The following is a 55,974-nucleotide window of genomic DNA, read 5'->3' as shown; positions in this document are numbered from 1 at the left end:
TTCGAAAGCGGAATGGTCGTCAATCCGGTGACGATCGGCCCCGATGCGACGCTCGCCGAGGCCCTGTCGCTGATGAAGTCGCACGGCATTTCCGGCATCCCGGTCGTCGAGAACGGCGGCGGTCATGTCCCGGGCCGTCTCGTCGGTATCCTCACCAACCGCGACGTCCGTTTCGCGTCGGATCCGACCCAGCGGATCTACGAGCTGATGACCCGCGAAAACCTCATCACCGTCAAGGAAAGCAGCGTCGATCAGACCGAAGCCAAGCGGCTCCTGCACAAGCACCGGATCGAAAAACTGCTGGTCGTGGACGGCGAAGGCCGCTGCGTCGGCCTGATCACCGTCAAGGATATCGAGAAATCGCAGCTCAACCCGAACGCATCCAAGGATGCGCAGGGACGCCTGCGCGCCGCTGCCGCGATCAGCGTCGGTGACGACGGTTACGAGCGCGCCGAGCGGCTGATCGATGCCGGCGTCGATCTCCTGGTCGTCGATACGGCGCATGGCCATTCGCAACGCGTTCTCGATGCCGTCACGCGGGTCAAGAAGCTGTCCAACCACGTGCGCATCATGGCCGGCAATGTCGCGACTTCCGACGGCACCAGGGCACTGATCGATGCCGGCGCGGATGCGGTGAAGGTCGGTATCGGCCCGGGATCGATCTGCACCACCCGCATCGTCGCAGGCGTGGGCGTGCCGCAGCTCGCCGCCATCATGTCGGCCGTCGAGGCCGCCCGTGCGCAAAATATCCCGGTCATCGCCGACGGCGGCATCAAGTTCTCGGGCGACCTTGCCAAGGCGATCGCCGCCGGTGCATCGGCGGTGATGATCGGGTCGCTGCTGGCCGGCACCGACGAAAGCCCCGGCGAGGTTTATCTCTACCAGGGCCGCTCGTTCAAAGCCTATCGCGGCATGGGTTCGGTGGGTGCCATGGCGCGGGGCTCCGCCGACCGTTATTTCCAGGCGGAAGTGCGCGACACGCTGAAGCTGGTTCCGGAAGGTATCGAAGGCCAGGTGCCCTACAAGGGTCCGGTCTCCGGCGTGCTGCATCAGCTGGGGGGCGGCCTGAAGGCCGCTATGGGTTATGTCGGCGGCGCCAATCTGAAGGAATTCCAGGAGCGCGCCACCTTCGTGCGCATTTCCGGCGCCGGCCTGCGCGAAAGCCATGCCCACGATGTGACGATCACCCGCGAGAGCCCGAACTATCCAGGCGCAAGCCTCTGATCTTCCGCAGGGATGGCGCCATCTTGCATCCCTGCGCTTTGGCCCGGGCGAGTTTCGTGCCGGGCTTTCGGCTGCGTGCGACTACGTATTTCTACTGATAAAATTCCGAGCCGATTCTCGGATATGATTTCCCCGCGCCGGCAATTTCGCCGGCGCTTTTCCGGGGGTAATCATGAAGAAGTTTCTGGCTTGCGCTCTCCTGGGCGCCGCTCTGGTCTCGCCGGCGCAGGCGCAGACGGTTCGCGCCGGCACTTACACCGTCGAGGGCACGAATTTTGACGGCTCGCCCTACAAGGGCACTGCCAAGATCACGCTGACGAGCGAGACCACCTGCGCGATCGAATGGACCACCGGTACCGCCAAGAAACCCACGTCTACCGGCATCTGCATGTTGTACGGCAATTCCTTCGCGGCCGGATATGTCATGGGCAAGGACGCATTCGGCCTGATCGTCTATACGGTCAACGATGATGGCACGCTGGAGGGCGCCTGGACGATCAGCGGCCAGAACGGCTCCGGCACCGAGACCCTGACGCCGCGATAACGTCCTGACGGCAGTCTCCGAAACGACGACATGGCGTCGGCTGCCGGCGCCATGTCGCTTCCTGCCACGCCTGTTTCTATGTGCATCTGAAGCAACGGCTGTGCCACCGCCGCCCGATCTGGATGCTCGGGTTCTTTTTCGGTCGTGGCAATGTGGATATTGCCTGCCGTCAATTGGCCTTGAACTGAAAACGCCGATCACCCCACCTTCACAAACAAGTGTAACGCAGGATGCGCTGATCACTCACTGTTTCATCTTCAAGCGGCGGTGCATCGATATAGGTTTCTTCGCCGGATCAATTCGCTAAAGGAGGAGAACAGGTCATGGACAACGAAACCCCGAAGATCACCCAGGCGATGATCAACGCCTATGACGAATATACGCATCTGACGCTGGACCGCCGCCGCTTCATGGAAAAGCTGACCCACCTCGCAGGGTCCGGCGCCGCTGCTGCTGCGATCGCCCCCATGCTCGCCGCCAACGGCGCCAAGGCGGATATCATTGCCCCTGCCGACGATCGGCTGACGGCGCAGGACGTCACCTATCCGGGCGCCGGCGGCGTCACTATGAAAGGTTATCTCGTCAAGCCGAAGAACGCGTCCGGGGCGATTGGCGGCGTCATCGTCGTTCACGAGAACCGCGGCCTCAACAACCATATCAAGGACGTCGCCCGCCGCATGGCGCTGGAGGGCTTCAATGCGCTGGCCGTCGATTTCCTGTCTCCGAACGGCGGCACGCCGGCCGACGAGGAGCAGGCCCGGCAGATGTTCACCAACCTCGATGCGGGTGGCGTCGCCGCCAACGGCGAAGCAAGCCGGGCCTATCTTGCCGGCATCAGCGGCGCCAACGGCAAGGTCGGCGCGATCGGCTTCTGCTGGGGCGGTGGTACGGTCAACAATCTCGCCGTGAAGTCGCCGAACCTCAATGCCGGCGTCGCCTATTACGGCGCCCAACCGAAGGCCGAGGACGTGCCGGCCATCAAGGCGCCGCTCATGCTGCATTACGGTGGCCTCGACGAGCGCATCAATGCCGGCATCCCGGCCTTCAAGGCGGCGCTGGAAAAGAACGGCAAGACCTTCGAGATCTTCGTTTATGAGGGCGCCAACCACGCCTTCAATAACGATACCTCATCGGCCCGCTACGACAAGGCGGCCGCCGACCTCGCCTGGAGCCGTACGGTCGCCTTCTTCAAGAAGAACCTGGCCTAGCCGAAGTTCGGAATGATGACGAAAGCCGGGATCCCGCCCCGGCTTTTGCCGCGCCGATCAAGCCGCCTTGGCGATCTGCCGGCGCGTGCCGACGATCATCTGCGCCGCGCGGGCGGCTTCGCGCCCCTTCTCGACGAAATGGGCGCTGAAGACCGCCTTGTGATGCGCAGTCTCCTGGAAATGGTGGGGCGTCAGCGAAACCGACAGGACGGGCACGCCGGTATCCAACCCGGCGCGCATCAAACCGTCGACGACGGCCGAGGCGACGAATTCGTGCCGGTATATGCCGCCGTCGGCGACAAGGGCTGCGGCGACCACCGCCGCATAGCGGCCGGTCGCGGCAAGGTCGCGCGAGGCAAGCGGCAGTTCGAACGCGCCGGGCACGTCGAAAATGTCGACATCTGCGCGCGGCACGAGTTCGAGGAAGCCTTCGAGAGCTTTGTCGACGATCTCGGAATGCCAATTTGCTTTGACGAAGGCGAAGCGGGTGTGTGTCATGGGATCTCCTTCAGGTTACGACACCGCACCCAAGGCGATCACGCACGTCCACAGCGCCCGCGGATTGCGGGTGCTGCACGTCCGTTCTCTTTCATCCGGACTATGACCGTCGGCCCAGGCATCGCACCTGGTCTGCTGACCCTTCGGCTGGAAGGCGCTCGCGGGCTCGCGGTTTTTAACCGCATACCGCCGGTGGGGAGTTTCACCCCGCCCTGAGAACAGCAGCGATGTAACGTAACCTTCACGAAGAAGGCAAGAGTGGAGTCGGCCCTACCAGCCGGGCATGACAGAACCCGCGGCCCGGGCCCGCGGCATCCGCTGGAAAGCCTTCACCTCGCCGCCTTCGAGATCGTCGGGGATGACGGCCGGCGAGATGTTGTCGAGACAGGCGGTGATATGGTCGGTGATGGCGTTCATCAGCGACGGCGAAAGGCCGGGCCGCTTCATGATGCCGATCTGCACCGGCGGCAGAGGCGGGAAACCATCGGCGGCCGTCAGCACCTTCATGCCGGTCCGAAGCGCCGATTCGGGAAGCACCGAGACGGCCATGCCAGCCAACACGGCGGCCGCAACCACGGTCGACGACCAGCTAGTGAACAGCACTTGGTATTCGCGCCCATCGGCATCCAGCGCCGAGCAGGCAAGCTGCCGCCACAGGCAGTCACGACGGCCGACCGCCAGCGGCACCGGCGCATCCTCCTTCAGCGGATGGTTGGCGGAGCCGACCCAGCAGAGCGGTTCGGTGCGCACCACGTCGGATATGCGCTGCCGCGGGTTGTGCGTCACCAGCGCGATATCCAGTTCCCCCCGGGCCATCTTTTCCGCAAGGCTGACCGAAGGCTCGCAGACGATATAGAGTTCGACGTTCGGATGCGTCTTGGCGAAACGGCCGATGATCTCCGGCATGTAGCGGTCGGCATAATCGTCCGGCGTGCCGATGCGGATCGTCCCTTCCAGACGGTTGTCGTCGAAAGCGGCGATCGCTTCGTTGTTCAGCCGGATGATGCGCCGCGCATAGTTCAGAAGCTTCTCGCCCTCTGCAGTCAGCCGGTTGCCGCGGCCGTCCTTGGCGAAGAGCTGCTTGCCGATCCGTTCCTCCAGACGACGCATCTGCATCGAGACGGCGGATTGAGTCTTGAATACCCGGTCGGCCGCTTTGGTGAAGCTGCCGGTATCCACGATGGCGATGAATGTATGCAACTGGTCGATATCGAGCGGAGCGGACATGAAGGATCATCCATCAGAGGGTTTGATGCTAACCATTAGAAACATTCGTTGGACTGATCAATAGGTTTTCCGCGATAAGGGTATGCGTAAATCAAGATCAACGGACGCTTCCTCCCTGAGCGTCTCTTCAGGCAGCTCTTCCGCAAGACCTCTGCGGAAGGGATGGCCTTTCTCGTGCCTGCGAAAGGATAGACCAATGAGCACGACCGACTGCGGAACTGAACTCGACCTCGTCCACGAACGGCGCGGCCCGGAAGGCCGCCTGGCCATCGTGATGCTGCGAACGAAATCCGTATGGCGTGCCTTTCGCAACCGTATGGCGGCCAATAGCCTCTATGATCTCAACGACAGCCAGCTCAACGATATCGGCATCACACGGCATGATGTGGTGATGGCGCTTGATAGATCCGGCGTGCTGGACGATCCGACCCGGCTTCTCGCCGGTGTTGCCCGCCAACGATCGCATGCGCGTTTCAGGCAGCTGGCCAATCGCTAGGCTGTATACAGTTTCCCCGCAGGGTGATAGCCAATAGCCCTGCTGCTTGCCCGGCCGGTCGATCCGCGCCGGGCTTTTTTATTTGGCGGGCTTCGGATCGGCGGGTGTGGGTTCGAGGTCTGTCCCGCTGCCCGCGCCGTTGCGCAGATAGGTGTCGAAGATCGCTTCCATATTTCTCTGGTAGTTCTTCTGCACTTCGAGCCCGCTGTCGAACATGCTGTTCAGCACGTCGCGATAAGGATTGGGCTCGGCAGCCGGCGCCGGTTTCTCCTTGGGCTTTTCGGGCTCGATGGGCTTGCCGGCGAAGGCGCCGCTCATCATGTCCTGGAAGGCCTTGGCGAAAGGATTGTCGGCGAACAGGTTGCCGGCTTGCGGCTGCGGCTGTTCCGGCTTGTCCAATCCCCACATGGAACGCATTGCCTGCGTGAATGGATTGTCGAACGGGTTGCCGAGGGGGGTGGAGGGCGCCTGCGGCCTGGCCTTCGGCTGCAGGCCCATGCTTTCCAGCCACTGCTGTGTCATCTGACCCACCGGGGAGGCGGAGAAGGCCTCGTTGGCGGAAGACATCTGCCCGGTCATCTGTTTGAAGAGCCCGCCCATCAGCGTATCCGCCATGACCGGCATCATCTTCTTGAAAACTTCCTGTCCGATGCCGGTAAACTGTTCGGCCTGCGCGGCGATGGCGCGGGAGACTTCCTTGGAGCCGAACAGTTTTTCCAGCACTGCGTTGCCGTCCGCCATGCCCTGCGGGGTAAAGGCCTTGGTCATATCCTCGAAATATTTGGCATAGGAGCCGGAGAACATGCTGCCCATCAGCTGGGTGAGGTCATAAGGGTTGGCGCTGGTGCGCTTGAGGCCGGAGGAGAAGGCCGGCATCAGCGCGGCCATCGCCTGGGTTGCCTGCTCCTGGGCCAGGTTGAATTGCTTGGCGATCGCCTCCATGCCTGCGCCGTTCTGAGCTCTGAGCATCATGTCGAACAGTGGCAGCATGGAGAATCCTTTCCGGCCGGGTTGATGCACCACTATAACCGGAAAGTGCTGGACGAAAACCGGTTTTTGGAACCGGTCTCAACTGTTCAGTACTGATATTCCTCGAAGACCGGCTCGACCGAGCCGTTCCAACGGCCGTTGAAGAGCGCCAGCATGTCCTCCGCCATGGTTGTCTTCTTGGCAAGCACCTCTTCGAGCGGGGCAAGGAAGATGCTCTCGTCCTGGCCCTCGCCGTTCAGGCGGTTGCGCGCCTTGAGACCGGCCTTGGAAATCGCCAGAACCTCGCGGGAGACTTCCAGCACGGACCGGTCCTTGATCGAAGCCTGGAGACCCTTCGCCGGTACCGCGTCGCGCATCGCGGTCACGTCTTCAAAGGTCCAGTCGGCGGTCAGCGCCTCGGCATCGGCAAGCGCGCCGTCGTCGTAAAGCAGGCCGACCCAGAAGGCCGGCAGCGCACAGATGCGCCGCCACGGACCGCCGTCGGCGCCGCGCATTTCCAGGAACCGCTTGAGGCGGACATCCGGGAAGAGGGTGGAGAGATGGTTGATCCAGTCGCCCATCGTCGGCTCCCAGTCCCTGATCTCGCCCTTGAGCGCGCCGTTCATGAACTGCCGGAAGGTGATGTTCGTACAGTCGCGATACCTGCCGTCGCGCACGATGAAATACATCGGCACGTCGAGCGCCCATTCGACATAGTCCTTGAAACCGAAATCTTTGCTGAAGACGAAGGGCAGCACGCCGGCGCGCCGGTTGTCCGTATCGCGCCAGATGTCGCCGCGCCAGGAGAGGAGGCCGTTCGGTTTGCCTTCGGTAAACGGCGAGGAGGCGAAGAGGGCGGTTGCCAGATATTGCAGCTTCATGGAAACGCGCATCTTGCGCGCCATGTCCTCCTCCGAGGAGAAATCGAGGTTCACCTGGATCGTGCAGGTGCGGTACATCATGTCGAGGCCCTGGCGCCCGACCTTCGGCATGTAATTTGTCATGATCCCGTAGCGGGATTTCGGCATGCGCGGTGTCTCGGCGAAGCTCCACTTCGGGCTGCCGCCCATGCCGAGGAAACGAATGCCCATCGGCTCGGCGATTTCCTTCAGTACGGCGAGATGATGGTTGGATTCCTTACAGGTCTCGTGGATCGTTTCGAGCGGCGCGCCGGAAAGCTCGAACTGGCCGCCAGGCTCGATGGAGATCGCGCCCATGCCGGACTGCTCGCCGAGCCCGATGATGTTTTCGCCGTCCATGATCGGCTCCCAGCCGAGCTTGGCCTGCATGCCTTTGAGCAGCGCGGAAATGCTCGCATCACCGAAATAGGGAACGGGACTGTTGTCTGCCCGGAAAAAGGCGAATTTCTCGTGCTCTGTGCCGATGCGGAACTTTTCGGGTGGCCGCGGCCCCTTTTCCAGGTAGGCTGAAAGCTCGGACACCGAGGAGAGCGGTGTCTGGTCGGTGGTGTCGCGCGCCATGTAAAATACCTTGTTCGGAATGCCGGATCTGGACGCCAAATCCGCACGCTGAAGGCGCGCGGATGGCCGGCTGCTTGGACCGATTTCATGTGCGGTGCAAGTGAATTTCTTTCAACGCATTGTCAGAAAATCGCAGGGGGTGTGTCAATTCTGCCGCGCCGTCTTCAGCGCCAGTCGCCGATCGTCGCCTGGATGACGGCGAGCGCCGCCACCGCCGCCGTGTCCGCCCGCAGGATGCGGGGTCCGAGCGGGATGGCGGTGACGAAGGGCAGCGACCGCAACCGCTCCCTTTCCTCCTCGGAAAACCCGCCCTCGGGGCCGACCAGCAGCGCCAGTCTCGTCTCTTTAATGCCCGAAAGAACGGGAAGCGGGTTTTGTCCTTCATCGCCTTCGTCGCAGAAGATGATGCGCCGGTCCGCCGGCCAGGTATCGAGCAGGTCGCCGAGCTTTTTCGGCGTCGCGACACCGGGGACCGACAATATGCCGCACTGTTCGGCCGCCTCGATCACATTCGCCTGAAGCCGCTCCATGCTGGTGATCTTGCCCTGCACGTGCTGGGTCATCACGGGCTGCAGAAAGCCGGCTCCCATCTCGACGGCCTTTTGGACGAGATAGTCGAGCCGTCCGACCTTCAGCGGGGCGAAAAGATAATGGAGGTCAGAGGCTGGCGGCTGCGGTCGGGTCTCCTCGACGAATTCGAGCGCGATCTTCTTGCGGGTCGGGAAGGTGAGTTTCCCCTTCCATTCGCCGTCGCGGCCATTGAAGACGAGCACTTCCGCGCCGTCTTCCATTCGCAGCACGTTGGCGAGGTAGTTGAACTGTTCGGACGTCACCTCGTGCCGGCGAGCCGGCCCGATCGGCGCATCGATGAACAGTCTCTGCATTCGGAAATTGGCGCGCATGAAACCCTGCTCAATGCAATTCCGGATAGGTGAAAATGTTTTTTGTCCGGAGCTGCGTAAATAAAGAACTGGATCGCTCTGGCGGAGCGCTGGAGCGATCTAGACGAACAGGGCGAACATAGCCGTGGCGATGAGCGCCGCAAGGGCCGCGGCCGCCGGAAGCGTGATCATCCAGGCGGCGATGATGCTGAGGAGGTGCGAACGCCGCACCAGATAGCGCCGCTTCAACTCCTCGTCATTACGCTCGAACGGCTCCGTCGTGTCTGGTTCCTTGCCGGCCCGCACTCGCATGTATTCGAAGCGACGCTTCGAATGGCGGGTGTACCACTCGCGGAAAAAGCCGACGCCGAAGACCGCTCCGACGGCAACATGGGTGGACGAGACCGGCAAGCCGATCCAGGATGCGACGATGACGGTGAGTGCCGTCGAGAGCGACACGCAATAGGCCCGCATCGGATTGAGCTTGGTGATCTCCGCCCCGACCAGCTTGACCAGCTTCGGCCCGTAGAGAAGCAGGCCGAGCGAGATGCCGAGACCGCCGATCACCAGTTCCCAGAGCGGAACGTGGATATTGCCAGCGACGCCGCTCTGGGCTGCCGAGACGATGGCGGCAAGCGGCCCGATCGCATTGGAAACGTCGTTGGCTCCATGTGCGAACGACATCAGCGCGGCGGAAAAGACCAGTGGAACACGGAAGAGTTTTCGAAGCGACTGGTTGCGGTTCTCCAATCCTTCGGCCTGCCGGGCGATGACTGGGATCAGCAGCTGCCAGGCGGCAAGACCCGTCACGAGAGTGATCAGCGTTGCGATCGGCACCGGGACATGCACGAGTTGGCCGAGCCCGATCAGCGACAGAAAACCGGCAAAGGCGCCGCTCATGACGCCGATCAGCACCGGAACCCACGTCTTCGCCGAGGCGATCTTGTCCTCGCGGTAGATGATGGTTTCCTTGATGAAGAACAGGAAGCCGGCGGCGATGACGGCCCCCAGGATCGGGGAGAAGACCCAGCTTGCCGTGATGCCGGCGACCATGCCCCAGTTTACGGCGGAAAGGCCGGCTGCCGCGATGCCGGCGCCCATGACGCCGCCGACGATCGAATGGGTGGTGGAAATCGGCGCGCCGAGCCAGGTCGCCACGTTGATCAGCACGGCGGCAGAAAGCAGCGCCGCCATCATCGCCCAAATCAGGACATCCGGACTGGCGATCATGCCGCTCTGCATGATGCCGTTGGCAATTGTGTTGGCGACACCTCGCCCGGCGATGACCGCGCCCGCGACCTCGAAGACGGCGGCAAGGCCAAGCCCGAAGGCCATGGTCATGGCGCGCGCGCCGACCGCCGCGCCAATATTGTTGGTCACGTCGTTGGCGCCGATGTTCATCGCCATATAGGCCGCAAGACCGGAAGCCGCGATCACTACCACCGCGCCTGGCCTGCCGGTCACGTAGGACGCCGCGAAAATCGCCGCGAGAATGATGAAGAGCAGGGCCGTGCCGGGGGCGGCGAGCCCGCGCGACATCTGCCGGCCGGCCTCCTCCACCGAAGAAAACTTCTCAAGATCCTTGTCGAGCGTCGGCTTCGCCAGGCGCGGCCGTCTTTGGCCCATGTCTCCGTCCTTGATGAGGGGGTGGCGTAGAGCCGCCGACAGGCCGCTTCCGCCTCGGTGAGGAATTCACGGCCCATCGCCTAATAGCAATGAACCACGAATGCAATATTGCGGTTCCGTGACAATGTCAGCCAGCGGCCTTGGTCGGCTGCCGGGCCATGCGCGACTGCATTCTTTCGGCGAACTGAAGCAGCAGGATTTTCAGTTCCGGTTCGTTGACCCGCAGGGCGGCCTCCTCGCAGGAGACCCATTCCAGCGTGCGCGAGCCTTTTTCGGGAAAGCTCTTCAGGCATTCGTCCACTTCCAGCGCATGCACCTGCACCAGGACAGGGATCTTCAGGCCGTTGTCGAGCGTCTTTCGGTAATTGTAATAGCCGAGAGCTTCCTTCTCGACCTTGCCTTTGACACCGACTTCTTCAAAAGCTTCGCGCTCCGCGACCTGGTGGGCTTTCTTGTCGGCCATCGGCCAGCCTTTCGGGATGACCCAGCGGCCGGTATCGCGGCTGGTGGCAACCAGAACTTCGAGCTGCCCCTGCCTTTTTTTCATGCGGTAGCACAACGCGGCATATTGCTGCCGCGGCGGCCGCTGCAGCATCAGCCGAAGATTGTCGGTTACCTTGGTCATGAAGCCCAATTTTCCTGCGATGCCTCCAAGTGAGTGTTATATTACTAATATAATAATTGCCCGAAGCTTAACGAGCTTAGCACAGCCGTTTTGAACAAGAATCATCGCGGAGGGTTCGCTGGAGCCGATCACATTTTCGAGCCCGTGCTTTCTAAGGTCAACTGGTAAATTGCACACCTGTTCATTTTATGGCGACATCGTGAATTTCCATGGTCTGATTGCGACAAGCCGACAAGAAAGTTGATGCGGTCGCGGGATCGTGGAATAGGATGATCGCGAGGATACCAGGAGGCCCCGTTGTCCGAAGCCATAGAGTTCCTGCCGCCGCGTCCGGCGGTATTGTCGCGGCGTGCGGCGATCATTGCCGATCTTGCCGATCTCCTGCCGCCCGAATGTCTGGTGCACGAGGCGCGCGAGCTCGTTCCGTTCGAGACCGATGCTTTCGTCTCCTATCGCCGCCTGCCGCTGGCCGTTGCGCTTCCCAAGACGACGGCGCAGGTGGCGGCCGTGATGAAATACTGCCATCGTTACGGCGTGCCGGTGGTACCGCGCGGAGCGGGAACCTCGCTGTCGGGCGGCGCCATCCCGCAGGAGGATGCGGTTGTCCTTGGCCTCTCCAAGATGTCGCGCATTCTCGAAGTGGATTACGCCAACCGTACCGCGACCGTGCAGGCGGGTGTCACCAACCTCAGCATTTCCGAGGCGGTCGGCATCGACGGATTTTTCTATGCCCCCGATCCGAGCTCGCAGCTCGCCTGCACGATCGGCGGCAATATCGGCATGAATTCCGGCGGCGCCCACTGTCTGAAATACGGCGTCACCACCAACAACCTGCTCGGCGTCAAGATGGTGCTGGTCGATGGTTCCGTGATCGAACTCGGCGGCAAGCATCTGGATGCGGCGGGTTACGACCTGCTCGGCCTCGTTTGCGGATCGGAAGGCCAGCTCGGCATTGTCACCGAGGCGGTGGTGCGGCTGATCGCCAAGCCGGAAGGCGCCCGCCCGGTGCTCTTCGGTTTCGAGACATCGGAGGAAGCGGGCGCCTGCGTTGCCGATATCATCGGCTCGGGCATCATTCCGGTTGCCATCGAATTCATGGACAAGCCGGCGATCGAGATCTGCGAAGCCTTCGCCCAGGCTGGCTATCCGCTCGATGTCGGCGCGCTTCTGATCGTCGAAGTCGAAGGTTCCGATGCCGAAATGGATGCGATGCTCAAAAACATCGTCGAGATCGCCGGCCGGCACGGGGTGAAGACCGTGCGCGAAAGCCAGTCGGCGACGGAGGCGGCGCTCATCTGGAAGGGCCGCAAGTCGGCGTTCGGAGCGACCGGCCGCATCGCCGATTATATCTGCATGGACGGCACCGTGCCGCTCGGCAAGCTCTCCTATGTGCTCAACAGGACATCCGAGATCATCGATCGTTTCGGTCTGCGCGTCGCCAACGTCTTCCATGCGGGCGACGGCAACATGCATCCGCTGATCCTTTTCAACGCCAACGACCCGGAAGATGCCGCGAAAGCCGAAGAGGCGGGCAACGAGATCTTGAAACTTTGCGTCGATGCCGGCGGCTGTCTCACCGGCGAACACGGCGTCGGCATCGAAAAGCGCGACCTGATGCGCCACCAGTATTCGGATGCCGATCTCAGGCAGCAGATGGCGGTGCGTTCCGCCTTCGACGAAGGCTGGATCCTCAATCCGTCGAAAGTCTTCCCGCTGGATGGAAGAACGTGAGTTTCATGAGTTTTGCTGGCCAATGCTGACACCCCATTCCGAATCCGACGCCGCTTACGTCATCCGCACCGCGGCTGCGGAGGGCAAGACGCTTGCGCTCCGTGGCGGCGGCACCCGAGCCGGCTTCGGCAACGCCGTGGAGCCGGCCCAGTCCGTGAGTTCCCGCGGCCTTTCCGGCATCGTCGATTATGAACCGGCCGAAATGGTGATGACCGTCAAGGCCGGGACGCCGGTGGCCGAGATCGAGGCCGCCCTTACCGCCAACCGGCAGATGATGGCGTTCGAGCCGATGGATCATCGCGGCATCATGGGTACTTCGGGTGAACCGACGATCGGCGGCGTCTTTGCCGCCAACGTTTCCGGCCCCCGCCGTTTCGTGGCGGGCGCGGCGCGCGACAGCCTTCTCGGCATCTGCTTCATCAATGGCCAGGGGGAGGCGATCCGCGCCGGCGGCCGGGTGATGAAGAACGTCACCGGCCTCGATCTCGTGAAGCTGCTTGCCGGTTCGCAGGGCACGCTGGGTTTCCTGACGGAAGTGACCTTCCGGGTCCTGCCGGTGCCGCAGACGGTGGAGACGATCGCAATTTCCGGCCTCGACGACGCGGCGGCGGCCAAGGCGATGGCGGCGGCGATGGCGCTGCCGGTCGAGGTTTCGGGCGCGGCGCATCTGCCTCAGACGGTGAAATCCCGGTTCATCGGCGGCGCCCTGCCGGAGGGCGAAGCGACCGTGTTGCGCCTCGAGGGGCTCGCGGCGTCCGTTTCCGTGCGTGCCGGAAAGCTGGCGGCGGTGATGGAAGCCTTCGGCCCGATCACCCGGCTCGGGCCGGAAGAGAGCCTGATGCTCTGGCGCGAAATCCGCGACGTGCACCCCTATGCCGACGGCACCCTGAAGCCGCTCTGGCGGGTTTCGGTCGGACCGTCCGTCGGACATCAGCTTGTGGCCGCGCTCCGGCTCGAAGCCGGCGTCGATGCCTTCTATGACTGGCAGGGCGGGCTGATCTGGATGCGCATGGAAGCCGATCCGGAAGCCGAACTGCTGCGCCGCTATATCCGCGCGCTGGGCGGCGGCCACGCAACCCTGCTTCGCGCATCGGACGCGATGCGGGCTCACGCGCCGGCTTTTGAACCGCTGCCGGACGCCGTGGCCGCGCTCTCCGCCCGCGTGAAGCAGAAACTCGACCCGGCCGGGATTTTCAACCCGGGCAAGATGGGGTGACAGACAATGCAAACCTCCTTCACCCCTGCACAGCTTGCCGATCCGCACGTGGCCGAATCGGAAAAGATCCTGCGCCGCTGCGTGCATTGCGGCTTCTGCACCGCGACCTGTCCCACTTATGTCACGCTCGGCAACGAGCTCGACAGCCCGCGCGGGCGCATCTATCTCATCAAGGACATGCTGGAAAACGGCCGGCCGGCGGATGAGGAAGTGGTCACCCATGTCGACCGCTGCCTTTCCTGTCTTTCCTGCGTCACCACCTGTCCTTCGGGTGTCGACTACATGCATCTGGTCGACCATGCCCGCATCCATATCGAGAATACCTACCGGCGCCCGCTGATGGATCGCCTGATCCGCGGCACGCTCGCGGCGGTGCTGCCTTATCCCCGCCGGTTCCGGGCGGCGCTCATGCTTGCGAAGCTCGGTCGCCCCTTCGCGCCGCTGATGAAGCGCGTTTCGGCATTGAAGCCGTTCGGCGCCATGCTGGAGCTTGCGCCATCCTCTATATCGGGAGCGTCCGACGCGGCGATCCCCGGCACCCGCCCGCCTGAAACCAAAAGGCGCGGCCGTGTCGCGATCCTTTCGGGCTGCGCCCAGCCGGTGCTTGATCCCGGCATCAACGAGGCGACGCTGCGGCTGCTCGCGCGGCTCGGCATCGAGGTCGTGGTGCCGGAAGGGGAGGGCTGCTGTGGCGCGCTGGTGCATCATATGGGCCGTGAGGAACAGGCGCTCGATTTCGCCCGCCGCAACGTCGACGTCTGGATCCGGGAGATCGCCAAGGGGGGAAAGGACAGCGGATTCGACGCGATCATCATCACCGCCTCCGGCTGCGGCACGACGATCAAGGATTACGGCCACATGCTGCGGCTCGATCCGGAATATGCGGATAAGGCGAAGAAGGTTTCGAGCCTCGCGAAAGATATCACAGAGTACCTTTCCACCCTCGACCTTCCGAAGCAGGAGCCCAAGAAGCTGAACGTCGCCTATCACTCGGCCTGCTCAATGCAGCATGGCCAGAAGATCACAATGGCGCCGAAGAACTTGCTGAAGGCGGCCGGTTTTACTGTTCGTGATCCGGCCGAGGGGCATCTCTGTTGCGGGTCCGCCGGTACCTACAACATCCTGCAGCCGGAGATCTCGGCACAGCTCAAGGCCCGCAAGGTGCGGAATATCGAGGCCACCAAGGCGGATGTCATCGCCACCGGCAATATCGGCTGCATCACCCAGATCGCCTCCGGCACCGCAATCCCCATCCTGCACACGGTCGAGCTCCTCGACTGGGCCTATGGCGGGCCGAAGCCGGCGAAACTGGCGGCGAAATAGACCCGACAGCGAAGTTCGGATCATCAATGTGCAACAAAAAAGCCGACGATCTCGCCGGCTTTTTCATTTCTTCGAGGCGCCCGGGCCTTAGAACTTGTAGTTCACGCCGAGGTTGATGGCGTTGGTCAGAATGTTGGTCTTCAGCGAAGCGCCGCTGTCGATATCGACGTCCACCCAGGAATAGTTACCCTTGTATTCAGCGAAGGCGGACCAGTTTTCGGTGAACTGGTAGCGGATGCCGACTTGAGCCTGGACCGTCGCGCCACCGAACTGGTAATCGAAGGTGCGGCCGGAAGGACGGGTCACTTCCACATGCGGGATATTGATACCAATACCGGCGCCGACATAAGGCGTCCACTTCGTGCCTTCGATCGGGAACTTGTAGAGGGCGTTGACGGTCAGGAGGTTCAGACCGTCGGTGAATTCGAAGACGGACCAGCCGCCGGACTTGGCGAAGGTTTCGTTGTCTGCATAGACCTTGGCATGGGTATAGTCGAGCGAGATACCCCAGTTGGACAGCGCGCCGCCGTCGAACCAATAGGTGCCGCGCACGCCCCAATAGGGCGGCATGGCGAAAGGCTTGGTTTCCCAGCCGGCCGTGAAATCGGCCTGGTCGGAGATGGTCACCTTGGAATGGGGCGAGAACTGATAACCGCCATAAGCGGAGATTTCCCAGCCGCCGCCGCTCGTCTCGACCGGAGCAACATAAGGTGCCTCTGCCGCGGTGGGGTCGGCGGCCTGGGCGGTACCTGCGGCGAACGCGATGGAAATCAGGGAAAGCGAAAGAAGTTTGCGCATGAATCAGCCTGCTGAAAATGAGAATGGCTTCGTCGCCGCACTCTAGCGGCGGACGTTCCGCCGGTCTGTGCTTTTTTTGCACCAGTTGCCGACGAAGCTAGGCCCTTTATGGTTAACGAAATCCAAACATGCGGAAAAGGCGGCGTTTTACCGCCTTTTCCTCGCTTTCGCTGCGGCAATCAGCCGCCGAAAATCGTGCGGAAGATATCGATGCCGCGATCTTCATAATCCACCTTGCCCTGGCGGTTGCCCGGCCCGATGACGATGACCTTGGTGCCGATGTCGGCGCGCGAATAAAGATGCTCGACATCCTTGTTCATCATGCGAATGCAGCCGGAAGACATGTTGAGGCCGATCGTCCAAGGCTGATTGGTGCCGTGGATGCGGAAGATCGTGTCGCGGCCGCCCTTGTAGAGATACATGGCGCGGGCGCCGAGGGGATTGTCGATACCGCCCTCCTGCACCTCCGGCAGGATGCGGCCGGCGCGGCGCTCGCGGGCGCGCATCTCGGCCGGCGGACGCCATTCCGGCCACTCCGCCTTGCGGCCGACATTCACCACGCCGGACCAGCCGAAGCCCTCGCGGCCGACGCCGATGCCGTAACGCGTCGCGCTGTTCGGACCTTCGATGTAATAGAGATACTTGTTGTTGGTATCGACGATGATCGTGCCGGGCTTTTCGGTCGTGGTGAAACGCACCACGCGGCGCTTGTACTGTTCCGGCACTTCCCGCGGCACTGCGACCATCGTCACGTTGCTTTCCGGGTTTGCCACATGCGGTGCTGCCGGGCCGATGGCGCTGGCATTGCCGGCGGTAAGAAAGATCGCGCCGGCCATGCCTGCGGCGGCTGCGAAGATCCTGCTGCTCCTCATTCCCACAAATCCTCTCCTCAATTTTCAGGATTGCGGGAGGCTACCCGGTTCAACCGCCAAAGCAAGCCGAGAGCCGGCGAATAAAGAAGATGTGATGGCAAAAAGGCGGCGGGACTGTGTCCCCGCTGCCTCACTTTCCAGAGGTTTTCCGGACGGCCGGTCACATCGCGATGTCACATCACGATGACGCGGGTGCCGATATTGACGCGCTCGTAGAGGTCGGTGACGTCCTCGTTGCGCATGCGGATGCAGCCGGAGGAGACGGCGCTGCCGATCGTCCAGGGCGCGTTGGTGCCGTGGATGCGGTAGAGCGTCGAGCCGAGATACATGGCGCGTGCCCCGAGCGGGTTTTCCGGGCCGCCGTCCATGCGGGCCGGCAGGTAGTGGCCTTTGGCCGCCTCGCGCTGGATCATTTCGGCGGGCGGCGTCCAGTCAGGCCATTCCGCCTTGCGGGTGATTTTGTGGGCGCCCGCCCATTCGAAGCCCGGCTTGCCGACGCCGACGCCATAACGGCGGGCCTGACCATTGCCGGTCACGAGGTAGAGAAAGCGGTTGTTCGTGTCGATGACGATCGTGCCGGGAGCTTCCTTGGTTTCATAGGCGACCATCTGCGGTAGGAATTGCGGTTCGATCTGGCTGCGCACCGGACGGTCCGGGCGGACTGCCGCCGGCTGGACGCGGCTTTCGCCGAAAATGCCGCGGCGTACCGGCTGCGGCTCGCGCTGCTGGTAGGCCGCGCGTGGCTGGTACACGGCGCGCGGCTGGGCGGCCTGGCGCGGATAGACGACCGGGCGCGCATTCGGGCCGGCAAGCTGCATCACCCATGGGGCGGCGAGATCGGGGCTGACGATAACCGGCGGACGTTCGCGATGGCGCTCCTGCGCCAGCGCGGAGCCGGAAAGGATGGCGGCAAGGCCGAAAGCCAGTGACAGGGTCTTCTTCATGATCGGATCCACTCGTTACAAACCACCGACTGGGCGCGGCCGATATGGCGGGCCCGTGTTGACGAACATGGTGAGCGTGAGGTGAAAGCGAATGGTAAACGGGTGGCGCAAGCCCTATCGCAAATGCCATAAACCTTTTGGCAGGGTTACCGCCCGGTTTTGAAACATGGTTGACCGGTGTTAAAGCAGGCGAAAAAGGTCGTTAACGAACAGGAATTGAGGTTTTTCGGGAATGGAGAAGGCGGGAATCATTATCGGCGAGGACGGCAGGGGACGTTGTGCCTGGCATGGCGGCCTGGAGGATTACCGCCGCTATCACGACGAGGAATGGGGGAGGCCGGTCACCGACGATTTCCGACTGTTCGAGAAGATCTGCCTCGAAGGTTTCCAGTCCGGCCTCTCCTGGCTGACGATCCTCAGGAAACGCGAGAACTTCCGCGCCGCCTTCGCTGGCTTCGATTTCGAAAAGGTCGCGACGTTCGGTGAGGACGATATCGCCCGGTTGCTCGCCGATACCGGTATCATCCGCCATCGCGGCAAGGTCGTCTCGACCATCAACAATGCCGCCCGCGCCATCGAACTGCGTGACGAGTTCGGGTCGCTGGCGAAATTCTTCTGGGGGTTCGAGCCCGGCGCCCATGAGAGGCCGGAGATCATGGATCTCGCGACGCTGAGGGCCAATCCCACCACCCCGGTTTCGGTCACTTTGTCCAAGGCATTGAAGAAACGCGGCTGGACCTTCGTCGGCCCAACCACCGTTTATGCCTTCATGCAGGCCATGGGGCTCGTCAACGATCATCTCGACGGCTGCTTTTGCCAGCGTGAAGTCGATGAACTGAGGCTGAAGTTCAGGCGCCCGTGATGTTCTGGATGACCGCCGAAAGCTCGCCCAGATGCTCGATCTGGCGGAAGCGCGGCGCGTGCGTCGGCGCGTCCACATGTTCCAGCACCCAGGTCAGCGTATGCGGCACGAAGACGCCGTAACTGCCGGCGGCAATCGCCGGCACAATGTCCGATTTCAGCGAATTGCCGACCATCATCGCCCGTTCCGGTCCGTCCGCGACTTTGGAAAAGATGCGGCGATAGGTGGTGGCGTTCTTGTCGCTGACGATCTCGACGGCATCGAAGAAATCGCCCAGGCCCGATTGGGCGAGCTTGCGTTCCTGGTCGAAGAGGTCGCCCTTGGTGATCAGCACCAGCAGGTATTCGCCGTTCAGCGCGCGAAGCGTCTCTTCCACATGCGGCAAGGTTTCCACCGGATGGCGCAACAATTCGCGGCCGATATCGAGGATTGCGCCGATCGTTTTGGTCGGCACTCTGCCGCCGGTGACCTCGATCGCCGTCTCGATCATCGACAGCGTGAAACCCTTGATGCCGAAGCCGTAATGGGAAAGGTTGCGCCTTTCCGCCTCCAGCAGGCGTTCGGAAATGTGGGCACCCTCGGCGAAATCGCCGAGAAGATGCTGAAAATGTTCCTCGGTCAGCCGGTAATATTGCTCGTTCTGCCAGAGCGTGTCGTCGGCGTCGAAGCCGATGGCGGTAATCGGGCGCATGGAATCTGCCTCCACCGGCTGATATGGCGAAAAAGCAGGCGCCGGGCAAGACGAAAGCTGACCCGGCGCCTGTGTGATCCTTGACTTGTGCCTGATCGCCTACTTGCCGCGTGCCTTCAGCCAGGCCTGCATTTCGGCGATTTCCGCCTCCTGCGCCTTGATGACGGCTTCGGCGAGCTTGCGGATTTCCGGGTCCTTACCGTGTTCGAGTTCGACCTTCGCCATGTCGATCGCGCCCTGGTGGTGCGGGATCATGCTGCGCACGAAATCGACGTCGGCGTCTCCGGAATAGGAGATCGCCATGTCCTTGTGCATCTTTTCGTTGGCGGCAATGTAGCCGCTCGCTGCGGGTGTGCCGGCAGAGGATGTCCCGGCAGCGTCGGCCTTCGGCATGTTGGAGTGGTCGTGTCCCTTCATCTGCTGCGCGGCCAACGGCGTTGCAGCCGGGCCGGCAATGGCGAGCGAAAGGGCGGAGGCGATCAGGATGGCAGCAGGATGCAACATGATCATGAATCTACGGTCGCCACGCTGGAAATCAACCCGCCAAAGCGTCACAAGTCATCACATGGCAATGACGTCGTGGATAGCCTGAACGTCCTTGCCGAGTTCGCCATAGGGCGCCACGGGCCATTTCCAGCACCGTTTCGCTTGGGGAGCCGGCACGCCGCGGAGAAGATCGGCCTCTTCGGTCACATTTCCGTGCCGATCCGCGACCTTGTAGGCGGTATCCGTCAATAGCGCGACCTTGCAGGGCAGAGCGGCAAGGCCATCCAGATGGGCGCGGATCAGCCTTTGCAGTATTTCATCGCTTTTCGGATTTTTCTCCTGTTCCAGGCGGCGCTTCGCGCCGACGCCGATCTGGGACAGGATGTTGGCCGAGACGACGAGGTCGAGATACGGGACCTGCCGCAGGAAGGCGAGCGGCTCCGGGGCCTTGCCGCTCAGAGCCTCGTCGAAACCCGACAGGTCACGGGAAATCAGCCTGATATTCCTGAACCGCTTCGCCTTCAGCCATGCCCGGATGCTGGCGAGATGCACGACATCGACCAGCACGACGGTGTCGAATGCTCCCGCAAGCGCGCCGATCGGCACGTCGCGCAACAGGCCCGAGCCGAGAACGACGGCGGTGCGCCGTTCGCGTATCCCGGCGATTGCCTCGCGAATGAAGGACTTGCAGTTCTCCTCATGCGGCGCCCATTCCTTCGCGCATCGCCCCGCCCGCGACCACAGGCTGACAGATGAACGGACGAAGGGCCGGAATTCCTTCGGCGTAATCACTGAAGTCGCGGCATGCTGGATGGCTTCGGCGAGCATGGGATCATTCGATATCAGCCGGAATGATTCTTCACCAGCCGCCGCCCTTGCCGCTTGAACCTGCATCCTCTAAGAAACCGCACACAAAACCGGCCTGTTCCGGCCGTTGGCAATGGAAATTCGATCATGAACGACAAGAGCAAGAAGCCCCAGAAACTCAAAGCCCGCCTGCCGCGCGGCTTTGCCGATCGTTCGGCTGCCGATATCCATGCCACCAACGAGATGATCGAAAATATCCGCGAGGTCTATGAGCGCTACGGTTTCGATCCAGTCGAGACGCCGATGTTCGAATATACCGACGCCCTCGGCAAGTTTCTGCCGGATAGCGACCGCCCCAATGAGGGCGTGTTCTCGCTCACGGATGACGACGACCAGTGGATGAGCCTGCGTTATGACCTGACCGCGCCGCTCGCCCGTCATGTCGCGGAGAATTTCAACGAGATCCAGCTTCCCTACCGCACCTATCGCGCCGGCTACGTCTTCCGCAACGAGAAGCCGGGTCCCGGCCGCTTCCGCCAGTTCATGCAGTTCGACGCCGACACCGTCGGCGCGGCGGGCGTGCAGGCGGATGCCGAAATGTGCATGATGATGGCCGACGCGATGGAGGCCCTCGGCATCGATCGCAAGGACTATGTGATCCGTGTCAACAATCGCAAGGTTCTGGACGGCGTCCTGGAAGCGATCGGGCTCGGCGGTGAGGATAACGCCGGTCGTCGGCTGACCGTGCTGCGCGCGATGGACAAGCTAGACAAGTTCGGCCCGGAAGGCGTGAAGCTCCTGCTTGGCGAAGGCCGCAAGGATGAATCAGGCGACTTTACCAAAGGGGCCGGTTTGGGACCGTTGGAAATCGAGGAAATCCTCAAGCTTCTGGCCGGTTTTGATTTCGACAGCGAGCTTTTCGATATTCTGGGTGATATGCAGAATATTCAGATCCAGGATGCCCTTAACCTGAAATTCGCGATCAATTCGACATTTCGCCAGGGTTTGGAAGAATTGTCGACCATCCGTAAGCTTGCCGTGGCCGCAGGATATGAAAGTGATCGCATACGCATCGACCCTTCCGTTGTCCGAGGCCTCGAATATTACACCGGCCCGGTCTTCGAAGCCGAACTCACTTTCGACGTCACCAACGAAAAAGGCGAAAAGGTCGTTTTCGGCTCGGTCGGCGGCGGCGGGCGTTATGATGGCCTCGTGTCGCGCTTCATGGGCCAGCCGGTTCCGGCGACAGGTTTTTCGATCGGCGTCTCGCGCCTGATGACGGCGCTGAAGAACCTCGGCAAGCTTGGCCAGGACGAGGTGATCGGCCCGGTTCTCGTCACCGTCATGGACGGCGATGTGGAAAGCATGGGCCGCTACCAGCGTTTCACCCAGGACCTGCGCAATGCGGGCATCCGGGCCGAGATGTATCAGGGCAACTGGAAGAAATTCGGCAACCAGCTGAAATATGCCGACCGCCGCGGCTCACCCGTCGCCATCATCCAGGGCGGAGACGAGCGCGCCCAAGGGGCCGTGCAGATCAAGGACCTGATCGAGGGCAAGCGGCTTTCCGGCGAGATCACCGACAATGCCGAGTGGCGCGAGGCGCGTGTCGCACAGGAGACCGTCGCCGAGGCCGACCTTGTCGCTAAGGTGAAGGAGATCCTTGCCGCCCAGGCGGAGGATCGCAGAAGGGCGACGGATGCGTAAGCTCTACCCCCCTCTGTCCTGCCGGACATCTCCCCCACAAGGGGGGAGATCGGTCGGGCGAAAGTTCGTTATCCTCTATCTAGCGTCTCAATCTCCGCAACTGCTCGTGAGAGGCGGCGGTCGTGCGGCTTGTGATCTCCTCCCTTGTGGGGGAGATGTCCGACAGGACAGAGGGGGGTATTGGGGCAGATCGGGAGGAGAAATTCCATGCCCCTGATCGACATGCCCGACTTCTCCGCCGACCTTCTCAACGAATTCGCCTCCCGCCGCACGGAGCGGGTCAATACCCCCGTCATCCAGCCGGCCGAACCTTTTCTCGACATGGCAGGCGAAGACCTCCGCCGCCGGATTTTCCTCACCGAAAACGAGACCGGCGCCAGCCTCTGCCTGCGCCCCGAATTCACCATTCCCGTCTGTCTTCGCCATATCGAAACGGCGACCGGCACGCCGAAGCGTTATTCTTATCTCGGAGAAGTCTTCCGCCAGCGCCGCGAGGGCGCGCATGAATTCTATCAGGCCGGCATCGAGGATCTCGGCGACAAGGACATCGCAAGCGCCGACGCCCGCGCCATCGGCGATGCCACCGGCATCCTGAAGGCCCTGCTGCCCGGCCGCCGGCTTGTGCTGACGCTCGGCGACCAGGCCGTGTTCGAAGCGGTGGTCAAGGCGCTCGGCCTGCCCTTCGGCTGGCAGCGTCGGCTGATCCATGCCTTCGGCGACATGGCGCATCTCGAAGCGCTTCTCGACCGCCTTGCCCGGCCGCAGCCGGTCGCGGGCCTCGATCCGCAGATCACCGGAATGATCGCTTCGGGTCAGGAGGCCGAACTGGCGGCGCGTATCGACCGCACCATGCAGGAAACCGGATATTCCACCAACGCCAGCCGCTCGCCGGCCGAGATCGCAAGGCGGCTCAAGGAAAAACTGGAGCTCGCTGAAACCCGTCTCGACGGGACGGCTCTGCTGCTGCTGCGCGAATTCCTGACGCTGCAGCTGCCGCTCGCCGACGCGCCGGCGGCGCTTGCCGGTTTTGCCGATGCCGCCGAACTGAAGCTCGGCCCGGCGATCGCACTCTTTGATGCTCGGCTCGCGGCACTCGCCAATGCCGGCGCCGATCTGTCCGCGATGACCTATCGCGCCGCCTTCGGCCGTCCGCTCGATTATTACACCGGCTTGGTTTTCGAAGTGACCGAGGCGGGCTCGGCCGCGGTACTGGCCGGCGGCGGCCGTTTCGACCGGCTGTTGACCTTGCTCGGCGCGAAGGAACATATCCCTGCGGTCGGCTTCTCCCTCTGGCTCGACAGGATTGAAGCCGCGAGGGCGAAACAATGAGTGCCGTCACCATCGCTCTCCCTTCGAAGGGCCGTATCAAGGAAGAGACCGCCGAGATATTCGAGCGTGCCGGGCTTGCCATTTCCGCCGTCGGCAACGACCGGTCCTATCGCGGCCGCATTGCCGGCATCGAAGGCGTCGAGATCGCCTATCTCTCGGCCTCCGAGATCGCCCGCGAACTTGCGAACGGCACCGTCGACTTCGGCGTCACCGGCGAGGATCTGGTGCGCGAAGGCATGGCCGGCGTCGACCGGAGGGTCGAATTCTGCGCCCGCCTCGGCTTCGGTCATGCGGATGTGGTCGTCGCGGTGCCGGAAATCTGGCTGGATGTGGACACCATGGCCGATCTCGGCGACGTGGCGGCGGATTTCCGCGCCCGTCATGGGCGCCGTCTGGCGATCGCCACCAAATACTGGCGGCTGACCCAGCAGTTCTTTTCGAGCCTCCACGGCATCCAGCTCTACCGCATCGTCGAAAGCCTCGGCGCTACGGAAGGCGCACCCGCCGCCGGCCAGGCGGATATCATCGTCGACATCACCTCCACGGGGTCCACGCTGCGTGCCAACCACCTGAAGGTCCTGTCGGACGGCGTGATCCTGAAATCCGAGGCCTGCCTGGTCAGGGCCCGCAAACCCGGTCACGATCAGGACCAGCGGATTGCCCGGATCGTGGAGGCTGTCCGCGCCGCGTTGTAAGTTCATTCGAGGAGGAGATGACCTATGCATATTACCGGCGGATGCCATTGCGGCCAGATTACCTATCAGGCCGAGCTTGATCCGCAGCGTGTCGCTATCTGTCATTGCACCGATTGCCAGAAGCTGACCGGATCGCCGTTCCGTGTCACCGCCGTCGTTTCCGACGATGATCTGAAGATCATCGGCGAGCCGAGGATATACAAGCGCGTGGCCGAGAGCGGCCGTGTCCGTCAGCAGTATTTCTGCCCGAATTGCGGCTCGCAGCTCTTCGTAAATGGCGAAAGCGGCGAAGCATCGAAAATCTGGGGCATCCGCTGGGGCAGCATCGATCAGCGGCTGGATATAAGGCCGCAGCGCCAGGTCTGGTGCCGCTCGTCGCCCGCCTGGCTTTCCGAGATCGGCGAACTGCCGGCGAAGGACAGGGATTAAGAAAAAAAAGAACCCGCCGGATCTGGTCCGGCGGGTAGTCTTGGGCAGGGAATTTTGAAAGCTTAGGCAGCGATTGCGACAGAACCGCGGCGGGCGTCGATGGAATATGCGCCGGCGCCTGCGGCGGCAAGAGCCAGGAAACCGCCGGCAATCGTCAGGTTCTTCATCATGTTGAGCTGATTGAAGACTGTCAGCAGGCCGTTTGCGGCATCCGGGAAGCCCGGGATAACGATCGCGCCGGAGTGGAAAACGAGCGCGGTGAAGACCGAGAAGGCAGCGAGCAGAAGTGCGGCGATGCGGGTCTGGAAACCGATAAGGACGGCGAGGCCAGCAACGACTTCGAAGAGGCCGGCGAGATAGGTGAGGAGGGTCGCGGCCGGAATGCCGGCGCCAGTGATCATACCGGCGGTGGAGGCCGGATCGCCGAACTTCTGGAAGCCGGCCAGGATGAACATGCCGGACAGCAGGATGCGGCCGACGAGAAGAAGCGAATTGGTAGCGGTGGTGGACATTTCAGGTCTCCGGATCGGTGTCTTTGGGTACGACACGCGGTGAATTCTCTGGAACCTTATGTGCCTCGTTTTTCTCGTGTTCGGAAGATGAACGATGATTGACGCTTTGTTCGAGAAAAGAGAACGATCCTGTCGTGCCGTCTTTTCTGAACGCCGCCTTCAGCCGCAGTTCATCACCGCCCTTCAATATTGGGCCGTTCTCGAAGCAAATCGCCTCGAAAGGAGATGGCATCTCATGAAGAAGATCATCATCACCGCGCTCGCCCTTGTCGTAGCCTCCGCAGTTCCGAGCTTCGCACAAACCTATCGCAGCGAGGCGCGGGAAAACCGGCAGGAATACCGCATCTACCGCGGTATGGTTCGTGGCGAGCTGACGCCGCGCGAATTGCGCAATCTGGCCCGCCAGCAGCATCGTATCGACCGGGCGCAATCGCGCGCCGCCCGCGATGGCTATGTGTCCTACCGCGAGCGGCAGAGGATCGAGCGCATGCAGGACCGTGCATCGCGCAACATCTACCGCAAGAGCAACAATCACCGCGATTTTTATTGAGGGTGCGCCATCGGCCATCCGCCCGCAGCGCGCCGGGCGGATGGCGTTTCCGTCAGCCTTTGGCCCTAAGCGGAAAGAGCGCCCTGAGGCGCACATCCCGCAGCCATAACCCGCCCCACATGAAGAGGCCAAGATAGATGCCGAAGAGGACGTGGCTGAAGAGCGGGCTGCCGGCTCGGATCTGCGTCGCCATCGCGCCGCCAAGCAGGCCGGTGAAGAGAATGGCGCCGAGCACGCTGGTGCGATTGTAGAGGTAGAGGACGAGGAAGGTCAGTTCGATGATGCCGATCATCAGCACGTAGCCGGGTGGCCAGCCGAGCGCCTGCATCGTCTCTTCCGCAATGGGCATGCCGAGCAGCTTGGGGGTCACCGACGCCCCCAGTATAAAGAGCGCAAAAAGCCCGGTGAGCACATAACCTGCCCATTTCATCTTCTTTTCCATATCGATCCCCTTCTTTGAACCGTCGGTTTGGCCTGATTGCGAACCTCAGGACAAGATCCGTTCCCTTCCGTCCGCGTGCCTCAAGGACGGAGCAGGAGACGCAGCTCCGACATCGGGCGCGAAAAATCTCCGGGAGAGGGCAGCCTCAGATCTCTTCGATCCGGCGTGCGTCCTCGGGCAGGACAGAAAGCTCGCGCCAGTCGATTTCCTCGAGCAGCAGATTGTATTCGTCCACGTTGACCCGATGCGTGGCGCGCAGTTCTTCCAGTTCCTGCCTTTGCGCGGCGATCGCCGAAAGCGCCAGTCGCCGGTAGGTGTCGAGCGAACCGGCGCTCTCGACATGCAGCAAAGCCTCCTGCTCGATACGGAATTTGGAGCGCAGGAGCTCGGCTTCCGTTTCCTTCGCATCTTCGAGCCGCGCAAGTCCGGCGGCTGCGATCCGGCCGCGGACCTCCGCAAGTTCGCGCGGGCCGTCGGCCCGGCGGTCGAGACCGAGCCAGCGGATGACCGAGCCGAGGGTAAGGCCCTGCAGGACGAGCGTGGCGAGCACGACCGCAAATGCTGTCAGAACCACGACGTCCCGCTGGGGGAAGTCGGCTGGCAGGGCAAAGGCAGTCGCGAGGGTCACGAGCCCGCGCATCCCGCACCAGCCGGCCAGCAATGCCTGTGTCATGCTGGCGGGTTCCGGGCGGCCGTGGCTGACCGCATACCAGGCATGGATGCGGTTGTATCCGACGCAGACCACGAAGCGGACGGCGATGCAGATCGCTACGACGACGAGCGCGAAGGCCGCAGCGTCTCCGAGACGTTCGGCATTCATGTTGCCGACGATGTCGCGTGCCTGCATCCCCATCAGCAGGAACGCCATGACGTTCAGCACGAAGACGACGGCAGTCCAGACCGCATAGGACTGTACCCGCATGCGTGCCGACGAGAAGGAATTGTTGCTTCTCGCGAGCGTCATGGCGAAGGCGACGATGGTCAGCACGGCCGAGAGGCCGAGCCGCACGGCAACGATCCAGAGCAGGAAGGTCTGGACGAATTGCAGGAGATTGCCGCCGAGCGTGCCGCTGACGAAGCGGGTGAAATAGCGCATCGCCTGGGCGGCGAGGACGCCGAGCAGGATGCCGCCCGGAACCGCCAGCGCCACATGCAGCGCCACCTCATGGTCCATGTGTCCGGCGGACTCGACCGCGAGCGCGGCATCGAAGATCAGGAGCGCTGCCGCGTCGTTGAACAGGCTTTCGCCGCGCAGCACGGTGTCGGTCGTGCGCGGGATTGCCATGGAGGAAAGCACGGCGGTTGCGGCGGCGGCATCCGGTGGAGCGACGATCGCACCGAGCACGAGGGCGGCGGCAATCGGCAGGCCGGCGAAGGCCCAGCCGATCCAAGCAACCGCCGCGGCCGTGACGATCACCCCGCCGATGGCGAAGACGAGAAGCGGCAGCCAGAACCGCCGCGCGATCCCGACCGGAAAATCGAAGGCGGCGTCGAGCAGGGCAGGGGCAATGAACAGGGCCAGCGCCGTTTGCGGCTCCAGCGAGATGTAGGGCATGCCGGGCACCAGCGCCGCCGCCGCGCCGGCCATGGCCAGCATGGAGGGATAGGGCAGGGAAAGGCGGCGCGAGATCTGCAGCAGCACGACCGCGACAAGCAAAAGGAGAAGCAGGCTCTCGAAGAAACTCATGGGAGGGGACTGTAGTTGCCGAACATGCCGTTGTCAGCCGCGGGTTTGCACATTTCGCTTCCGGGCTCTGCGCGCCTTTCGCCTCGCGTTCGGCTCGGGCTGACCGTGTGTCCGCTTGACATCTGCTCGGATGTTTCCGTACAGCTCGACATACGCCTCCCTGGGAAGTGGGAGGTTTGGCACCAGCCATGGTCATCATCTCATAGAGGTCCCAATGCGCCGAGTCCCTTCTCACGAAAATCACGTTCGAAATTCTGAGAAGTTGAGGGTTCATGCGCACTTTGAATCTGGGCATCCTCGCCCATGTGGATGCGGGCAAGACTAGCCTTACGGAAAGGCTCCTTTTTAACGCCGGTGTGATCGACAGGCTGGGCAGCGTCGATACCGGCGATACGCAGACGGACAGCCTCGAGATCGAGCGCCAGCGCGGAATCACCGTCCGGGCGGCTGTCGTGTCCTTCACGATCGGCGACACGGCCGTCAACCTCGTCGATACGCCGGGCCATCCCGATTTCATCGCTGAGGTGGAGCGGGTGCTGGGGTTGCTGGATGCAGCGGTCGTCGTCGTTTCCGCGGTCGAGGGCGTACAGGCGCAGACACGCATATTGGTGCGGGCGCTGCAGCGCCTCGCGGTGCCTTTCGTGTTCTTCATCAACAAGGTCGATCGCCTGGGCGCGCAATATCATCTTGTGCTGGAGGACATTGCCCGCCAGCTGCCGGTCCGGCCGATCGCCATGTCAGCCGTCATCGGCCCCGGCAGCAAGCATGTCGGGGTGGAGGCGCTCGACCCTCTCGCCGAACCGTCCTTCACGGCGCTGTGCGAACTGCTGGCGGAAAACGACGACGCGCTGCTCGGTGACTATCTCACGGCCCCGGACCGTCTGACCGCCGAAAGGCTCGGACGCTCATTGGCCGATCAAGTTTCCAAGGGCCTGGCGCATCCCGCATTCGCGGGAGCCGCGATGACCGGAGTGGGCCTGCCGCCGCTGACCTCGGCCATAGCGACGCTGCTGCCCGGCCGGCATCTCGACCCGGACGGCCCGATCGCCGGTCGGATATTCAAGATCGAGCGCGGGTGGGGCGGCGAAAAGCTGTCATACATGTATCTGGCATCCGGCACGATCCGGCTCCGGCAGTACCTGGATCTGCCGAACGGGCCGGCAAGGGTAACTGGCATCCAGGTCTTCGAGGCCGGCGGGGTTCATCCCGTCACCAGCTTCCGCGCCGGACAGATTGCGCGGGTAGGCGGGCTTGCGGGCGCCCGGATCGGGGATGTCGTGGGGGACGACCTGCCGTCGGGCGGCCGGTCCCATTTTGCGCCGCCCACCCTTGAGACACGTGTTGTGGCGAGGCGCCCTTCCGACAATGCAGCACTCTGGCTGGCGCTCAACCAGCTGGCCGAACAGGATCCGCTGATCAACCTTCGTCGCAACGATGACGCTGACGAAGTTTTCGTATCGCTCTATGGCGAGGTGCAGAAGGAGGTGATCCAGTCCACCCTGCTGACGGATTTCGGCATCGAAGCGGTGTTCGAGGAGAGCACGGTCATCTGCGTGGAAAGGCTCGTCGGAATTGGCGTCGGCCTTGAGATCATCTTCAAGGAGCCTAATCCCTTCCTTGCGACGGTCGGGCTGCGCGTCGAGCCGCGGCCGGAAGGCGCCGGCAACAGTTTTGCCCTGGAAGTGGATGTCGGCCAGATGCCCGCGAGTTTTTACCGGGCAGTCGAGGACACCGTCTCCGAAACGCTGAAACAGGGCATCTTCGGCTGGCAGGTCATCGATTGCCACGTGGCGATGACCGCGGCCCGGCACAGTTCCCCGGCGAGCACAGCCGCCGATTTCCGGCAGCTGACGCCGCTGGTGCTGGCAGCCGCTTTGTCGGCGGCGCAAACCGTCGTCTGCGAGCCGATTGACCGCTTTCACATCGAAGCGCCAGCCGCCGCCTTGAGCGGTCTGCATGCCCTGCTTGCGAAATCCGGAGCGATGACCAGGGATTCGGTGATCATCGATGGCGCGGCCCGGCTGGAAGGCACGATAGCGTCCGCAATGACCCAGGCCATCCTGCAGCAATTGCCGGGACTGACAAGCGGCATGGGGACGATGGAATATTCCTTCGATCACTATGCCCGGATGGCCGATCCGCCGCGTTCGCGCCGACGTTCCGGCGTCGATCCGTTCAATGCCGGCGACTATCTGCTCCGCAGGCGCTGAAACTCGCTACCAGGATCCGCAAATCGAAGACAAACAAAAAAAGGGCGATCCGAGGATCGCCCTTTCCCAAATGAACCGGTTGGCTCAGAGTCGGACCCGAAGGTCTTACATCATGTCCATGCCGCCCATTCCGCCCATGCCGCCCGGCATGCCGCCGGCTGCAGCTTCCTTCTTCGGAAGCTCGGCGATCATGGCCTCGGTGGTGATCAGCAGCGAAGCAACCGAAGCTGCGTTCTGCAGGGCCGTACGGACAACCTTGACCGGGTCGACGATGCCCATGGCGATCATGTCGCCATACTCGGACGTCTGGGCATTGTAGCCGTAGTTGTCTTCGTTCTTGTCGAGGATCTTGCCGACCACGATCGAAGCTTCGTCGCCTGCGTTTTCAGCGATCTGGCGAACCAGCGACTGAAGCGCCTTGCGGACGATGTTGATGCCGGCTTCCTGGTCGTCGTTGGCACCCTTTGCGGTGATCTTGACGGAGGAACGGAGCAGTGCAACGCCGCCGCCCGGTACGATGCCTTCCTGAACGGCCGCGCGGGTCGCGTTCAGGGCGTCGTCGATGCGGTCCTTCTTTTCCTTGACTTCGACTTCCGTCGAGCCGCCGACGCGGATCACGGCAACGCCGCCAGCGAGCTTGGCAAGACGTTCCTGCAGCTTCTCGCGGTCGTAGTCGGAGGTGGTTTCCTCGATCTGGGCCTTGATCTGATTGACGCGGCCTTCGATGTCAGACTTGGCGCCGGCACCATCGACGATCGTGGTGTTTTCCTTGGAGATCGAAACCTTCTTGGAGCGGCCGAGCATGTCGAGGGTGACATTTTCGAGCTTGATGCCGAGGTCTTCGGAGATGACAGTGCCGCCCGTCAGGATGGCGATGTCTTCGAGCATGGCCTTGCGGCGGTCACCGAAGCCCGGAGCCTTGACGGCAGCGATCTTGAGGCCGCCGCGCAGCTTGTTGACGACGAGGGTCGCAAGCGCTTCGCCTTCGACGTCTTCAGCGATGATCAGGAGCGGCTTGCCGGTCTGAACGACGGCTTCGAGAACCGGGAGCATCGCCTGCAGGTTCGAGAGCTTCTTCTCGTGGAGGAGAATGAAAGCGTCGTCGAGGTCGGCGACCATCTTTTCCGGGTTGGTGACGAAGTAGGGCGAGAGATAGCCGCGGTCGAACTGCATGCCTTCGACGACTTCGAGTTCGGTTTCGGCGGTCTTGGCTTCTTCAACCGTGATGACGCCTTCGTTGCCGACCTTCTGCATGGCTTCGGCAATATCGAGACCGATCTGCTTTTCGCCGTTTGCCGAGATCGTGCCGACCTGGGCGACTTCTTCCGAGGTGTTGATCTTCTTGGCCTTGGCCTGGAGATCCTTGACGACGTCTGCGACGGCGAGGTCGATGCCGCGCTTCAGGTCCATCGGGTTCATGCCGGCTGCAACGGCCTTGCCGCCTTCGCGAACGATGGCCTGGGCGAGAACGGTCGCGGTCGTGGTGCCGTCGCCGGCGATGTCGTTGGTCTTCGAAGCGACTTCGCGGACCATCTGGGCGCCCATGTTTTCGAACTTGTCGTCCAGTTCGATTTCCTTGGCGACCGATACGCCGTCCTTGGTGATGCGCGGAGCGCCGAAGGACTTGTCGATGATGACGTTACGACCCTTCGGGCCGAGCGTGACCTTGACTGCGTCAGCGAGAATGTCGACGCCGCGCAGCATCTTTTCGCGCGCGGTGCGGCCGAACTTGATTTCCTTAGCTGCCATTTTGAGAACTCCTGAAAAGGGGTGTCAGCGATGTTTCAGTGAAAGCAACCGGCCGAGGATCAGCCGATGATGCCCATGATGTCGGATTCCTTCATGATCAGAAGGTCTTCGCCGTTGAGCTTGACTTCAGTGCCGGACCACTTGCCGAACAGAACGCGGTCGCCGGCCTTGACGTCGAGAGCGGTGATGTTGCCCTTGTCGTCACGAGCGCCGGAGCCGACGGCGACGACTTCGCCTTCTTGCGGCTTTTCCTTGGCGGTGTCCGGAATGATGATACCGCCCTTGGTCTTTTCTTCAGACTCGACGCGGCGAACAACGACGCGATCGTGCAGGGGGCGGAAATTGGTGCTTGCCATTGTCTTATCCCTCGATCAAATGACATTGACGGATCTGCGGACCCGTATCGGGTGTGTTAGCACTCATCTCCCGAGAGTGCTAACGAGCGTCGAAATAAGGGTGGCCAGCGGTGGAGTCAAGAACGACCGCAAAATTTTAAAGGACCGCCCGTCGAACCCTGTACAATATGCTTAACGACACACGGATGACCGGACGACGCCCGGCATAACGAATTGGCACGATGGTCGGGCGGATCGGGGCCGCGAGCTTTGAAGGCCTGACGACTGACCGGCATGATGCACCGAAGTTTGATGGAAGAAAGGCGCGGCTCTCGGGAAGCCTCTTTTCCGCATATGCGTTTCCCGTGATCACAAATCCCGCTAGCCGCGGCCATTGGTCGTCCCGCCGCCTGTGACGGGACTGTGAAATCTCCCTGCGGTCCCCGCAAATCTCCTTGCCATAACGTGCAGGCTTTGCGACATCAGCGCCAGTTTGAAATCAGGCGGACAGGCATGGCGAAGCGTATCCAGAACTTGAGCGAAGTGATCGGCAATTACGACGTTGTCCTGTCGGATGTCTGGGGCGTTGTGCACAATGGCGTCGAGGCCTTTCAGCGCTCGTGCATGGCGCTTGCGGCCGCCCGGGAAGCCGGCGCGACGGTCGTGCTGATTACCAATTCGCCGCGTCCGGCCCCCGGCGTCATCCAGCAGATGCGTGCGCTCGGCGTTGCAGACGCAACCTATGACCGGATCGTCACATCCGGTGATGTGACCCGGCATCTGATCGTCGATGGTCCGAAGAACGTCTTCTTGATCGGCCCCGAGCGCGATCTCAACCTGTTCGACGGTCTCGGCGTCAACGTGGTTTCCGCCGATGCCGCGGATTGCATTGTCTGCACCGGTTTCTTCGACGACGAGAAAGAGGTGCCGGAAGATTATACCGACATGCTGACCGCATTCGCCGGGCGCGGCGTGCCGCTGATCTGCGCCAACCCCGACCTCGTGGTCGAACGCGGCCACAAGATCATCCCCTGCGCCGGCGCGGTCGCCGCCTATTACGAGGAGCTCGGCGGCAAGACCCGTGTCGCCGGCAAGCCGCACCGGCCGATCTATGAGGCGACGCTGGAAGCGGCCCGCGAAGTGCGCGGCGATTTTCCGATGAGCCGGGTTCTTGCGGTCGGCGACGGCATGCCGACCGACGTGCGCGGCGCACTCGCATACGGGCTCGACCTGCTCTATATCAGCGGGGGCATCCATGTGGCGGAATATACCGTCAACGGCCAGACCGACGAGGCGATCCTCAACGCCTGGCTGAAGCGGGAAAATGCTGCGCCGAAATACTGGATGCCGCGCCTCGCCTGAATTTCGGGCCTAGTTGGAATTGGACGGAATGACGGTTTTTCACCGGAACGAAAAGAAGGAGCCGCTGCCCGAGGCGCTGAAGGGCGGCGTGATCGCCATCGGTAATTTCGACGGCGTGCATCGCGGCCACCGCAGCGTGCTGGAGCGGGCGCTGATGCTCGCCGAAGAGCGTGGCGTGCCGGCCCTGGTGCTGACCTTCGAACCGCATCCGCGCACCGTCTTCAAGCCGGATGCACCGGTCTTCCGTCTGACGCCGGCACCCCTGAAGGCCCGGCTTCTGGAGGCGATGGGCTTCCGTTCGGTGATCGAATACCCGTTCACGCGGGAATTCGCGACACGTTCGGCGGAAGAGTTCATCCAGACGATCCTGGTCGACTGGCTCGGCGCCAGCGCTGTCGTCACCGGTTTCGATTTCCATTTCGGCAAGGGCAGGGAAGGCGGGCCGGCCTTCCTCATGGCGTCCGGCGCAAGGCACGGTTTCGACGTCTCGTTGATGGACGCCTTCCGTGACGAGAATGCCGAGGTGATCTCATCGAGCCGCATTCGAGACCTGTTGGCAGAAGGCGACGTTGCGGGCGCCGCCGGCCTGCTCGGTTATCGTTACACGGTCGAGGCGGAGGTGATCGGCGGCGAAAAGCTCGGCCGTCAGCTCGGCTTCCCGACCGCCAACATGCAGCTGCCCCCCGAAGCCGAACTGAAGGCGGGCATCTACGCCGTCCGCTTCCGCCGCCCCGACGGCACACTTTTTGATGGGGTAGCGAGCTACGGCCGCCGCCCGACGGTGACGGAAAATGGCGCTCCGCTGCTCGAAACCTACGTCTTCGATTTTTCCGGCAACCTTTATGGCGAAACCTCCTCGGTCTCCTTTTTCGGCCACCTGCGTGACGAGCTGAAGTTCGACGGGTTGGACGCACTGGTAGCGCAGATTAGGCGCGACGAGGAAGAGGCGAGGGGGCTGCTTTCGGGCGTGCGGCCGCTTGGAGAACTGGACGCGAAGATCGCGTTTTGACGTTAGCGGCGGCTGAGAGGAAACCGCTCCGGGTCGTCATTCCATGGATCGAAGACCGCTGCGCCGAATGCGCGAGTATCTTTGATGTTGCGCGTAACCAGATAAAGATCATGCTCGACGGCCGTTGCCGCCAGGAGCGTATCGATGACCGGTGGCGCATGGCCTGTTGATAGCTTCATCCTCCCCGACATTGCGCCCCATCCGCGAACGATCGGATTACTGACGGACAGGATACGGCCCGAAAACCGGTCTTCCAGCGCATCGCGGGCTGCTGCATAACGATAGCGGTTTTTGTCGTCCGGCGGCAGATTCTCGATCCCTTTGTCATACTCCGCCAGCGTGAGAATGCTGATGTAAAAGCGCCCCTCATCTTGCTCAGCGACCCATCGTTTGACGGACGGCGCGCCCTTAGGATTGATCAGTGCGGAAATGACGTTGGTATCGAGCAGCCAGCCGATCACAGCTCGATATCCCGGCCCCGGTCCTGTTCCCTTTCAAGCTCCAATGCATCGAGCCCGAGGCCTTCCATGAATTCGACGAAGGTTTTTTTTGGAATGGGTTTCGTCAGCTTTTCAAGCTCTTCCGTGCTGATGACCACCACGCTGTCACGGCCGCGAACCGTCACCCGCTGTGGGCCTTCGCTGCGGGCGCGGCGCACCACTTCGCTGAAGCGCGCCTTGGCATCCTCCAGTTTCCAACTATTGTGCCGAGATGTTGGCTTGCCGAGCATGAAAAATCTCCGACTGGTCAGATAGTCAGATATACTTTCAATCAGACTGAAAGTCGAGATGCATCATCTTGGTTTTGCCCCTTCCTTTCCTCCTCAAAAAACCGTAATAACCGCCACCATGAAAAAATTCCGGCTGGTCCAGATCATTCGAATTATCGGCCCGGCCTTCCGCGCGCTGTAAGAGCGGCCGGAGGGTCCGGGTTTTTGGCGCTTGTTGAAGCGTCTCCGCCACCGAATTTTCATCGACACGCGCCTGATTTCCACGGCGCCAGAAACGATTGCTCTATCCATGACCGACACAGTGACTGAAATGGGCGAAAAGCTCGACTATTCGAAGACCCTCTATCTGCCCGAAACCGATTTCCCGATGCGCGCCGGCCTGCCGCAGAAGGAGCCGGAACTGGTTGCGCGCTGGCAGCAGATGGACCTTTACAGACAACTGCGTGCCTCCGCCGCCGGCCGCGAAAAATTCGTCCTGCACGACGGCCCTCCCTATGCCAACGGCAACATCCATATCGGCCACGCGCTGAACAAGATCCTGAAGGACGTCATCACCCGCTCGTTCCAGATGCGCGGTTACGACTCGAACTACGTTCCGGGCTGGGACTGCCACGGTCTGCCGATCGAGTGGAAGATCGAAGAGGAGAACTACCGCTCCAAGGGCAAGCAGAAGCCCGACCTGAAACAGCCTGCGGCAATGATCGAGTTCCGCAAGGAATGCCGCGCCTATGCGGAAAAGTGGATCAAGATCCAGGCCGAAGAATTCAAGCGCCTCGGCATCGTCGGCGATTTCGACAATCCGTATCTGACGATGAATTTCCATGCGGAAAGCCGTATTGCCGGAGAGCTCCTGAAGATCGCCATGAGCGGCCAACTCTACCGCGGCTCCAAGCCGATCATGTGGTCAGTCGTCGAGCGGACTGCGCTGGCGGAAGCGGAGGTCGAGTATCATGATTATGAGAGCGACACGATCTGGGTGAAGTTTCCGATCCAGCCTCATGACCCAACGAAGATGTGGCATGACAAGGAGAAAAATCAGCCGGTAGCAGTTCCGACGTCGTTCGCAGAGCTGGCCGGCGCCTATGTTGTGATCTGGACGACTACCCCTTGGACTATTCCCGGAAACCGTGCGATCGCGTTCTCCCCAAAGGTCGCCTATGGTCTTTATGCTGTCACAGCCGCTGAAAACGATTTTGGCCCGCGTCCAGGCGAGAGGTTGATTTTTGCCGACGCGTTAGCAGAAGAGTCGGCTACCAAGGCAAAGCTTACCTTCAATCGCTTACGAGACGTCTCGGCTGAAGAACTTGGCGCTATCATCGCCGCTCATCCCCTCAGGGGCTTCGGCGGCGGCTACGACTTTCCCGTCCCGCTCCTCGCCGGCGACCATGTCACCGACGACGCCGGCACCGGCTTCGTCCACACCGCTCCCTCCCACGGCCGCGAAGACTTCGAGGCCTGGATGTCCAGCGTCAAGGAACTCGAAGCCCGCGGCATCGACACAAAAATCCCGTTCCCGGTCGATGACAGTGGCACCTACACTGCCGATGCCCCCGGTTTCGAGGGTGCCCGCGTCATGGACGACTCGGGCAAGAAGGGCGATGCCAACGATCGCGTCATCAAGGCGCTGATCGAGCGCAACATGCTCTTCGCCCGCGGACGCCTGAAGCACCAGTATCCGCATAGCTGGCGGTCGAAGAAGCCGATCATCTTCCGCAATACGCCGCAATGGTTCGTCTACATGGACAAGGACCTTGCGGACGGTACGACGCTGCGCACCCGCGCCCTGAAGGCGATCGACGACACCCGTTTCGTGCCCGCAGCCGGCCAGAACCGCCTGCGCGCCATGATCGAGCAGCGCCCGGATTGGGTCCTGTCCCGCCAGCGCGCCTGGGGCGTGCCGATCTGCGTCTTCGTCGATGAAGAAGGTGACGTCCTGAAGGATCCGGCCGTCAACCAGCGCATCCTTGATGCCTTCGATGCCGAAGGCGCCGACGCCTGGTTCGCCGAAGGCGCCAAGGAGCGGTTCCTCGGCAACGAGCATGACGGCTCCAGGTGGACGCAGGTCATGGACATCCTCGACGTCTGGTTCGATTCGGGGAGCACCCACACCTTCACGCTGGAGGATCGCCCGGACCTGAAATGGCCGGCCGATGTCTATCTGGAAGGCTCCGACCAGCATCGCGGCTGGTTCCATTCCTCGCTGCTCGAATCCGCCGCCACCCGCGGCCGCGCGCCTTATGACACGGTCGTCACCCATGGCTTCACCATGGACGAGAAGGGCCAGAAGATGTCGAAGTCGCTCGGCAATGTCGTGGCGCCGCAGGACGTCATGAAGGATGCCGGCGCCGATATCCTCCGTCTCTGGGTCATGACGACGGACTATTGGGAGGACCAGCGCCTCGGCAAGACGATCATCCAGACCAACGTCGATGCGTATCGCAAGCTCAGGAACACGATCCGCTGGATGCTCGGCACGCTCGCCCATGACGACGGCGAGGAGATCGTTTATGCCGAGCTTCCGGAACTCGAAAAGCTGATGCTGCATCGCTTGGCCGAGCTCGACAAGCTCGTCCGCGAGAGCTACGACGCGTTCGAATTCAAGAAGATCGCCCGCGCACTGATCGATTTCTGCAATATCGAACTGTCGGCCTTCTATTTCGATATCCGCAAGGATGCGCTTTATTGCGATGCGCCGTCGTCGCTGCGCCGCCGCGCGGCTCTCGCCGTCATCCGCAGGATCTTCGATTGCACGGTCACCTGGCTTGCGCCGATGCTGCCGTTCACCACCGAAGAGGCCTGGCTGTCGCGCAATCCGGCGGCTGTTTCGGTGCATCTCGAACAGTTCCCGGCGGTTCCGGCCGAATGGAAGAACGAGGCGCTTGCCGAAAAATGGGTGAAGATCCGCAAGGTCCGGTCGGTGGTTACCGGCGCGCTCGAAATCGAGCGCAAGGACAAGCGTATCGGTTCATCGCTGGAGGCGGCGCCTGTCGTGTATGTAGCGGATGCCGAACTGCTGAAAGCTCTGGAAGGCCAGGACTTCGAAGAGACCTGCATCACCTCGGGTATCGCCATCGTCAGTAGCGAAGGGCCGGATGGCGCCTTCCGCCTGGCGGACGTGCCGGGCGTCGCGGTGGATCCGAAGCTTGCCGAAGGCACGAAGTGCGCCCGGTCGTGGCGGGTGACGAGCGATGTGGGCTCCGATCCGGCCTATCCGGACGTCTCGGCCCGTGATGCGGCAGCGCTTCGCGAGCTCGCCGCTCTCGGCCGGCTTGGCTGATCCGAAAATTGTCGGATGATTGCGCTTTGGCCGATCATCCGGTAAAACTGCCTGAAATTGGCCGGATTTTTCCGCCAGCAGGGGTGTGATTGTGTCTGAGGCGTCGGGACGGCGCCGCTGGAAGGGTTTTGATGAAAGCGACATCTGCGTTTCGTGTCGGCATGGGCCTGGCCGGTATCCTTGTCTCGACAGCGACCCTTTCGGGCTGCATCGGCGGGCCTACCTACGGAACCGACAAGACGGCGATGGAGCAGCTGACCGACGATCTGGGGGCTGCCGTGACGCTCGGTTCGGCGCGGGATGAAGCCAACAGAAGCGTGAAATATAATCCGCGGCCCTCGCTGGTCGTCGCAAAGAACCAGGCTGCTTCCCTGCCGGAACCGCAGCAGTCGCTGGCAAACCGCGAGAGCAACCCGAACTGGGTCGAATCTCCGGAAGAAACCCGCAAGCGTCTGCGCGAAGAGGCGACAGCCCGCGAAAAGGATCCGACCTACCGTTCGCCGCTGCTCGCCGGCAACGGCCAGGCCGGCCAGATGACGGAAACGGAAAGATGGGAAGCCTTCCGCAAGGCCAAGCAGGATGCCGAAACCGTCGATGTCAGCGCCCGTCGCCGTTCGCTCTCCGAGCCGCCGGCTGCCTATCGTGCGGCCGATGCCGCCGCGCTCAACGATCTCGGCGAGCCTGAATCCCAGAAGGAAAAGCGCCGCAAGAAAGAAGCTGCCGACGCAAAGAAGTCCAGCGACTGGTGGAAGCTCTTCTAAGGCGGCCTAATTCTCTCTTTTGGATTTGAAGAAGCCGGTGAGCAGGGCGGCGGCATCGCTTTCGCCGATGCCCGAATAAACTTCAGGCGCGTGATGACAGGTCGGCTGGCTGAAGAACCGCACGCCGTTGTCCACCCCGCCGCCTTTCGGATCTTCCGCGCCGTAATAGAGGCGGCGGATACGCGCGAACGAGATCGCCGCCGCGCACATGGTGCAGGGCTCGAGCGTCACGTAGAGATCGGCGCCGGAAAGCCGCTCCTGCCCGAGCAGGGCGGAAGCCTGGCGGATGACGGCGATTTCGGCATGTGCGGTGACGTCGTTATCGGCGCGGGTGCGGTTTCCGGATCGGGAGACGATCGTGTTGCCGACCACCAGCACGGCGCCGACGGGAACCTCGCCGCGCGCCGCCGCCTCCCTGGCTTCGGCAAGGGCGGCATCCATGAACCGGTCGGCGTTAGGCATTTCGGCGATTTCCTCTTAACCCGGATCGCGTGAACTGATAGGAAGCATTCCAACTGGTTGCCCGTGGGCGGGCATGAATCCATCTCGGTCAACACGAACAAGAATGTCCGGATCGCTCCGTTAGACATCACGCTTCAGGCAAACAACAAATGAATTCCAAAGACAAGCCGAAGCGCGGCGAAGGCAGGACCTTCGTTCGCGAAACCAAACCCCGGTCCGACGCGAAGTCGGCGCCGAAGGCCGGAGCCGCCGGCAAGGCGGGTTTTTCCGCCAAGGCCGGACTCGGCCCGAAGAGCTCCCCCGCCAAGGCTGGTGCTGAAAAGGCAGCCAGGCCCGCCCGCAAGCTGCCGCCTGCGCCTGCGACGATGGAAGCGGACGGCAAGCCGGAGCGCATTTCCAAGATCCTGGCGCGTGTCGGCGTCGCCTCGCGCCGCGACATCGAGCGGATGATCATGGAAGGCCGCGTCAGCCTCAACGGCAAGGTTCTCGATACGCCGGTCGTCAACGTCACCTTTGCCGACAATATCGAAGTGGACGGCGTGCCCGTCCGCGGGCCCGAACGCACGAGGCTCTGGCTCTATCACAAGCCGGCCGGTCTGGTGACGACGAATTCCGATCCGGAAGGCCGCCCGACCGTATTCGAAAACCTGCCAGAAGGCCTGCCGCGCGTGCTGTCGATTGGCCGCCTCGATATCAATACCGAAGGCCTGCTGCTGCTCACCAACGACGGCGGCCTGTCGCGCGTTCTGGAACTGCCGACCACCGGCTGGCTGCGCCGCTACCGCGTCCGCGCCCATGGCGAGGTCGATCAGGCGGCGCTCGATAGGCTGAAAGAAGGCATTGCCGTGGACGGCGTGCTCTATGGTGCGATCGATGCGACGCTCGACCGCACCCAGGGGCACAATGCCTGGATCACCATGGGGCTGCGCGAAGGCAAGAACCGCGAGATCAAGAACGTGCTCGGTGCGCTCGGCCTCGAGGTCAACCGCCTGATCCGCATCTCCTATGGCCCGTTCCAGCTCGGCGACCTGCCGGAAGGCGAGGTGGTCGAGGTGCGCGGCCGCATGCTGCGCGACCAGCTCGGACCCCGCCTGATCGAAGAGGCGAAGGCCAATTTCGACGCGCCGATCTATCACGACGCGGCTGGCGACGAGGACGAAAAACCGCCGCGGACGTCGCGGCAGGACTGGGCTCCCCAGCCTGAACAGCAAAAATCCGACAAGCCGAGAACCGAAAAGTTTGCAAAAGCCGGAGACCGGCGCGAAGCGGCGCTGGGAAGGCTGGATACCAGGCGCGACGACCGGAAATTCTCAGACAAGCCGCGTGGTATGAAGCCCTTCGGAGGCCACGGCCAGGATGAGGAGGACCGGCCGAAGAAGCGTTTGCCGATGGGCACAAGCCGGACCGCCAATGTCTGGATGGCGCCGGGCGCCCGCCCGACCGCCGACGGTAAGGCGACGAAATCTTCGGCAAGGGCGCAGGCTGAGCAGCTTTTCAAAAAACCGGTGCCGGAAAACGACCGCCGCGTCGTGGTCAAGCGCGCCGAGGAAGACAGCGATTGGATCCGCGCCGACGAGCCGGCCAAGTCCGACAGAGGTGATTTCGGCGGCAAGCGCTCGTTTGGTGATCGTCCGCCGCGTGGCGACCGTTCCTTCGGCGACCGCCCGGCCCGTGATCGTTCCTTCGGCGACCGTCCATCCGGTGACAGGCCTAGAGGCGAACGCAGCTTCGGTGACAAGCCGCGTGGGGACCGTCCATTCGGCGATCGCAAACCGCGCGAGGATGGCGAACGTCCGGCAAGGTCATCTTCGGCAGGCGAGGGACGTTCCGAACGTTCCCGTGGCGAACGCTCGTTCGGCGACCGGCCGGCCCGGGAGGACCGTTCCGGCGGAGGCAAGCCGTCTGGTGGAAAGCCGGGCGGCAAGTCCTTTGGCGGCAAGTCCTTTGGCGGCAAGCCGGGCAGCGGCAAGCCTGGCGGCGGAAAGGCCGGTTTTGGCGGCAAGCCATCCGCCGGGCGCGGCAAACCGGCCGGCGGCGGCAAACCGGGCGGTCGTCCGGCGGGCGGTGGAAGGCCGGCCGGCAAGCCGCGCAGCCCCAGAGGGTGACGGACAGTGCGGATCGTCGGCGGTGAATTCCGCGGCCGGACCCTGGCCACGCCCAAGTCGAACGACATCCGGCCGACCATCGACCGGACGCGCGAAAGCCTGTTCAACATCATCGGCCATGTCTATCCGCAGGCGCTGGATGGCGCCCGCGTGATTGACCTCTTCGCCGGCACCGGTGCCGTCGGGCTGGAAGCCGTCTCACGAGGCTGCAGGCAGGCGCTTTTCGTCGAGAACGGCGTCGAAGGGCGCAGCCTGCTGTGGGAAAACATCGATAGTCTCGGCCTGCACGGCCGGACGCGGATCCTTCGCCGCGATGCCACCAAGCTCGGCCCGGCCAACAATATCGAACCCTTCCATTTCCTGTTTGCCGATCCGCCATATGGCCAGGGGCTTGGCGAAGGGGCGCTGCTTGCGGCGCATGCGGGCGGCTGGCTGACACCCGGAGCCCTTGCCATTCTGGAGGAACGGGCCGACATACACCCGGCCGTCGATCCGGTCTTCAAGCCGCTTGAGAGCCGCATCTTCGGCGATACCCGCATGGATTTCTTCCGCTATCAGCCGGCGTGAGACGAGAGCATGAACACGAAGCTTGCCTTTCCCGATCTTGAGAACGCAAAAAGCGCCAGCGGCCTCACCTTTGCGGTCGCTTTCGGTGGTGGCGGCGCCAGGGGTATTTCGCATATCCAGATCATCGAGGCGCTCGACGAACTCGGCATCCGGCCGGTGGCGATCTCCGGCTCCTCGATCGGCGCGATTATCGGCGCCGGCATGGCATCGGGTATGAGCGGTCGGGAGATCCGAAAATACGCCCTGGAAACCGTCGGCCACCGGGGCACGCTGATCAACAAGCTGTGGGGCCTCGGCCCCGCGACCATGCGCGACAAGCTCGGCGGCTTCCGCTTCGGCCACTTCAATCTCGAACTCATTCTCGATGCCTTCCTGCCGCCGCAGGTGCCCGAGGATTTCGACGAACTCGAGATTCCGATGAAGATTTCCGCGACCGATTATTACGGCCAGGCCGAAGTCATTCTCGAACAGGGAGAGCTGAGGACGGCAATCGCCGCGTCCGCGGCCATCCCCGGCCTGTTCATGCCGGTCCGGGTCAACGGCCGGGTCATGATCGACGGCGGCGTCTTCAATCCGGTGCCCTACGAGCAGCTGATGGACCTCGCCGACGTGGTGATCGGGGTCGACGTGGTCGGCGCACCGGAAGGCGATGGAACCCATGCGCCGAGCCGCATCGACAGCCTGTTCGGAGCAAGCCAGCTCACCATGCAGGCGAGCATTTCGCTGAAGCTGAAGCTCAATCCTCCGCATATCTTCCTGCGGCCCTCGGTCAACCGCTTCCGCGTGCTGGACTTCCTGAAGGCCCGCGACATCCTGGAGGAGTCCGAGGGGGTCAAGGACGAGTTGAAGCGTGCCGTCGATGCGCTGCATGAGGTGGCCAAGGCCTGAGGCAAAACCGCCCTATGCCGCGTCGGATTTCGTTGGCCTGCCGAAAGATCGCGGCCGATCCCAGACGGTTGGCGCCTTCAGGAATAGGCGAAGGACGAGCTTTACAAAACGATCGTCGCGATGGTCGGCCGGAAAAGACGCTGAAACCTGACCGGCGGCCCGTCTCAGCCGTTGCCGAGAGCCTCGGCCTCCTGCTCCTCGATGACGACGGGTCGCTTCGGCTTGATCAGCGGTTCCGGCCGCACCGGGCTGTTGAAGAGCATTTCGCGGCCGGCGCCGAGACCTTGAACGGCCTGGATCTGCAGCCTTTCCTCGTCGCGGTGGCGGATGTCGTTGCCGATCTCTTCGGCCGCACTTTCGCTCATGCCAAGCCCTTCCAACGTGCGGCGGCCAAACAGAAGACCGGATTCCAGCGTCTCGCGCAGTTCGTATTCGACATTGCGGTCGCGCAGCGAGAGCGAGTGGATGCGATCGTAGGAACGCACGAAGAGGCGCACGTCGGGGAATTCGGAGCGGATCAGGTCGACGATGCGATCGGTCGTTTCGCGTTTCTGGGTGGTGACGGCGACGATCTTGGCGCGCTCGATACCCGACGCGATCAGCACGTCGCGGCGGGTTCCATCGCCGAAATAGATGCGGAAACCGAAGCTCGCGGCCTGCCGGATGCGGTCTGCGGAATCATCGATCACGGTCACCTCGCGGCCGCCGGCAAGCAGAATCTGCGCGGCGATCTGGCCGAAGCGCGAAAAGCCGATCATCAGCACGTCGGCGCCGGCGCCGTCGAAATCCTCTTCCAGTTGCTCACGGGTCTCGCCGTTGAGGAACCGCTTGGAAAGTGCCGCGCCGAAGGGCGTGAGCGCCATGGAAAGCGTCACGCCGGCGATCAGCAGCGAGGCGGTGGCAGATGAGAAAAGTCCGGCCGCGGTCGCGGTGGTGAAGAGCACGAAGCCGAATTCGCCGCCCTGCGGCAGGAGGAAGGCGATCCTGACGGCATCATCGTGGGGAGAGCCCCAGAACCGGCAGAGCACGTAGACGATCAGGGCCTTGACCGCCATGAAGATCGGTACGGCCGGCAGGATGAAGAAGAGGTTGTCGACAATGACGTCCACTTCCAGCGATAGGCCGACAGCCATGAAGAACAGCGCCAGCAGAAGCCCGCGGAATGGTTCGATATCGGCTTCGAGTTCGTGCCGATAGGAGGATTCGGCAAGCATCACGCCCGACAGAAAAGCGCCCATCGCCATCGAAAGTCCGACGGCCTGCATCGCCGCCGCCGACCCGAGAACCACCAGCAACGCGGCGGCGATCATCACCTCGCGCGCGCCGGTGCGGGCGATGATCTGGAACATCGGGGTCAATAGATAGCGGCCGGCCAGCACCATGGCACCGACAGCGCCGACCGCCACGGCGAAATCGGCGAGCGGTGTGGCGGCCGTTTCCTTCGTACCCGGCGAAAGAATGGTGATCAGCGCCAGGAGCGGCACGATCGCGAGATCTTGAAAGAGCAGTACGGAGAAGGAGCGCTGGCCGTAATGGCTGTTCATGTCGCCGTCGTCGTTGAGGATCTGCAGGGCGAAAGCCGTCGAGGAGAGCGCCAGGCCGAAGCCCACGACCAGGCTGCCCCGCCAGTCCGCCACGTTGGAAAGATAGGCGAGCGCGGTGATCACGAGGCCGGAGATCGCCACCTGCGCCGGGCCGAGGCCGAAGACGTCGCCGCGCATCTGCCAGAGACGCGATGGCTTCAGTTCGAGACCGATGACGAAAAGCAGAAAGACGACGCCGAATTCCGCAAAATGCAGGACCTCCTCCGTATCGACGATACGCTGCAGGACCGGCCCGATGACGATGCCGGCGGCGAGATAGCCGAGCACCGTGCCGAGCCCGAGCTTCCTGAACAGGGGGGCGGCGACGACCGCCCCCGCAAGCAGAAGAAGCATTTCGGAAAATAGCGAGCCGGGCGTGGTCATGCGAGATTACTTTCGGGTCATGGAATGGGCGGCATTCTCCAAGAATCACAGAGCCGCCCTTGATGCTTCTGACAGTGCACAATAAATGGAGCGATAATGAAAGGCTTGCAATCATGACCACTGAAATCGATTCCGCCGCCCTACTTTCCCGTGCCAGCGAACTGATCGATCTAGCCAAGGCCGCGGGGGCGGATCAGGCGGATGCGGTGGTCGTGCGTTCCCGCTCCCGTTCCGTCAGCGTCCGCCTCGGCAAGGTGGAAGGCACCGAGGCTTCCGAGAGCGACGATTTCTCCCTCCGGGTCTTCATCGGCAGGAAGGTCGCAAGCGTTTCGGCCAATCCGGGCTTCGACATGAAGACGCTGGCCGAGCGTGCCGTCGCCATGGCGAAAGTCTCTCCGGAGGATCCCTTCGCCTGCCTCGCCGACGAGAAGGATCTCGCCGTCTCCTATCCCGATCTCGACCTCTTCGATCCAACCGACGTTCCGACGGACGAACTGCGTACGGCGGCGTTGGAAATGGAGCAGGCAGCGCTGGACGTTAAGGGTATTTCCAACTCCTCCGGTGCCGGTGCATCGGCCGGCATGGGTGGCCTCGTCCTGGTGACCTCGCACGGTTTTTCCGGCAGCTACATGGCGAGCCGTTTCGGCCGCTCCGTCAGCGTCATTGCCGGCGAGGGCACCAAGATGGAGCGCGACTACGATTTCGACAGCCGCCTCTATGCCGCCGATCTCGACGACCCGAAGCTCATCGGCCGCCGCGCGGGCGAGCGGGCGGCAAAGCGCGTCAATCCCCGCCAGGTGAATACGGGCAGCAATGTCACCGTCGTTTTCGATCCACGCATCGCCCGCGGCTTCGTCGGCCATATTGCCGGGGCGATCAACGGTGCTGCCATCGCCCGCAAGACGAGCTTCCTGCGCGACAGGATGGGCCAGCAGGTACTGAAGGCGGGGCTCGACATCACCGACGATCCGATCGTCGTGCGCGGTTCCTCATCGCGCCCCTTCGATGGCGAAGGTGTTCAGGGCGAGCGGATGGTGATGATCGAGGACGGCGTGCTGAAGCACTGGTTCCTGTCCACCTCGACCGCGCGCGAGCTCGGCCTGTCCACCAACGGCCGCGGCGTGCGCGGCGGCACCGCGGTTTCGCCCGCCTCCACCAACCTGGCGCTGGAGCCCGGCGACGTAGCGCCGGACGACCTGATCCGGTCGATCGGCACCGGTTTTTACGTCACCGAATTGATCGGCCAAGGCGTCAACATGATCACCGGCGAATACAGCCGTGGTGCGACCGGCTTCTGGATCGAGAACGGCGAGCTCGCCTTCCCCGTTTCGGAAGTGACGATCGCCTCCAACCTCAAGGACATGTTCATGCGCATCACGCCGGCCAACGACATCGACCGCAAGTTCGGGGTCGCCTCGCCGACGATCGCCATCGAGGGCATGACGCTGGCGGGACGTTGATCCCGATGGACATTCCAAACGAGGATTGGCGAAAGGACTTGGACCTTATCCTGGATGCGGCGCGCCAGGCCGGCGACATCGCCCACGGCTTCTTCGGGGCCTCGCCGGAAGTCTGGTGGAAGAACGAAGGCAGGTCTCCCGTCAGCGCTGCCGATTTCGCGGCCAACGACCGGCTGCAGAGCCTGCTTCTGAAGGCGCGGCCGAATTACGGCTGGCTGTCGGAGGAAACGGACGACGATGCGGCACGCCTTTCTGCCGAAACCCTGTTCGTCATCGATCCCATCGATGGAACGCGCGCCTTTATCAACGGTGAAAAGACTTGGTGCGTCTCGGTTGCAGTGGTGCATCACGGCTCTCCGGTGGCGGGCGTTCTGGTGGCGCCGGCTCTTCGAGAGGAGTTCTGCGCGGTGGCGGGAGGTCCGGCGCTGAGGAACGGCCAGCCCATCGGAGTTACCGGAGACCGAAGCAATGGCGAGCTGGTGATCGCGGCCGACGAGAGCCTCGTCAAGAAGTTCGATCCTGCTTTGCTTGGGGAAGTCCGCCGGGTGCGGCATGTGCCGTCGCTCGCCTATCGGATCGCCATGATCGCCGACGGCCGGATCGACGGGACGGTCGTCAGGCGCAATTCCCATGACTGGGATCTCGCAGCCGCCGACCTGATCCTCGAACGGGCGGGGGGACAACTCGTCGGTCTCGATGGAAGCCGGCTCGTCTACAATCGCGAGAGCGTCAGCCATGAGATGCTGGTCGCCGGCGCCGGACACGCCGTGCGAAGCCTTCTGCCGCAGCTTGCCGGCTGAACATCGGGTTGACCTTTTTCGGAGAATGCCGCAGATGAGGGCCGGGGGATCTGGAACAGACGGACACGAAGAAAATGACGGAAACAGGCGAAAAAAAGCAACTTCTGCACCTGGTCTTCGGCGGCGAGCTGAAGAGCCTCGAAGGTGTCGAGTTCAAGGACCTGTCGAAGCTGGATATCGTCGGTATTTACCCCGATTATGCGAGCGCGCTGGTCGCGTGGCGGGCGAAGGCCCAGCAGACTGTAGATAACGCCGAAATGCGCTACTTCATCGTCCATATGCACCGGCTGCTGGAACCTGAGATGAAGTCGGCTTGAGGCAAGCCCTGACGCTTACATTGCGATCCCAATGCTGGTCCTTGCTGTTGGTTGTGATCCCCGAGGACCCTTTTTTGACGCATTTGTAAAACACAAAAAACTCGGTTACGGATATTCGATCGGAGGGGTTATCACATTGATGGCGGCTATTATGCATCAAGGGCAAACGCGATGAGCAGGGTCTCGGCGCGCGCGGCTCTTCTTGCCTATAGGGTGGCCGGCATCGCCCTTTATCCCCTGGTCGGTTCCTATCTCGCCTACCGCGCCATGAAGGGCAAGGAGGACCGGTCGCGCCGGCTGGAGCGCCTCGGTTTCGCAAGCCTTGCCAGGCCGCGCGGGCCGCTGGTCTGGGTGCATGCCGCAAGCGTCGGCGAGACCATTGCGATCATGCCGATGATCCGCGAACTGCGCCGCCGCGAGATCCATGTTCTGCTCACCACCGGGACAGTCACCTCGGCAGCGCTGGTCCAGTCCCGGCTGGCGGATGAGGTCATCCATCAATATGTGCCCCTCGATGTGAAATTTCCGGTCAAGCGCTTCATCGCCTACTGGAAGCCGGATGCCTGCATCACGGCGGAATCGGAAATCTGGCCGACCACGATTGCCGAACTCGCCCGCCGGCATATCCCGCAGATCCGCGTCAATGCCCGTATTTCCGACCGCTCCTTCGATCGCTGGCACAATCGCCTGTCGATCGCCGAAGCGCTGTTCGGCAGGATGTCCCTGGTGGTCGCCCAGTCCGATCTGGATGCCGAACGGTTCCGCGATCTTGGCGCCTGGCCGGTTATCGTGTCCGGTAACCTGAAAAGCGATACGGACCCCCCGCCTTGCGACGAGGCGGTTCTCGCGGCTTATCGCAGGCAGATCGGCAATCGCTCTACCTGGGCGGCGATCTCCACCTTCGAAGGCGAGGAAAAATCGGTTGCAGCCGTGCATAAGGCGCTGAAGCCGAAGAATGGACAACTCACCATTCTGGTGCCGCGTCATCCGGACCGCGCCGATGCGATCGAGGCCATGTTGAAGGAAGCCGGCCTCACCGTGGCGCGCCGTTCCCGCAAGGATGTCCTGACGCCCGAAACCGACGTTTTTCTGGGGGATTCGATCGGCGAAATGGGGCTCTACCTGCGGCTGACCGAGATCGCCTTCGTCGGCAAATCGCTAGCGAGTGAAGGCGGCCAGAACCCGCTGGAACCGGCCATGCTCGGTTGCGCGGTCCTGTCCGGCCCGCATGTCCAGAATTTCCGGGATGCCTATCAGCATCTGGTGCGCAAGGGCGGTGCCCGCATCGTCAAGGATACCGAGATGCTGGCAAAGGCCGTCCATTACCTGCTGGTCAACGACCTGGCCCGCGTGAAGATGGTCGATGCTGGCCATGACGCTATGGAAGAGATGCGTGGGGCGCTGTCGAAGACGGTCAAGGCGCTTGAACCCTATATCAATCCTTTGACCGTCAGCGCCCGCCTGCAGCCGAAGGCCGCTGTCGCTCGATGAATCCGGAAAAGCTTGCCGGGATCGCCGGTATCCTGTTCGACAAGGACGGAACTCTTCTCCTTTACGACGAAAGCTGGGGACCGGTGAACCGCGAGGCGGCGCGCATCGCCTCCGCCGGCAATCCCGAACTCGAACCGCAATTGCTTTTCTCCGGCGGCATGGACCCCGTCTCCGGTCATACGCGGCCCGACAGCCTGCTCGCCGCCGGCAATGCGGCGGAGATTTCCGCCGGTTTCGTCTCCGCCGGTTCGCCCGTCGAGGTTACCGAACTGACCCGCCTGCTCGACGAACTCTTCGTCCGCGGGGCGGAATTTTCTGTCCCGGTCACCGATTTGGCCGCGCTGTTCGGCAGTCTCAAGGCAAGGGGCTTCAAGCTCGGCATCGCCTCGAGCGACAACGAACGGTCGATCCGCCAGACGGCGATCCGCTTCGGCATCCTGGAGCATGTGGATTTCATCGCCGGTTACGACAGCGGCCATGGCATGAAGCCGGAACCGGGCATGGTGTTCGGCTTCTGCCATGCCGTCGGCCTTGATCCGGCACAGGTCGCCATGGTCGGCGACAACAATCACGATATGCACATGGGCGCCAATGCCGGCGTGGGGCTGAAGATCGCTGTGCTGACCGGCACCGGTTCGCGCGAGACGTTGTCTGCTGCCGCCGATATCTGCCTTGACGACATCACCGGCCTGAAGAGCCTGCTGCCGGAAAAGCCCGGCACCTGAACTTGGCCCGGCTTGAAGGCGCTTTGTTCCAGGGACTTGCCTTTTTTCTGAAACTCGCCTCTTCTTCGCGTCTGTTTCAGATCGGGTCAGCCGGAGATTTGCGTATGGTATCGGAAGCTCCGCCATTCTGGTGGACTAAAGCGGATTGGCGCGCCTGGGGCCTTTCGCCCTTTTCCTTTCTGTATGGAGAGATTGCCGGTCGCCGGATGGCCCGCAGCCATCGCGCCAGCGTGCCGGTGCCGGTTATCTGCGTCGGCAATTTCACCGTCGGGGGCGCCGGCAAGACACCGACGGCGATCGCCCTTGCCCGCGCCGCGAAGGAGAAGGGGCTGAAGCCGGGGTTTCTCAGCCGCGGTTACGGCGGATCAATTGACGTGACGACCGTCGTCGATCCCGCTCATCACCGCGCCGAGGCGGTCGGCGACGAGGCACTGCTCCTCTGCCGTGAGACGCTGACGGTGATTTCGAGGGCACGTGTCGATGGCGCCAGGAAACTGGTCGAGGAAGGCGTCGATGTGATCATCATGGATGACGGGTTCCAGAGCGCACGCCTGACACTCGATTTCGCGCTGGTCGTCATCGACACGGTGCGCGGTATCGGCAACGGCCATCTGGTTCCGGGGGGACCGGTCCGGGCTCCCTTAGCCGAGCAGATGCGCCAGCTTTCGGCTATCCTCAAGGTCGGCAGCGGAACGGCGGCCGACACCCTGGTCCGCCAGGCCGCGCGGGCCGGAAAACAGGTCTATGTCGCGACCCTGAAGCCGCGCCCCAACACGGCGGTGGCGGGCAGGGCGCTACTAGCCTTTGCCGGCATTGCCGATCCGGAGAAATTCTACCGCACGGTCAAGCAGGTCGGCGGGCTGATCATCGGGAAGCGGGCCTTTCCGGATCACCACTATTTCACCGAGGATGAGATTGCCGACCTGTTGGACGACGCAGCCAGGGAAAGCTTGACGCTGGTCACCACCGCCAAGGATGCGGTGAGACTGACGGGCCATCACGGTCGCATGGAGGAACTGGCGGAAGCGGTCAGGGTAGTCGAGGTCGACATGGCGTTCGACGATCCGCAGGCTCCGGGCAAGATCATCGACACGGCGATCGCCAATTTCCGTGAACGCCGCATCAAGGAGGGAGCTGGCCGGAAGACCTAGCCCCGCGTCTGGTTCGGCAGCATGCCGGCCCGTTTGTCTGCCTCCAGCGATGCGGCACAATCGACATAGGGCTCCTGCCGGGCAACGCTCCAGTAGCGCAATTCGTCGACCGGGATCTGGGCCCCGGTCATGGCGCAGACGACATAGGAACCAGGCGTCAGAATCTGGTAGTCGCCATCGAGGTACCGGATCTTAGCCTCCCGGAATCCGCTTCCCTCGAACCGGTTCATCTGTCGTCTCCTGCGGAAAAACATGGGCTTTCTCTAACGCGATTGGGCCGGGATTGCCAGTATTTTCAACTTCTGCCGAACAGCCGCTCGATATCGGAAAGCTTGAGTTCGATATAGGTGGGCCGGCCATGATTGCAGGTGCCGGAACCCGGCGTCGCTTCCATCTCCCTCAGAAGCGCGTTCATCTCCTCGGGCCTCAGCCGTCGGCCGGAGCGCACCGAGCCGTGGCAGGCCATCGTCGCCGCGACATATTCGAGCTTGCCGCGAAGCCCGCTCGCGGTGTTCCACTCCGCGATCTCGTCTGCAAGGTCGCGGACCAAGGAAGCCGCATCCACTTCGCCCAACATGGCCGGGGTCTCGCGTACAGCCACGGCGCCCGGGCCGAAGCGTTCGATGGCGAGGCCGAGCCGGTCGAGTTCCGCGGCATTCGCCATCAGCCGGTCGCAGTCCTCCTCGGCCAGATCAATGATCTCGGGGATCAGCAGGACCTGGCTTGCGAGCCGCTTGTTGTCGAGCGCCTTGCGCATTGCCTCGAAGACCAGGCGTTCGTGAGCTGCGTGCTGATCGACGATGACGAGACCGTCTTCCGTCTGTGCGACGATATAATTCTCGTGAAGCTGCGCACGGGCGGCGCCGAGGCGATAGCGCGGCGCATCGTCCGCAGCGGATCTGGCGATCGGTTCGGCAATCGCCGTGTCGGCCCGGGCAGTCGGCATGGCGAGGGCATCGAAACGGGATTGCACCTGCTCGGCAAAATCGTGGGCGGGCTGGCTAAGGGGCCGGAAAGGCGAGGAGGCAGCGGCCCATGGCGTGCGCGGTGCCGGCTGAAAGGGAGAGTCTGGCGAAAAGCCCGGCCGGAAGGCCCGCATCATGCCGGATGCGCCGGTGGTTGCGGCCCGGTCGCCCTCGCGCTGCAACGCCTCGCGGATCGCCCCGACGATGAGCCCTCGCACGAGGCCCGGATCGCGGAACCGCACATCCGCCTTGGCCGGGTGCACGTTGACGTCCACAAGCGCGGGATCGAGCGTGATCGACAGAACCGCCACCGGATAGCGGCCGGAGGGGATGCTTTCCGCATAGGCGCCGCGCAGGGCGGAGAGGATCAGCTTGTCCTGCACCGGCCGGCCGTTGACGAAGGCATATTGATGCGCCGAGTTGCCGCGATGGAAAGTCGGCACGCCGACGAAGCCGGAAAGCCCGACATCTTCGCGCATCGCGTCGATCTCGATCGCGTTGTCGCGGAAATCGACGCCGAGCACCTGCGCCATGCGGGCGAGATGATCTTCGCCGGTCGCGGGGAACTCCAGCGTCGAGCGGTCGGAGCCCGAAAGCACGAAACGGATTTTCGGAAAGGCGATCGCCATGCGTTTGACGATCTCGGTGATCGCGCCGGCCTCTGCCTTCTCCGTCTTGAGGAACTTGAGGCGGGCGGGCGTGGCGAAGAAGATGTCGCGCACCTCGACGACGGTGCCGGAATTGGCGGGCGCCGGCCGCACACCGGCGGTCTTGCCGCCGATGACGGCGACCTGCGACCCTTGCGTATCGCCTGACCTGCGGCTGGTAATCGTCAGCTTCGCCACGGAGCCGATCGACGGCAGGGCCTCGCCGCGAAAACCGAGGGTGCGGATGTCGTCGAGCGAGGCGGAAATCTTCGAGGTGCAATGCCGCCTGACCGCAAGATCGAGGTCGCCCGCATCCATGCCCCAGCCGTTGTCGGTGATGCGGATCAGGCTCTTGCCGCCGCCGGCGGTGGCGATCTCGATGCGCGTCGCGCCGGCATCGATGGCATTTTCGACCAGTTCCTTGACGGCGCTGGCAGGTCTTTCGATGACCTCGCCGGCGGCGATCTGATTGATGAGCGTCTCGGGCAGTTGTTTGACAGGCATTCCGCCATTTTCCCGGATTCGCCCGGGATGCGCAAGGTGAAGGAAAGCTTCGGGCAACCTCTTCCGTGTCAAATGGAACAGCTTTGAAGTGTGTGCACGGCTGTTCATTAATCCGCCCTTAACATTAAGGGGATATTTTGTTCAACATTGAATTTGCATGAAGCCGGGGAGGGAAGAGCTCCCGCGTGTGATCAGGATGGCGGCCGGCTGGGCACCGCCATGCGAGACCAGATCACCCGTTGAGGACTAGGAGCCAGCATGTTTCCACTCCGACACGACCGAAACTAGAAGGAATAACGCCGACAGGCGAATAATCGGCATTACGGCCCGTTTCCTCAAGATCCGCGGCCGGAAAAGCATACGGGGAGTTTCATCCTATGAATGATTTGTCGTCGGCGGACGCGAACATTCAGACTATCATGCTCGAAGTGATCTCCGAGGGCATCTCTGGCGGCGTGCTTGTCTATGACAAGAATGACTTGATCCTCTTTGCGAGCCAGCAATTGCTCGGCCTCCTGCCGGTGCCCAAGAGCTTTCTCGCTCCGGGCACCCGTCTCAGGGACTTTCTCGGGGCCGCCTACGACGGTGGGGGGCGCTTTTCGGCGGACGGCTCGGGTTCGCGCCGGATGCTCGGCCGCGAGGATTGGATCGCCGATCAGATCGCCATGCTGTGGAAGGAGCGCGCCGACACGCTGGAGCGCCGCGGTACGGATCGCTGGCTGAGCTTCTCCAAGCGACGCCTGCCGTCCGGCTACGGGGTTTGTGTCGTCAGGGACGTCTCGGATCACAAGAAGCGCGAGGAACAGTGGCGCGCGGATATGGAAAGGGTGCAGATCACCGAGGAGGTACTCGACAATCTACCTTTCCCGGTCACCGTCAAGGACAGGAATTTCACCTTCGTGGCAGTCAACAAGGCTGCCTGCCGCTTTCTCGACCTGCCGTTCGATGCGGTTCTCGGCCGCAAGGGCTCGGACATTCATCCGCCCGAACTGGAAGAGAGGCTGGATGGCATCAATCGGCGACTCTTCGAGGCGGGAGAGCCCTTGCAGCTTCCCGAACGGGTGATCAGGCCGGATGGTTCCGAGGTCATCATCATCGCCAACAAATATCGCATCGGAAAGCCGGGCCGATACTATATCGTCACCGCCATGGAGGATATCACGGCGCTTGTCGAGACGGACGGTGAAGACGGGCGGATCGTCTCGCGCCTCAGTCCGGCAGGCCTGGTCTCCTCCACGCTCGGCCGGCACGAACGCCGGCCCCGCAATGAGGCCGAGACTGCCGGAGACCGGATCGCCGGTCGCAAGGTCCTTGTGGTTTCCGGCGACAAGCAGGTGGAAACGGAGGCGCTGAGCCTTCTTGAGGGGCTTTCGCTTGATACGTCATCCGTGTCGAGCATCGAAGAACTGGAACTCTTCCTACAGCTTGCCGACGATTCCGGCATCTGTGTCGATCTTGTCGCGGTGGACGCGGCGATGGACGTTCAATGCCTTGAGATCGCCCGGCGATACGGTATCGCGACATTGACGATCGATGGCGCACGCCTCGGACAGGAACTGGTTCCGCAGATCGCCCGTGTGTTCACTGCGCGTGCACCGGCCGCCGACGCGTCGGTTCGGGAAGCATGGCAGATCGCTCCCGCCGACCTGCGGAGCAAGGCCTCGGAATTATCCGACATCGACATCCTCGTCGCCGAGGACAACGAGGTGAACCAGATCGTCTTCTCGCAGATCCTCGAAGGTCTGGGTTACAGATATGCGATTGCCGCCGATGGCGAGGAAGCGGTCCGGTTGTGGAGCGAGCGTTCTCCCCGTCTCGTCCTCATGGATGTCACGCTTCCGAAGCTGAGTGGCTTCGAGGCCAGCGCCCGGATAAGGGCGCTCGAAACGATCGACAATTCCATTCCGATCATCGGCGTCTTGCCTCAGGCCTTCGACCGCGACCGGGACGAATGTTTTGCCTCGGGAATGAACGACGTGATCCTCAAACCGATCAGCCCGGAAGCTCTTCAAGCCGTATTTCAAATTTATCTGGACATGCCTCCCAGACAGTCGTATGCTTAACCGATTAATCAATCTGTTCATCTAAGTTAAGCTCAGGGCATGATTTTTTAATCTTTTTCCCCCATCCTGCCCCCCGTCTGTGAAGTGCAACGGGATTATTCATGAAGTCGGCGGGAAACGCATTGCCGCAGGTCAGTCAGAATGAGCTGCAGGCAATGGCCTATAGCGACCCTCTGACGGGGCTCGGAAACCGATACCGCCTGCGCGACAAAGTTCGCCTTTTGGCAGCCGAGCGCGCTCAGGATCCTGCTCCCTTTACCATCTGCATCGCCAATCTCGACGGGTTCAAGCCGATCAACGACCTGTTCGGCGCGGAAGCCGGCGACGAGATCCTTTGCCAGGTGGCCCATCGCCTGAAAGCCTGCATTCCCGACGGCGCCACCGTCACTCGCCACGACGGCGACGAATTCGCCTTCATCCTGCCGCTTGTGTTCGAACGCACGGGCGCCGAACGCATCGGCCAGATGATCAAGGACGTGCTCTCCGCCCCCTACGATCTGGGGGACCGTAACGTCCGTCTCTCCGCATCCTTCGGTTTTGCGATCTATCCTTTTGCCGGAGAGGATTTC

54 protein-coding genes and 1 riboswitch (2 of these 55 cut by a window edge) are annotated in these 55,974 nt (G+C 62.6%); of the genes, 29 read left to right on the top strand and 25 right to left on the bottom strand.

Going from position 1 to position 55,974, the window contains the following annotated elements:
• From guaB to DMO26_RS04805, 3 genes are all read left to right on the top strand, one after another.
• Positions 1-1,224 carry the 3' portion of an IMP dehydrogenase gene (guaB, locus tag DMO26_RS04815; RefSeq protein ID WP_117190874.1) on the top strand. The gene continues 279 nt to the left of window position 1, outside the view, so 1,224 of the gene's 1,503 nt are visible here — the last part of the coding sequence; the start codon falls outside the window, past its left edge; it ends in the stop codon at positions 1,222-1,224.
• Between the two features lie 172 nt (positions 1,225-1,396).
• The gene (locus DMO26_RS04810; RefSeq protein WP_117190873.1) at positions 1,397-1,768 is read left to right on the top strand and encodes a hypothetical protein; all 372 of its coding nucleotides are present in this window, start codon (positions 1,397-1,399) and stop codon (positions 1,766-1,768) included.
• Between the two features lie 323 nt (positions 1,769-2,091).
• Positions 2,092-2,976, top strand: coding sequence for a dienelactone hydrolase family protein (locus tag DMO26_RS04805; protein ID WP_117190872.1), 885 nt, complete (start codon positions 2,092-2,094; stop codon positions 2,974-2,976).
• Positions 2,977-3,033: 57 nt separating this feature from the next.
• On the opposite strand, the gene DMO26_RS04800 is transcribed toward DMO26_RS04805, so the two are convergent.
• Together DMO26_RS04800 and DMO26_RS04795 are read right to left on the bottom strand one after the other, a co-directional pair.
• Positions 3,034-3,474, bottom strand: coding sequence for a 6,7-dimethyl-8-ribityllumazine synthase (locus DMO26_RS04800; RefSeq protein ID WP_117190871.1), 441 nt, complete (start codon positions 3,472-3,474; stop codon positions 3,034-3,036).
• A gap of 79 nt (positions 3,475-3,553) precedes the next feature.
• Positions 3,554-3,698: riboswitch (FMN riboswitch) on the bottom strand.
• Positions 3,699-3,744: 46 nt separating this feature from the next.
• Positions 3,745-4,701, bottom strand: a complete 957-nt coding sequence (locus DMO26_RS04795; RefSeq protein WP_117190870.1) for a LysR substrate-binding domain-containing protein — start codon at positions 4,699-4,701, stop codon at positions 3,745-3,747.
• A gap of 196 nt (positions 4,702-4,897) precedes the next feature.
• On the opposite strand from DMO26_RS04795, the gene DMO26_RS04790 reads away from it, so the two are divergent.
• Complete coding sequence (locus tag DMO26_RS04790) at positions 4,898-5,197, top strand: DUF1127 domain-containing protein (protein WP_117190869.1); 300 nt, start codon at positions 4,898-4,900, stop codon at positions 5,195-5,197.
• 78 nt (positions 5,198-5,275) lie between these two features.
• On the opposite strand, the gene DMO26_RS04785 is transcribed toward DMO26_RS04790, so the two are convergent.
• The 5 genes from DMO26_RS04785 to DMO26_RS04765 form a co-directional block, all read right to left on the bottom strand.
• Positions 5,276-6,187: a DUF937 domain-containing protein gene (locus tag DMO26_RS04785; protein ID WP_117190868.1), complete on the bottom strand. Its 912-nt coding sequence runs from the start codon at positions 6,185-6,187 to the stop codon at positions 5,276-5,278.
• A gap of 86 nt (positions 6,188-6,273) precedes the next feature.
• Positions 6,274-7,647, bottom strand: a complete 1,374-nt coding sequence (locus DMO26_RS04780) for a glutamate--cysteine ligase (protein WP_117190867.1) — start codon at positions 7,645-7,647, stop codon at positions 6,274-6,276.
• A 164-nt stretch (positions 7,648-7,811) separates the two neighbouring features.
• A complete protein-coding gene (locus DMO26_RS04775) occupies positions 7,812-8,549 on the bottom strand; it encodes a 16S rRNA (uracil(1498)-N(3))-methyltransferase (RefSeq protein ID WP_117190866.1) in 738 nt (245 codons plus the stop codon).
• A 99-nt stretch (positions 8,550-8,648) separates the two neighbouring features.
• Positions 8,649-10,154, bottom strand: coding sequence for an inorganic phosphate transporter (locus tag DMO26_RS04770; RefSeq protein ID WP_117190865.1), 1,506 nt, complete (start codon positions 10,152-10,154; stop codon positions 8,649-8,651).
• A 127-nt stretch (positions 10,155-10,281) separates the two neighbouring features.
• Positions 10,282-10,788, bottom strand: coding sequence for an NUDIX hydrolase (locus DMO26_RS04765; protein ID WP_117190864.1), 507 nt, complete (start codon positions 10,786-10,788; stop codon positions 10,282-10,284).
• 288 nt (positions 10,789-11,076) lie between these two features.
• Between DMO26_RS04765 and DMO26_RS04760 the strand changes: the two genes are divergently transcribed.
• The 3 genes from DMO26_RS04760 to glcF are packed head-to-tail and all read left to right on the top strand — an operon-like array spanning position 11,077 to position 15,049.
• Positions 11,077-12,510, top strand: coding sequence for an FAD-binding oxidoreductase (locus DMO26_RS04760; RefSeq protein ID WP_117190863.1), 1,434 nt, complete (start codon positions 11,077-11,079; stop codon positions 12,508-12,510).
• 22 nt (positions 12,511-12,532) lie between these two features.
• The gene (locus tag DMO26_RS04755) at positions 12,533-13,726 is read left to right on the top strand and encodes an FAD-binding protein (RefSeq protein ID WP_117190862.1); all 1,194 of its coding nucleotides are present in this window, start codon (positions 12,533-12,535) and stop codon (positions 13,724-13,726) included.
• Between the two features lie 6 nt (positions 13,727-13,732).
• Positions 13,733-15,049 (top strand): glycolate oxidase subunit GlcF, encoded by a 1,317-nt coding sequence (gene glcF / locus DMO26_RS04750; RefSeq protein ID WP_117190861.1) that lies wholly within the window; start codon positions 13,733-13,735, stop codon positions 15,047-15,049.
• An 87-nt stretch (positions 15,050-15,136) separates the two neighbouring features.
• Here glcF and DMO26_RS04745 read toward each other — a convergent pair whose 3' ends face one another.
• The 3 genes from DMO26_RS04745 to DMO26_RS04735 form a co-directional block, all read right to left on the bottom strand.
• Positions 15,137-15,847: an outer membrane protein gene (locus tag DMO26_RS04745; RefSeq protein ID WP_117190860.1), complete on the bottom strand. Its 711-nt coding sequence runs from the start codon at positions 15,845-15,847 to the stop codon at positions 15,137-15,139.
• 179 nt (positions 15,848-16,026) lie between these two features.
• A complete protein-coding gene (locus DMO26_RS04740) occupies positions 16,027-16,719 on the bottom strand; it encodes a L,D-transpeptidase (RefSeq protein ID WP_117190859.1) in 693 nt (230 codons plus the stop codon).
• 173 nt (positions 16,720-16,892) lie between these two features.
• Positions 16,893-17,666 (bottom strand): L,D-transpeptidase, encoded by a 774-nt coding sequence (locus tag DMO26_RS04735; RefSeq protein WP_162894729.1) that lies wholly within the window; start codon positions 17,664-17,666, stop codon positions 16,893-16,895.
• 229 nt (positions 17,667-17,895) lie between these two features.
• Here DMO26_RS04735 and DMO26_RS04730 point away from each other — a divergent pair, with 229 nt between their 5' ends.
• A complete protein-coding gene (locus DMO26_RS04730; protein ID WP_117190857.1) occupies positions 17,896-18,525 on the top strand; it encodes a DNA-3-methyladenine glycosylase I in 630 nt (209 codons plus the stop codon).
• Here DMO26_RS04730 and DMO26_RS04725 read toward each other — a convergent pair.
• The 3 genes from DMO26_RS04725 to DMO26_RS04715 form a co-directional block, all read right to left on the bottom strand.
• A complete protein-coding gene (locus tag DMO26_RS04725; RefSeq protein WP_117190856.1) occupies positions 18,512-19,216 on the bottom strand; it encodes an HAD family hydrolase in 705 nt (234 codons plus the stop codon). The two genes, DMO26_RS04730 and DMO26_RS04725, sit on opposite strands and share 14 nt — an antisense overlap.
• A gap of 99 nt (positions 19,217-19,315) precedes the next feature.
• Positions 19,316-19,726 carry a CopM family metallochaperone gene (copM, locus tag DMO26_RS04720; protein ID WP_226951190.1) on the bottom strand — a complete coding sequence of 137 codons (411 nt, stop codon included), beginning with the start codon at positions 19,724-19,726 and terminating at the stop codon, positions 19,316-19,318.
• Positions 19,727-19,777: 51 nt separating this feature from the next.
• The gene (locus DMO26_RS04715; protein WP_117190855.1) at positions 19,778-20,530 is read right to left on the bottom strand and encodes a hypothetical protein; all 753 of its coding nucleotides are present in this window, start codon (positions 20,528-20,530) and stop codon (positions 19,778-19,780) included.
• A gap of 126 nt (positions 20,531-20,656) precedes the next feature.
• Here DMO26_RS04715 and hisS point away from each other — a divergent pair, with 126 nt between their 5' ends.
• From hisS to DMO26_RS04690, 4 genes are all read left to right on the top strand, one after another.
• Complete coding sequence (gene hisS / locus DMO26_RS04710) at positions 20,657-22,216, top strand: histidine--tRNA ligase (RefSeq protein WP_117190854.1); 1,560 nt, start codon at positions 20,657-20,659, stop codon at positions 22,214-22,216.
• A gap of 207 nt (positions 22,217-22,423) precedes the next feature.
• Positions 22,424-23,545, top strand: a complete 1,122-nt coding sequence (locus DMO26_RS04700) for an ATP phosphoribosyltransferase regulatory subunit (RefSeq protein WP_117190853.1) — start codon at positions 22,424-22,426, stop codon at positions 23,543-23,545.
• Positions 23,542-24,240, top strand: a complete 699-nt coding sequence (hisG, locus tag DMO26_RS04695) for an ATP phosphoribosyltransferase (RefSeq protein WP_117190852.1) — start codon at positions 23,542-23,544, stop codon at positions 24,238-24,240. Before DMO26_RS04700 ends, hisG begins: the two co-directional genes overlap by 4 nt.
• Positions 24,241-24,264: 24 nt before the next feature.
• Positions 24,265-24,669, top strand: a complete 405-nt coding sequence (locus DMO26_RS04690) for a GFA family protein (RefSeq protein WP_117190851.1) — start codon at positions 24,265-24,267, stop codon at positions 24,667-24,669.
• Positions 24,670-24,731: 62 nt separating this feature from the next.
• On the opposite strand, the gene DMO26_RS04685 is transcribed toward DMO26_RS04690, so the two are convergent.
• Entirely contained in the window at positions 24,732-25,181 is a 450-nt protein-coding gene (locus DMO26_RS04685) for a DoxX family protein (RefSeq protein ID WP_117190850.1), read from the bottom strand.
• A gap of 1 nt (position 25,182) precedes the next feature.
• Positions 25,183-25,413: a hypothetical protein gene (locus DMO26_RS33535; protein WP_162894711.1), complete on the bottom strand. Its 231-nt coding sequence runs from the start codon at positions 25,411-25,413 to the stop codon at positions 25,183-25,185.
• 3 nt (positions 25,414-25,416) lie between these two features.
• Here DMO26_RS33535 and DMO26_RS04680 point away from each other — a divergent pair, with 3 nt between their 5' ends.
• Positions 25,417-25,731 carry a hypothetical protein gene (locus tag DMO26_RS04680; protein WP_162894710.1) on the top strand — a complete coding sequence of 105 codons (315 nt, stop codon included), beginning with the start codon at positions 25,417-25,419 and terminating at the stop codon, positions 25,729-25,731.
• A 52-nt stretch (positions 25,732-25,783) separates the two neighbouring features.
• Here the strand turns inward: DMO26_RS04680 and DMO26_RS04675 are convergent, their stop codons facing one another.
• Together DMO26_RS04675 and DMO26_RS04670 are read right to left on the bottom strand one after the other, a co-directional pair.
• Positions 25,784-26,173 carry a DoxX family protein gene (locus DMO26_RS04675; RefSeq protein WP_205421174.1) on the bottom strand — a complete coding sequence of 130 codons (390 nt, stop codon included), beginning with the start codon at positions 26,171-26,173 and terminating at the stop codon, positions 25,784-25,786.
• A gap of 145 nt (positions 26,174-26,318) precedes the next feature.
• Positions 26,319-27,860: a cation:proton antiporter gene (locus DMO26_RS04670; protein WP_117190847.1), complete on the bottom strand. Its 1,542-nt coding sequence runs from the start codon at positions 27,858-27,860 to the stop codon at positions 26,319-26,321.
• Positions 27,861-28,132: 272 nt separating this feature from the next.
• Here DMO26_RS04670 and DMO26_RS04665 point away from each other — a divergent pair, with 272 nt between their 5' ends.
• The gene (locus DMO26_RS04665) at positions 28,133-30,070 is read left to right on the top strand and encodes an elongation factor G (RefSeq protein ID WP_117190846.1); all 1,938 of its coding nucleotides are present in this window, start codon (positions 28,133-28,135) and stop codon (positions 30,068-30,070) included.
• Positions 30,071-30,175: 105 nt separating this feature from the next.
• On the opposite strand, the gene groL is transcribed toward DMO26_RS04665, so the two are convergent.
• Positions 30,176-31,819, bottom strand: coding sequence for a chaperonin GroEL (gene groL / locus DMO26_RS04660; protein ID WP_117190845.1), 1,644 nt, complete (start codon positions 31,817-31,819; stop codon positions 30,176-30,178).
• Positions 31,820-31,878: 59 nt separating this feature from the next.
• Positions 31,879-32,175: a co-chaperone GroES gene (groES, locus tag DMO26_RS04655; protein WP_117190844.1), complete on the bottom strand. Its 297-nt coding sequence runs from the start codon at positions 32,173-32,175 to the stop codon at positions 31,879-31,881.
• A gap of 492 nt (positions 32,176-32,667) precedes the next feature.
• Between groES and DMO26_RS04650 the strand changes: the two genes are divergently transcribed.
• A complete protein-coding gene (locus DMO26_RS04650; RefSeq protein ID WP_117190843.1) occupies positions 32,668-33,516 on the top strand; it encodes a TIGR01459 family HAD-type hydrolase in 849 nt (282 codons plus the stop codon).
• Positions 33,517-33,544: 28 nt separating this feature from the next.
• Positions 33,545-34,525 carry a bifunctional riboflavin kinase/FAD synthetase gene (locus DMO26_RS04645; RefSeq protein ID WP_117190842.1) on the top strand — a complete coding sequence of 327 codons (981 nt, stop codon included), beginning with the start codon at positions 33,545-33,547 and terminating at the stop codon, positions 34,523-34,525.
• A 2-nt stretch (positions 34,526-34,527) separates the two neighbouring features.
• Here DMO26_RS04645 and DMO26_RS04640 read toward each other — a convergent pair whose 3' ends face one another.
• The gene (locus tag DMO26_RS04640) at positions 34,528-34,986 is read right to left on the bottom strand and encodes a type II toxin-antitoxin system VapC family toxin (RefSeq protein ID WP_117190841.1); all 459 of its coding nucleotides are present in this window, start codon (positions 34,984-34,986) and stop codon (positions 34,528-34,530) included.
• The gene (locus tag DMO26_RS04635) at positions 34,983-35,255 is read right to left on the bottom strand and encodes a type II toxin-antitoxin system Phd/YefM family antitoxin (RefSeq protein WP_117190840.1); all 273 of its coding nucleotides are present in this window, start codon (positions 35,253-35,255) and stop codon (positions 34,983-34,985) included. Before DMO26_RS04635 ends, DMO26_RS04640 begins: the two co-directional genes overlap by 4 nt.
• Before the next feature lie 301 nt (positions 35,256-35,556).
• On the opposite strand from DMO26_RS04635, the gene ileS reads away from it, so the two are divergent.
• Together ileS and DMO26_RS04625 are read left to right on the top strand one after the other, a co-directional pair.
• Complete coding sequence (ileS, locus tag DMO26_RS04630; protein ID WP_117191043.1) at positions 35,557-38,532, top strand: isoleucine--tRNA ligase; 2,976 nt, start codon at positions 35,557-35,559, stop codon at positions 38,530-38,532.
• Positions 38,533-38,663: 131 nt separating this feature from the next.
• Positions 38,664-39,293 carry a hypothetical protein gene (locus DMO26_RS04625; RefSeq protein ID WP_117190839.1) on the top strand — a complete coding sequence of 210 codons (630 nt, stop codon included), beginning with the start codon at positions 38,664-38,666 and terminating at the stop codon, positions 39,291-39,293.
• A gap of 6 nt (positions 39,294-39,299) precedes the next feature.
• Here the strand turns inward: DMO26_RS04625 and DMO26_RS04620 are convergent, their stop codons facing one another.
• Positions 39,300-39,755 (bottom strand): nucleoside deaminase, encoded by a 456-nt coding sequence (locus DMO26_RS04620; RefSeq protein ID WP_117190838.1) that lies wholly within the window; start codon positions 39,753-39,755, stop codon positions 39,300-39,302.
• A gap of 149 nt (positions 39,756-39,904) precedes the next feature.
• Here DMO26_RS04620 and DMO26_RS04615 point away from each other — a divergent pair, with 149 nt between their 5' ends.
• Genes DMO26_RS04615 through DMO26_RS04605 form a run of 3 tightly spaced genes read left to right on the top strand, consistent with a single transcriptional unit; the run spans position 39,905 to position 43,315 of the window.
• Complete coding sequence (locus tag DMO26_RS04615; protein WP_162894709.1) at positions 39,905-41,860, top strand: pseudouridine synthase; 1,956 nt, start codon at positions 39,905-39,907, stop codon at positions 41,858-41,860.
• Positions 41,861-41,866: 6 nt separating this feature from the next.
• The gene (gene rsmD, locus DMO26_RS04610) at positions 41,867-42,427 is read left to right on the top strand and encodes a 16S rRNA (guanine(966)-N(2))-methyltransferase RsmD (protein ID WP_117190837.1); all 561 of its coding nucleotides are present in this window, start codon (positions 41,867-41,869) and stop codon (positions 42,425-42,427) included.
• A gap of 9 nt (positions 42,428-42,436) precedes the next feature.
• Positions 42,437-43,315 carry a patatin-like phospholipase family protein gene (locus tag DMO26_RS04605; RefSeq protein WP_117190836.1) on the top strand — a complete coding sequence of 293 codons (879 nt, stop codon included), beginning with the start codon at positions 42,437-42,439 and terminating at the stop codon, positions 43,313-43,315.
• A gap of 164 nt (positions 43,316-43,479) precedes the next feature.
• On the opposite strand, the gene DMO26_RS04600 is transcribed toward DMO26_RS04605, so the two are convergent.
• The gene (locus tag DMO26_RS04600; RefSeq protein ID WP_117190835.1) at positions 43,480-45,282 is read right to left on the bottom strand and encodes a monovalent cation:proton antiporter-2 (CPA2) family protein; all 1,803 of its coding nucleotides are present in this window, start codon (positions 45,280-45,282) and stop codon (positions 43,480-43,482) included.
• Between the two features lie 113 nt (positions 45,283-45,395).
• Here DMO26_RS04600 and DMO26_RS04595 point away from each other — a divergent pair, with 113 nt between their 5' ends.
• The 6 genes from DMO26_RS04595 to lpxK all read left to right on the top strand — a co-directional run bounded on the left by DMO26_RS04595 (position 45,396) and on the right by lpxK (position 51,226).
• The gene (locus tag DMO26_RS04595; RefSeq protein WP_117190834.1) at positions 45,396-46,742 is read left to right on the top strand and encodes a TldD/PmbA family protein; all 1,347 of its coding nucleotides are present in this window, start codon (positions 45,396-45,398) and stop codon (positions 46,740-46,742) included.
• Positions 46,743-46,747: 5 nt separating this feature from the next.
• Complete coding sequence (locus DMO26_RS04590) at positions 46,748-47,542, top strand: 3'(2'),5'-bisphosphate nucleotidase CysQ (RefSeq protein WP_117190833.1); 795 nt, start codon at positions 46,748-46,750, stop codon at positions 47,540-47,542.
• Between the two features lie 74 nt (positions 47,543-47,616).
• Positions 47,617-47,859 carry a DUF4170 domain-containing protein gene (locus DMO26_RS04585; RefSeq protein ID WP_117190832.1) on the top strand — a complete coding sequence of 81 codons (243 nt, stop codon included), beginning with the start codon at positions 47,617-47,619 and terminating at the stop codon, positions 47,857-47,859.
• A gap of 171 nt (positions 47,860-48,030) precedes the next feature.
• Positions 48,031-49,350, top strand: coding sequence for a lipid IV(A) 3-deoxy-D-manno-octulosonic acid transferase (waaA, locus tag DMO26_RS04580; RefSeq protein ID WP_117190831.1), 1,320 nt, complete (start codon positions 48,031-48,033; stop codon positions 49,348-49,350).
• Positions 49,347-50,075 (top strand): HAD family hydrolase, encoded by a 729-nt coding sequence (locus DMO26_RS04575; RefSeq protein ID WP_117190830.1) that lies wholly within the window; start codon positions 49,347-49,349, stop codon positions 50,073-50,075. The genes waaA and DMO26_RS04575 overlap by 4 nt, the downstream gene beginning before the upstream one ends.
• Positions 50,076-50,179: 104 nt before the next feature.
• The gene (lpxK, locus tag DMO26_RS04570) at positions 50,180-51,226 is read left to right on the top strand and encodes a tetraacyldisaccharide 4'-kinase (RefSeq protein WP_117191042.1); all 1,047 of its coding nucleotides are present in this window, start codon (positions 50,180-50,182) and stop codon (positions 51,224-51,226) included.
• On the opposite strand, the gene DMO26_RS04565 is transcribed toward lpxK, so the two are convergent.
• Together DMO26_RS04565 and mutL are read right to left on the bottom strand one after the other, a co-directional pair.
• On the bottom strand, positions 51,223-51,456 hold the full coding sequence (locus tag DMO26_RS04565; protein WP_117190829.1) for a DUF2093 domain-containing protein: 234 nt from the start codon (positions 51,454-51,456) through the stop codon (positions 51,223-51,225). The two genes, lpxK and DMO26_RS04565, sit on opposite strands and share 4 nt — an antisense overlap.
• A 65-nt stretch (positions 51,457-51,521) precedes the next feature.
• Positions 51,522-53,342 (bottom strand): DNA mismatch repair endonuclease MutL, encoded by a 1,821-nt coding sequence (mutL, locus tag DMO26_RS04560; RefSeq protein WP_117190828.1) that lies wholly within the window; start codon positions 53,340-53,342, stop codon positions 51,522-51,524.
• A gap of 377 nt (positions 53,343-53,719) precedes the next feature.
• Between mutL and DMO26_RS04555 the strand changes: the two genes are divergently transcribed.
• On the top strand, positions 53,720-55,405 hold the full coding sequence (locus DMO26_RS04555; RefSeq protein WP_117190827.1) for a response regulator: 1,686 nt from the start codon (positions 53,720-53,722) through the stop codon (positions 55,403-55,405).
• Positions 55,406-55,506: 101 nt separating this feature from the next.
• On the top strand, positions 55,507-55,974 hold the beginning of the coding sequence (locus DMO26_RS04550) for a putative bifunctional diguanylate cyclase/phosphodiesterase (protein ID WP_117190826.1). 888 nt of this gene lie beyond the right edge of the window; the window shows 468 of its 1,356 coding nt (coding positions 1-468); it begins with the start codon at positions 55,507-55,509; the stop codon falls past the right edge of the window.

The organism is Rhizobium terrae, assembly GCF_003425685.1.
GTDB lineage: Bacteria > Pseudomonadota > Alphaproteobacteria > Rhizobiales > Rhizobiaceae > Neorhizobium > Neorhizobium terrae.
Note: the sequence above shows the minus strand (reverse complement) of the source record. Positions and strands in the feature narration are given on the sequence as shown.

Bases quoted from the DNA above. Each gene is read 5' to 3' on its own strand.
- DMO26_RS04810 (WP_117190873.1), top strand. From the start codon at position 1,397: ATGAAGAAGTTTCTGGCTTGCGCTCTCCTGGGCGCCGCTCTGGTCTCG.
- DMO26_RS04805 (WP_117190872.1), top strand. From the start codon at position 2,092: ATGGACAACGAAACCCCGAAGATCACCCAGGCGATGATCAACGCCTAT.
- DMO26_RS04800 (WP_117190871.1), bottom strand. From the start codon at position 3,474: ATGACACACACCCGCTTCGCCTTCGTCAAAGCAAATTGGCATTCCGAG.
- DMO26_RS04795 (WP_117190870.1), bottom strand. From the start codon at position 4,701: ATGTCCGCTCCGCTCGATATCGACCAGTTGCATACATTCATCGCCATC.
- DMO26_RS04790 (WP_117190869.1), top strand. From the start codon at position 4,898: ATGAGCACGACCGACTGCGGAACTGAACTCGACCTCGTCCACGAACGG.
- DMO26_RS04785 (WP_117190868.1), bottom strand. From the start codon at position 6,187: ATGCTGCCACTGTTCGACATGATGCTCAGAGCTCAGAACGGCGCAGGC.
- DMO26_RS04780 (WP_117190867.1), bottom strand. From the start codon at position 7,647: ATGGCGCGCGACACCACCGACCAGACACCGCTCTCCTCGGTGTCCGAG.
- DMO26_RS04775 (WP_117190866.1), bottom strand. From the start codon at position 8,549: ATGCGCGCCAATTTCCGAATGCAGAGACTGTTCATCGATGCGCCGATC.
- DMO26_RS04770 (WP_117190865.1), bottom strand. From the start codon at position 10,154: ATGGGCCAAAGACGGCCGCGCCTGGCGAAGCCGACGCTCGACAAGGAT.
- DMO26_RS04755 (WP_117190862.1), top strand. From the start codon at position 12,533: ATGCTGACACCCCATTCCGAATCCGACGCCGCTTACGTCATCCGCACC.
- glcF (WP_117190861.1), top strand. From the start codon at position 13,733: ATGCAAACCTCCTTCACCCCTGCACAGCTTGCCGATCCGCACGTGGCC.
- DMO26_RS04745 (WP_117190860.1), bottom strand. From the start codon at position 15,847: ATGCGCAAACTTCTTTCGCTTTCCCTGATTTCCATCGCGTTCGCCGCA.
- DMO26_RS04740 (WP_117190859.1), bottom strand. From the start codon at position 16,719: ATGAGGAGCAGCAGGATCTTCGCAGCCGCCGCAGGCATGGCCGGCGCG.
- DMO26_RS04730 (WP_117190857.1), top strand. From the start codon at position 17,896: ATGGAGAAGGCGGGAATCATTATCGGCGAGGACGGCAGGGGACGTTGT.
- DMO26_RS04725 (WP_117190856.1), bottom strand. From the start codon at position 19,216: ATGCGCCCGATTACCGCCATCGGCTTCGACGCCGACGACACGCTCTGG.
- copM (WP_226951190.1), bottom strand. From the start codon at position 19,726: ATGATCATGTTGCATCCTGCTGCCATCCTGATCGCCTCCGCCCTTTCG.
- DMO26_RS04715 (WP_117190855.1), bottom strand. From the start codon at position 20,530: ATGCTCGCCGAAGCCATCCAGCATGCCGCGACTTCAGTGATTACGCCG.
- hisS (WP_117190854.1), top strand. From the start codon at position 20,657: ATGAACGACAAGAGCAAGAAGCCCCAGAAACTCAAAGCCCGCCTGCCG.
- DMO26_RS04700 (WP_117190853.1), top strand. From the start codon at position 22,424: ATGCCCCTGATCGACATGCCCGACTTCTCCGCCGACCTTCTCAACGAA.
- hisG (WP_117190852.1), top strand. From the start codon at position 23,542: ATGAGTGCCGTCACCATCGCTCTCCCTTCGAAGGGCCGTATCAAGGAA.
- DMO26_RS04690 (WP_117190851.1), top strand. From the start codon at position 24,265: ATGCATATTACCGGCGGATGCCATTGCGGCCAGATTACCTATCAGGCC.
- DMO26_RS04685 (WP_117190850.1), bottom strand. From the start codon at position 25,181: ATGTCCACCACCGCTACCAATTCGCTTCTTCTCGTCGGCCGCATCCTG.
- DMO26_RS33535 (WP_162894711.1), bottom strand. From the start codon at position 25,413: ATGCCATCTCCTTTCGAGGCGATTTGCTTCGAGAACGGCCCAATATTG.
- DMO26_RS04680 (WP_162894710.1), top strand. From the start codon at position 25,417: ATGAAGAAGATCATCATCACCGCGCTCGCCCTTGTCGTAGCCTCCGCA.
- DMO26_RS04675 (WP_205421174.1), bottom strand. From the start codon at position 26,173: ATGGAAAAGAAGATGAAATGGGCAGGTTATGTGCTCACCGGGCTTTTT.
- DMO26_RS04670 (WP_117190847.1), bottom strand. From the start codon at position 27,860: ATGAGTTTCTTCGAGAGCCTGCTTCTCCTTTTGCTTGTCGCGGTCGTG.
- DMO26_RS04665 (WP_117190846.1), top strand. From the start codon at position 28,133: ATGCGCACTTTGAATCTGGGCATCCTCGCCCATGTGGATGCGGGCAAG.
- groL (WP_117190845.1), bottom strand. From the start codon at position 31,819: ATGGCAGCTAAGGAAATCAAGTTCGGCCGCACCGCGCGCGAAAAGATG.
- groES (WP_117190844.1), bottom strand. From the start codon at position 32,175: ATGGCAAGCACCAATTTCCGCCCCCTGCACGATCGCGTCGTTGTTCGC.
- DMO26_RS04650 (WP_117190843.1), top strand. From the start codon at position 32,668: ATGGCGAAGCGTATCCAGAACTTGAGCGAAGTGATCGGCAATTACGAC.
- DMO26_RS04645 (WP_117190842.1), top strand. From the start codon at position 33,545: ATGACGGTTTTTCACCGGAACGAAAAGAAGGAGCCGCTGCCCGAGGCG.
- DMO26_RS04635 (WP_117190840.1), bottom strand. From the start codon at position 35,255: ATGCTCGGCAAGCCAACATCTCGGCACAATAGTTGGAAACTGGAGGAT.
- DMO26_RS04625 (WP_117190839.1), top strand. From the start codon at position 38,664: ATGAAAGCGACATCTGCGTTTCGTGTCGGCATGGGCCTGGCCGGTATC.
- DMO26_RS04620 (WP_117190838.1), bottom strand. From the start codon at position 39,755: ATGCCTAACGCCGACCGGTTCATGGATGCCGCCCTTGCCGAAGCCAGG.
- DMO26_RS04615 (WP_162894709.1), top strand. From the start codon at position 39,905: ATGAATTCCAAAGACAAGCCGAAGCGCGGCGAAGGCAGGACCTTCGTT.
- DMO26_RS04605 (WP_117190836.1), top strand. From the start codon at position 42,437: ATGAACACGAAGCTTGCCTTTCCCGATCTTGAGAACGCAAAAAGCGCC.
- DMO26_RS04600 (WP_117190835.1), bottom strand. From the start codon at position 45,282: ATGACCACGCCCGGCTCGCTATTTTCCGAAATGCTTCTTCTGCTTGCG.
- DMO26_RS04595 (WP_117190834.1), top strand. From the start codon at position 45,396: ATGACCACTGAAATCGATTCCGCCGCCCTACTTTCCCGTGCCAGCGAA.
- DMO26_RS04590 (WP_117190833.1), top strand. From the start codon at position 46,748: ATGGACATTCCAAACGAGGATTGGCGAAAGGACTTGGACCTTATCCTG.
- DMO26_RS04585 (WP_117190832.1), top strand. From the start codon at position 47,617: ATGACGGAAACAGGCGAAAAAAAGCAACTTCTGCACCTGGTCTTCGGC.
- waaA (WP_117190831.1), top strand. From the start codon at position 48,031: ATGAGCAGGGTCTCGGCGCGCGCGGCTCTTCTTGCCTATAGGGTGGCC.
- DMO26_RS04575 (WP_117190830.1), top strand. From the start codon at position 49,347: ATGAATCCGGAAAAGCTTGCCGGGATCGCCGGTATCCTGTTCGACAAG.
- lpxK (WP_117191042.1), top strand. From the start codon at position 50,180: ATGGTATCGGAAGCTCCGCCATTCTGGTGGACTAAAGCGGATTGGCGC.
- DMO26_RS04565 (WP_117190829.1), bottom strand. From the start codon at position 51,456: ATGAACCGGTTCGAGGGAAGCGGATTCCGGGAGGCTAAGATCCGGTAC.
- mutL (WP_117190828.1), bottom strand. From the start codon at position 53,342: ATGCCTGTCAAACAACTGCCCGAGACGCTCATCAATCAGATCGCCGCC.
- DMO26_RS04555 (WP_117190827.1), top strand. From the start codon at position 53,720: ATGAATGATTTGTCGTCGGCGGACGCGAACATTCAGACTATCATGCTC.